Origin of the sequence: Geobacter sp. SVR (genome assembly GCF_016865365.1) — a bacterium.
Classification (GTDB): Bacteria; Desulfobacterota; Desulfuromonadia; order Geobacterales; family Pseudopelobacteraceae; genus Pelotalea.
Map to the genome: position 1 here is coordinate 3,905,758 of NZ_AP024469.1, position 55,498 is coordinate 3,961,255.

Sequence of the window (55,498 nt, forward strand, 5' to 3'; positions counted from 1 at the left end):
CCCAGATCAGGATCATGTGCCAGGGACGGGTAATGAAGGTCGTGGCGCAGACCCCGATCGTCAACAACAGCAATGCCATCGTCATGGTGCGGCGCACGCCGAATTTGTCGAAAAAAGCAGCCGCAAAGGGCCCCATCAGGCCGTACAGCAGCAGGTTAAGCGAAATTGCCACGGAGATGGTGGCCCTGGACCAGCCGAATTCATGCTCGATAGGGACAATCAGCACCCCCGGTGTCGATCTGATCCCGGCAGTCACCAACAGGGTCAGAAAGGTAACCCCGGCCACTACCCAGGCATAATGCAGCCTGCTTCCCGTTGATTTGTCCATGCTCCCTCCCGCAGTTCATTCAATCCGTGCCATGGCACACATTCGTCAAAAAGCTCACTCCGGAAATGTTTCGTGACCGCCGGCAAGATCTTCCAGCGCGCTGGCCAGCTGCGCCAGCAGCTGCATATTTTCCGCACCGATGTGACCGGCCATCTGCCGCTGCACCTCCTGCCAGCGCGGCAGGGCCGCTTTGACGACCACTCGCCCCTGTCCGGTAATGCCGACCTGCCGTTCTCGCGGGTCGGCCGAAGGGCTATTTTCGATGAACCCGGCGTTTTCCAGCGGTTTCAGGTTTCTCACCAGGGTGGTTCTGTCCAGCATCAGCACCTTTGCCAGGGTGCTGATATTGAGCGGTCCATGCGCCTCAATATTCTTCAGCAGCGAAAACTGGGTCACCTTCAGGCCGCTCGGTTCCAGGGCCTGATCGTAGATCCTGGTTACCGCCCGCGATGCCCGGCGGACATTCACGCACATGCATGCGCTGGGCTTCTGTCTGTGGCACTTCGTGCTCATATCGTCCCTCTCACCATCTAGCGTGTATATACACATATCACAGAGACCTCACTCCGCAAAGAAAAAGATCGGGGGGCGGATCGGCATACCGGCAGCAACCCGGAGAAGGCTGTTCTCAAAAATACTCTTCGGAGTACTCGGGCACTGCATCCAGGAATCCGGGATACAGAGCGGCCCGGGCCAGGGCGGCATCCACGTCGGCCACGAGCCGTTGGCGGTCTTTGGGATAGCTCCCTTCCAGGTTGAGGAAATTGGAGACATGGTTGGACCTGAGGATGGTACGCTGCGGATTGAGGCGCAGGAGCATCTCGCGGGCTTCGAGCATGAGCTCGCGCCGCGTACACTGATCGAGTGAGCCGATGAAAGGCTCGTTGTGGCGGTGGAACAGGGTCAGAAGGGAGAAGTATTCGGGATTGACACGGTTTACCCACTCCGCGGTGGCCCGGGCATGATCGAGGCTGCGCATCCGGCCAGCCAGCCCCAGTATGGCGGTGACCGACAGCTTCAGGCCTGCCTGGCGCGACATGAGGGTCAGCTCCGCCATCCTGTCGGCGGTATAGCCCTTGTTCACCGAGAGCAGCGTCTGATCGTCCCCCGATTCCAGGCCGAAATACAGGATCCGCAGCCGTTTTCCGCGCAGAACCGAGAGCTGCGCAGCGTCTTTGGTGGTGAGGCTGTTGGGGGAGGCGTAGGCACCGACGCGGGTGAGGCCGGGAAAGGTGGTGCACAAGGCATCGAGTATGGTTGCGAGCCCTTCAAAGGGATAGACCAGGGCATCGCCGTCAGCCAGGAAGACCCGGTCGATGCGCGGACGGAAGCGCTCGGGGATTTCAGCGATCTCTTCCAGGATCTCTTCCACCGGCCGCACCCGAAACTGCTTCCCCTTGTACATGCCGCAGAATGCGCAACGGTTCTGGGAACAGCCGATCGTGATCTGGAAGATCAGGCTGCGGGCCTCGCTGGGGGGACGGAAGAGCGGTTCGACGTATTGGGGCATGCTGTCTCGCTGTGCTGTGCGGTTTGCGGGACGCCGGTTGCGGCATGCCCCGCTTCGGGCTCACTGATGTTCGATTTCCGCGAGAAAGGCGTAGCCCAGGTTATGGCGGGAACGTACCGGCAGTTCCCAGTCGGGGGTCGCTGCCCGGACCCGTGCCCGCAGCCGGCAGATCAGCGTCTCCAGGCGTCTGTCCGCATAATGGTCGTTCGGCTGTCCGAGCGCCGCGAAGATATCGCTGCGCAGGACATTCTCACCGGGGGATTCGCTCAGCCTGCGCAGAAAGATCAATTCCTGGGCGCCCAGCGGTATTTCCACACCATCCGGCGTAAACAGTTTCGAACGTATCGCATTAAGGCGCCAGACAGACTGGAGCTGGCCGGAAAGCCGGTACGCCAGGCTTCTCAATCCGGCATCCAGTTCACGCAGGTCGACCGGCTTGACGAAATACAGATCAGCACCGCTCTCGAAACTGTGCACCCGGTCGTCCACCTGTCCACAGCAGGTTACCATCACGATGCCGCACCTGCAGGTAGAGCGCAGGCGCCTGGCGATCGCCACGCCATCCTCGCCCGGCAGGCCGATATCCAGGATCACCACATCGGCCGGCGCCTTTGCCAGCGCGTCATCCAGGGCCTGGCCATCCGCCACCCCCCGCACCTGGTGCCCGAAATCGCTCAAGCCCACCGTCAGAAACAGACGTAATTCGTCGCTGTCTTCGACGACAACGACGCGAAGTCCCTGCAAAGGGTTCTGAGTTTTACTCGTCATTGATTCAACTCCGCGAAAACCATCGGGTTCTTTCCGGCAGATGAAGTGGCTGCGGGACAGCCGGACCTCTTGCGTATACTATGACATCCTCCCGCTAAAAAGAAGAAATTTCTGACATTTTATCACAACTTGCATGGTGAGGCCCTGCCGCGATCAAACAGCTTGCCAAGCAGGCACTGGAGCCGATATTCTTCGTTAGATTCCGCGGAGTGCAAAACCATGAAAAACCTTTCTCCGAAAAAACGGCTGCCATCCCAATGGATCATGCTGGGCATGACCCTGCTGCTCCTGGGCGCTCCCATGGGGCTGAACCTGTACCTGGAGCGTGGCCGCATCACGTCACGGGTACAGGAACGCTTGGTGACCCAGGCACGGGTGATCCAGAAAAACCTGGCCTGGAACCTGGATGCGACCAACAAGGTGCTGAGCGATATCCAGCAGGAGCTGTCGCGGAACGGCAAGAACACCTACACCGCCAGGCAGCTCGGCGTCATCACCAACGCCATGCCAGGGGTACGGACCCTGAACATCCTCAACGCCGACGGAACCGTCGTCGCCTCCAACTGGCCCGAGCTGGTCGGTGATAATTTCAGGGAACGGGACTACTTCATGATGCCCCGGGAGCATCCCGTTGCCGACAGGCTGTACGTCTCCCCCCCTTTCAAGACCTCCCTGGGAATTTTTGCCTTGAACGTGGTGCGCGTAATCCCCGGCCCACGCGGCGAATTTGCCGGGGTCATTGCCGCCACGCTGGATCCGGAGTATTTCACCACGCTGCTCTCGTCGGTGCTCTACAGCAGGGACATGTGGACCGCCATCGCCCATGGCGATGGAATGCTGTTCATGCTGATTCCGGAAGGGCGAAAGACGGCCGGCAAGAACCTGGCCCAGCCCGGAACATTCTTCACCAGGCATCGTAACAGCGGGCAGGAAACCACCGTTCATGCCGGCATTGCCTACCTGACCGGAGAAAAGCGCCTTCTGGTCTGGCAAACGGTCCAGCCCCCGGAACTGAAAATGGACAAACCCCTGATGGTGGCGGTCAGCCGGGACCTGGACCTCATTTATGCCGGCTGGCGCCGCAACCTGCTGATGCAGGGCATGCTCTTCGCGATCACCGCGCTGCTTGCCTCGCTGGGGCTGTATGCCTATCAACGGCGCCAGCGCGAATACGAAAGCAGCCTGGCCCAATCATCCACCGCATTAAGGGAAAGCGCCGAGCGCCTTCAGATGGCGACGCAGGCGGCCGCCATGGGGGTATGGGATTACAACCTGCAAACCGGCCTTCTGATTTGGGACGACTCCATGTTCACCATCTACGGAACCGACCCGGCCTCCTTTTGTTCGAGCTATCATGATTGGAGCCGGACGGTGCTGCCTGAAGATCTCCCGGCGATGGAGGCGGCCCTGCAGGCCTCACTCGGCGGTGAGACCCCTTTCAACTGCGTCTTCCGCATCCGCCGGGGGGATGGAGAAATCCGCAATCTCAGCGGCATTGGCAAGCTCTATTACGATCCGGACGGCGCCCCCCTGCGCCTGGTCGGCCTCAACGAGGACATTACCGAGCGGATACAGGCCAAGGAGCGGCTGAGCCAGGCGATTGCGGCTGCCGAGACGGCCAATGAGGCAAAAAGCACCTTCCTGGCGAACATGAGCCATGAGATCCGCACGCCGATGAACGCCATCCTGGGACTGATATACCTGATGCACAAAACCGGGATGAATCTGCGCCAGCAGGACTACATCGGGAAGATAGAAAACGCGGCCACGTCGCTGCTGGACATTCTCAACGACATTCTCGACTTCTCCAAGGTAGAGGCGGGTCGAATGGAACTGGAGCGGGTCCCCTTCGACCTGAACGATCTGCTGCGCAAGCTGTCGGTGATCCTTTCAGCCAATGCCGGGCACAAGCAGCTTGAGATCGTTTTCGACATCGACTCGCGTGTCCCCGGCACGCTGGTGGGGGACCCGCTGCGCCTGCAGCAGGTGCTGATCAACCTGGCCGGAAATGCCGTTAAATTCACGGAACAGGGCGAAGTGGTCCTGTCCGTATCGATGGCACAGACCGATGCCGGCCAGGTGAGTCTCGATTTTTCCATCAGTGATACCGGCATCGGCATCAGCCGGGAAAACCTCGACCGGATCTTCGATGGTTTTACCCAGGCCGAAATATCCACCAATCGGAAGTTTGGCGGCACCGGCCTGGGACTGGCCATCAGCAGCCGCCTGGTGCGCCTGATGGGGGGCGGCATCCAGGTAGCCAGCAAACAGGGCCGAGGCAGTACGTTCAGCTTTCGGGTCGCTTTTGATCTACCGGCGCCGCGTTCTACGCCGGATGCGGTTACCGTCCCGTACCAGCCCCCCGCCGCTTGCAGACAGGACCGGTCGCCGCGCTGCCTGGAGGGGGTGCGGATACTGGTTGCGGAAGACAACTACTTCAATCAGCTGGTTTCGCGCGAGATCCTGGAGGATATGGGTGCCCGGGTGGTGATCGCCGGGAACGGGCGCGAGGCGGTGGAGCGAGTGGCTTCAGGCGAGTTTTCCTTCGATGTCGTACTGATGGACGTGCAGATGCCGATCATGGACGGTTACCAAGCCACGCGGGAGATTCGTGATTCCGTAGGGGAAAAAGGGCTCCCGATCATCGCCATGACCGCCAATGCCTTCGAGGTTGATCGGCAGCGCTGTCTTGAGGCGGGAATGAATGATCATCTGGCAAAGCCGCTCGATGTGGAGAAACTGGTGGCGACCCTGGAGCGGTACTGCACGCTGGATCGATCGACGGCAAAGCAGGTCTCCGGCCAGACTGCGGACCTCCCGCTGGATGCCGAAGAAGTGGCCGGGCTGCCCGGCCTTGACCTGCCCAGGACGATCAGGAGGATGAACGGCAACCGTCTGCTTTACGGTCAGATGGCCCGCATGGCATGCACCGGGCATATCGATATCGTACAGCGCCTGGAGCGGCTGATCCATTCCGGAGACACTGCGGCCGCCGGGCAGTTGCTGCACACCTTCAGAGGGGTCATGATCAATCTGGGCGCCGCCCAACTCGGGGAGTGTGCCGGAACATTCGAAGCGGCCCTGCACCAAGGCAGTACCGGGGAAGACCACAGGGCGCTCCTTGCCAGACTGGAACGTCTCTGCAATGAGGCGTTCGCTTCCCTGCGCATCATCGTGAAACGGTACGGCCAGGGGGAGCCTACGCCTACGACAGCAGCCTGGTCAGCGCCATCGGATGAAACGCCAGCCCAAGCACCCCGGCCAGCCCCATGACGATTCCGAACCCGGCGAGCGTCCAGGCCAGGAAAAGCAGCGAGCGTTTCCCGGTGAGGGCGGTGATCGCCAGCATGGCCAGGGAAATCGAAAGGGTGGCGTCGGAAAGGTCGAACTGGTCGTCGCGGTAATTCAGGTCGTCGTACTGTTTGTCGAATCCCTTCGCTTTTTTCATCAGCGCCTCTTCTTCCGCCTGGTACCGCACTATCGTCTCCTGAAACCCCTTCTGCTGGCGCTCCAGCACCACCTCCATCGGTCCTTTGGCCAGTGTCCGGAGCGCCTGGGCCTGACTCAGCCCCAGTTCCGCCATGTGATGCTTGAGCTTTTTGGACTGGTACTCGTTCCAGCTGTCCACGGCGTCGGACTTGGCCTGCAGCATGGCCTGCACGATGTTATCGTCCTTGACCTTGGTGACGGCCATGAAAACGGAAATGATGGCCACACTTATTGCCACCAGATTGTTGAGTCGGTTTTTTGCATCTGACCGATCGAGTTGTTCCCGGAGTTCCTGAATTTCGCTCATGGCATTCCTTTCCTGATACTTTTTGAGCCCGGCAGCCCCTCATGCACGGCCGCCTGCGTGGGGGAATGCTCTGTCCGCTCACCCGCTGGTATCGGGCACTATAGCACATCGCCAGACAAACACCGAGATCGATGTGGGCATTTCCCGTGCTCCCCCCCGCCACAGGAGTATCCCGTTCCGGGAACGCGGCAACCACCATCTTCGACGGCCCCCGCATCCTCTTCTTCGGGTACACTATAAGAAAAAGCCATGTCCCGAACAGCCGGGCGGAGCAGCGGATGACACGGAAGAGAGAAGGATGACATGCGCATTTTACTGGTCGGCGGCACCGGAACAATCGGCCGGGAGGTTGCCAGGGCGCTGCAGACGGAGCACGAGGTGTTGAGCGCAAGCCGCAGCAGCGTCATGCTGCAGGTGGACATTGCCGAGCCGGAGAGTGTGGAGGCGATGTTTCGCAAAATCGGGGCCTGCGATGCCGTGGTATGCGCCGCCGGTGACGCCCGCTTCGCTTCCCTGGACGAACTGCAGTACGACGACTTCCTGTTCAGTTTTCGCAACAAGCTGATGGGACAGATCAACCTGGTCCGGATCGGCCGGAACTTCATCAGTGACAACGGTTCGTTCACCCTTACCAGTGGTGTGCTGGCCCGCACGCCGATGCCGGGCAGCAGCGCGGTCAGCATGGTCAACGCCGGCCTGGAGGGGTTTGTGCGTGCTGCTCAGCTGGAGCTGGAACGGGGAATGCGGGTGAACGTGGTCAGCCCGGTCTGGGTGCAGGAGACCCTGCAGGCCCTGGGCCGCGATCCCTCCATCGGAATGCCGGCGGCCCGGGTCGCGCGGGCCTACGTGGCCGGAGTCACCGGCACCATGAAGGGGATGGTATTGGATGTAAGGGACTTTGCATGAGACACCTGCGGAAAAACCGAATATTCAGCGGAGCGGTTGCAGTCTTGCCGAAAGAGGACTGTCCCGGCTTCACCGATTGTGTTATTCTGCCTGATCTCAAATGAGACACCAACCAAACAAGGAGCACGCCATGGCACGAGCCACTGCCCGCCACATCCTGGTGGCAAGCAAGGAGGTCTGCGAGGACCTGAAACAGCAGATTGAAGCAGGAGCCGACTTTGCAGCTGTCGCAAAGCAGCATTCCCTCTGCCCCTCGGGCAAACAGGGGGGAGAACTGGGCTCGTTCGGCCCGGGCCAGATGGTCAAGGAATTCGACCAGGCCGTATTCACCGGTGAAGTCGGCACGGTGCTCGGCCCGATCCAGACCCAGTTCGGCTACCACCTGCTGGAGGTCACCAGCCGTACCCCGTAATTGCCCACCACCTGTTCCGCCGCAAATAAAAGAGGGGACGGCGCTGCATTCGGGCAGCCCGTCCCCTTTTTTTCCGGCCATAACCGCCGATTATTCGGCGTAGATCATTTTGCGGGTCATGCCGCCGTCAACCACGAAATTCTGGCCGGTGACGAAACCGGCCTCCGCTGAGATCAGGTAGGCTGCCAGGGCTGCCACATCCTCCGGCCGCCCCACCCGGCCGGCCGGATGCTGGGCATGGTCGCCGGCACTGAGGGCCGGGGGGCTGCGTCGGGTGCTCTTGCGCCAGTCGTCGACCGCTATCCAGCCGGGGCTGATGCAGTTCACCCGGATCTCCGGCCCCAGGCTGACCGCCAGGGCATGGGTCAGGGCCACGATGCCCCCCTTACTGGCGCTGTAGGCCAGAGTGTCCGGCTCGGATTGCAGGGCCCGCGTGGATGCGATGGTGACGATGCTCCCCTGGCATGTGCGCAGAAGTGTGACAGCGTGCTTGCAGCACAGAAAGGTGCCGGTCAGGTTGACCGCCAGCACCCTGTTCCAGTCATCCAGCTCCAGCCGCTCCACCGGCGCCCCCACCGGCGCGGCGATTCCGGCACAGGTGACCAGGGCATCCAGCCGTCCGAAGCGCCCGCCGATCATATCCATCAGCTCGGTCACGGCCGCCTCATCAGCCACGTCCAGTGTCAGCCCCATGACCTGTGGCCCCAGTTCAGCAGCGGTCTCTGCCGCCGCCTCGCCATCGATGTCGGCAATCACCACTCGCATCCCGTCCCGTGCCAACCGCAGGGCGATCCCCTTGCCGATCCCCTGGCCCCCGCCGGTCACCACAGCCACCCTGCCATCCTTGTACGTCATATCCGGCCCCCTGAAGAGATTGAGCAGCGTTTATTATAACCGGCTCGGCACATAAGGAAAGACCGCACCGGCAGTACCGGCAGGATCTGCGCGTTCAGTTTCTGCGCCCGGTAAGGCGCGGGCCGACCGCGGCCAGCCATCCTGCCAGCGCGCAGGCCGCCATGACTGCTGCCATCGGCACGGCCGTGCCGTTGTGGAAAATTCCGACCAGGGCACCTGCACTGGCCCCAAGGGTGTACTGGATCGCGCCGAGGAGCGCCGAGGCGCTTCCGGCCGCCTTTTCGAACGGCGCCATGGCCAGGGCGGTCAGGTTCGGATACAACAGTCCGGTCATGCAGAGACAGATGAAGATGAGCATGACCTGCAGCGGGAATCCGCCGATACCGGTGAGGATCGCTGCCGTGAGCAGCAGCGCCGCAACTGCATTTGCCGTAAAGGCCGCATGCACGATGCCTTCGGCGGTGAAACGCCGCAGCAGCCTGCGATTGAGCTGCGAGGCCCCGATCAGGCCGCAGGCATTGGCGCCGAAGAAGAGCCCGAAGTTCTGGGGTGATACGCCGTGCAGCTCGATGAACATGAAGGGCACGCCCGAGATGTAGGAAAAGTTTATGCCGGAGACGCACCCGAGGGCGATGGCGTACAGCAGGTAGCGGCGGTTTTTCAGCAGGTGGCCGTAGATGGTTGCCATCTCCGCCATGCGACGGCTGCTGCGCCGCTCGACCGGCAGGGATTCCGGCAGAAAGGCGATCGATGCGCAGAGGGAGATGATGCCGAAGGTGGCCATAAATATGAAGATGCTCCGCCAACCGGCAACTAGCAGGATCTGCCCGCCGAACATGGGGGCCAGGATCGGCGCCGCCCCCATGATCAGCATCAGGAGGGAAAACATCTTTGCCGCCTCGGCGGTATCATAGAGATCGCGCACCACCGCGCGGGAAATAACCATGCCGGCCCCGCCCCCCACCGCCATCACTACCCGCCAGAAGAGCAGACCGGTGCCGGTATGCACACTGGCACAACCCACAGCGGAGACGATATAGAGCGCAAGGCCGATCAGAAGCGGCAGGCGCCTGCCGTAACGGTCGGCCAGCGGCCCGTAGAAAAGCTGCCCCCCAGCCGAGCCGAAGAGGAAGGCGGAGATGGAGAGCTGCACCGTGCCGAGCGGCACCTGCAGGTCGCGGGCGATCTGCGGAAAGGCGGGCAGGTACATGTCGATCGACATGGCGCTGAAAGCGGTCAGGGCTCCGAGAACCAGAACAAGCCTCGTCAACTGTCCCCTGGTCATCTCGGACGGGTGAATGGCGGATGCTGCGGAATGTATTCCCATTACTGTACTCCGGACAATAGTTGTATCAAACAACTATTTGCTTAAAAAAATTATTTCAAGAGATTGCTGCAGGCGCGTCGCAGCACGTCGCGGCAGGTTTCCAGCTGCGCCTCGTCGATTCCCTGCTGCGCCTCCCCGATGATCTCCCGGACCAGCAGGGTAGCGCGATCCATGATCCGTTTACCCTCGTCGGAGAGGAACACCAGGCGCTCGCGGGCATCGGTCGTGCTCGGTACCCGGACGATCAGCCCGATGGACTCCAGGCCGGCGGCCAGGCGCGCCATGGTGGTCTTGTCCTTGACCGTTTTTTCGGCCAGTACCCCCTGCGGCAGCCCGTTGCGTTCCCAGAGCTGGATGAGAAAGGAATACTGATCCGCGGTTATGGGCAGCCCCTCCTGCGCCAGCGCGATGTTGATCCGCCGTAGCACCACCCTTGAAAAGCGTGCCGCCAGGTGTCCGAGCGACTTTTCCAGCCTGTATTTGGGTATGGAAATCGTCATATAGTTGCATCATACAACCATATAGACGATCGGGTCAAGACAAATGCACGGATGCTTGCATTCCAGTCCTGCTACTTTTTCCTGCCGCCATAGGTAATCCGGTAAATGGCCCCTTGCTTGTCGTCGGAAACCAGCAGGCTGCCATCCGCCAGCACCTCCAGATCGACCGGCCGCCCCCAGGCCGCTTTTCCCTTCAACCAGCCTTCGGCAAAGACGGTATAGGCTGCTGCCTTGCCCCCCTTTAGCGGCACGAAAGTGACCCGGTAACCAATGGGGGTCGAGCGGTTCCAGGAGCCGTGCTCCGCGATGAAAATCCCGCCCCGGTATGCCTCGGGAAACATGGTGCCGTTGTAAAAGCGCATTCCCAGAGATGCCACGTGGGGCCCCAGCTCCAGCTCGGGAGCGGTGAATGAAAGGCCTGAGGGGGCCTTGGTGCCGAAATCCGGATCAACGATGTCCTTGCCGTGGCGGTAGGGATAGCCGAAATGCAGTCCCTTGACCGGAGCCCGGTTCAGTTCGTCGGGGGGGCGGTCATCTCCGAGCAAGTCCCGGCCGTTGTCGGTAAACCACAGTTCCCTGGTGGCCGGGCTCCAGTCGAATCCGACCGTATTCCTGACGCCCCGGGCAAAGATCTCCAGCTGGCTGCCGTCAGGGTTCATCCTGGTGATGGAGGCAAAGCGCGGATCATCCCTGCGTTCACAGATGTTGCACGGCGCACCCACCGGAACGTAAAGCCTGCCGTCCGGGCCGAAGCGGATGAACTTCCAGCCGTGATCCCCCTCCTTGGGAAAACTGTCGTTCACCACCACCGGCTTGGGGGGATGCTTCAGTCTCCTGGCAATGTCATCGAAGCGGATCACCCTGCCAATCTCGGCCACATAGAGGGAACCGTCACGATAGGCCACGCCGTTGGGGGAGTCGAGCCCCTTGGCAATCACGATCACCTCATCGACCTTGCCATCGCCGTTGCGGTCCACCACGGCATAGACCTTCCCTTCCGACCGTGTCCCCACAAAGACGATCCCGTCCGGTCCCCGCGCCAGGGACCTGGCCCCCGGCACGTCGCGGGTGAAATATTCGATTCTGAAATCCTCCGGCAGCCGAATATCCCCCAGGGAGGCAGGCGCCGGTATGACACTGGCGGGGAACATACCCGAAAGAAGTACTGTGGCGACGGTCGGCAGCAATCTCTGTCGCAGCGCCCGGATGACCTCGTTCATACATCCTCCCCGTTTGCACCCTGCACTGCCCTCGCTCTCCTGACAGGCCGGCATCGGTGCATTTTTTCGATCACAGATAAAACTGTAAGCCGTCTCGCTCAGTAGTCAACCAGCGGGTGTGAGCGGAGAGAGCGGGCCACCAGGGGATTGGCGGCCGACGGCGGCAACTCCAGGTGCGTCACCACCCGGCGGCAGAGCGACATCGGGTCGGACTCGGCGTATAGCGACTGCTGCACCGCTGCATCCACCCTCTGCAGCCATGACACCCCCTCTGCGATACGCCCGCCGATCCCTTGTGTACGCGGCGCCTGCCATGCCTCCAGCAGCAATTCCGGCTCCTTCATGCGCTGCAGTTGCTCCAGTGTGGCGATCGAGGTGCAAAAGTCATCGTAGATCGGCATGTCTCCCGCCAGCGGCACCGCATCGCCGGTGAACAGGGCTCCTTCCCGGGTCAGCAGGTATGACATCGATCCGGCCGAATGCCCTGGCGTTGCTATAACCTCCAGCATCAGCCCGCCCCCCAGATCCAGCACCTCTCCATCAGCCACGACACTATCCAGCGCTACCGGCCCACCCACCAGTCTATCAAAGTCCGGCACCGGCCGTTCACGCGCCTGTTGCCCGGTATCCTCGATCCAGGCCTGCTCGGCAGCGCCGGCCAGCACACGGCAACCGGTGATGGCTTGCACGGCGCGGGCCGCACCGAGATGGTCCGGATGGCTGTGGGTCAGAATCAGGCGGCTGATGCCCCTTCCCCGTCCAAGGCTTTCCAGGTAGGAGAGAATCGTGGTCTCGGCCCCGGCCACCCCGCTGTCGATCAGAGTGACCTCGTCACCGCATATCAGGTAGACATAGACAAAGCGTTCGATGGAGCCGGCCGGGGTGGGAACGGCAAAGGGGATCTTCAGGGCGTGGATGTGGTCGGTGATCTGCATGATGAACCTCCAAAAGGAAAAATGGGTGCGCACCAAAAACAAAAGGCCGCGGGTTCGATACCCGCGGCCTGGTTATACTGCAAGAGCGCGGGCTTTTGGCCCGCACTCCGGTTAATGGAGGCGCAGAGCCGTCACGGGGTGACGACTGCGACGACGATGGAGATGTGTGACTTAGTGTTCATGGGTAAAGTTTTTATCTCACTTCCACCGGGCTGTCAATGCCGCTCATGCGGATGTGCAGGAGTTTGCGGTGCACAGGTAACAGGACTAAAATTAATGGTGCAGCAGCGAAATTTTCTCTGATCGGATCAGCCAATCCGGAGGTGCACCATGACATGGTTCATGTCGAAATACAGTCCCCAGTGCTACGCACTGATGCGGATCGTGGTCGGTTTCCTGTTTCTGTGGCACGGCTGCCAGAAACTGTTCGCCTTTCCCAGCCCCATGCCGGAAGGAACCCCTGCATTTATCATCTATACCGCCGGCCCGATCGAGCTGATCGGCGGCATCCTGGTGATGATCGGCCTGTTCACGCACTGGGCGGCCTTCATAGCCAGCGGCCAGATGGCCTGTGCCTACTGGATGGTGCACGGGCCCAGGGCACTGCTGCCGCTTCAGAACCAGGGCGAGCTGGCGGTTTTGTACTGCTTCATCTTCCTGTTCATCGCCGCACAGGGGAGCGGCATCTGGAGCATCGACGCCATGAGGGGCGCCCCCCATGGCCGCTAGCGGCGGTCAGCCCTGTCCGGAGAGAGGCTACGCGAACAACAGCGAGACGGCATGCAGCAGCAGACCGATCACGCCGCCGACCAGGGTGCCGTTCATCCTGATGAACTGCAGGTCAGACCCGATGGAGAGCTCGATCTCGTTGGAATAGTCGTCGCTTTCCCAAGTCTGCATGGTGCCGGAAATATGCCCGGCAATGGCATTGCGCAGCGCATCCCCGTAGCGCACCACCAGCGATTCCAGGTGCTCGTTCAGGGAATCCTTCAGGCCGCGGTTGTCCGACAGGGCCGCACCGAGCCCCGCAACAGCGGCCGCAAGCTTCTCCTGCACCTTTGAGCCGGGCTGCTGCAGATCGCCCCTGAGCCAGTTCTTCAGGTCATTGCCGAGCTTGCCGGCGTATTCGCCCATGGCCCGGTCGTGAACGATCTCCCGTTTGATCGCCTCGATCCTGTCGCGCAGGGCCGGGTCTGATTTCAGCCGGGAGATGAAGCCGGTCACGGCCGTGTCGAAGCGGTACCTGACCTCATGGACCGGATCGGCATTGACCTCCTGAATGAAGGCATTGATTCTGCCGGCGATCTTCTGACCGGCCCCCCGGGAAAACTGATCGCGGTTGGGGATAAAGGCAGCCAGCAGCGGATATTCCCTGGTGCACAGATCATCAATGGCGTTGGCCAGCCTGGTCTGGGCCTCGTCGGTGGCCAGCCAGGCGGCGAAGCGCTTCAGCAGGTCGTCGAGCACGACCTGGTGGCGGTTGTCCTTCCTGAGGGTTTCGAGAATCGTCCCCGCGGAAGAGGAAACATCCACCCGGTGAATCCGGTCGCTCAGGGCAGCCTGCAGCACCTGCCGCACACGCTCGTCGTCGATGAAATCCAGCGATTCGGCAAACACGCGGGTCAAGCCGCCGGCCAGGTCGGCAGCGTTCTCCCGCGACATCAGATAGGCGGCAAGATGTCCGGCCGGATCGTACTCCCGCATCTTCGCGATCAGGGTGTCGCCGGCCAGGAACTTGTCACGGATAAAGCCGGCCAGGTTGCCGGCAATGGCTTCCTTCTTGTTTTTGATGATGGCCGTGTGCGGAATCGGCACCCCCAGCGGATGGCGGAACAGCGCCACAACGGCAAACCAGTCCGCCAGTGCGCCGACCATGGCTGCCTCCGCAAAGGCGGCGACCCACTCCCAGCCCCCCTGCCCCTTCTGGCTGCGGGCAACGACGAACAGGATGGCCGCACCAATCAGCATGCCCGTGGCTATCATTTTGTTTCTGAGCAAGAGTCGTTTTCTGTTTTCCACACTTTTCTCCCGGCTGATTTTCGCGCAGTTGCTGATAAACACAAAAAAACCGCTTCATCGGGTGGAAGCGGTTTTCCGGCGCGCGCTCTGTTTTATGGCACGGCTGCAGTGTGTTTGTCAACGCCCGGCCACCCCCCGTATACTGCTCACCTCGTCGCAACTGCCGACGCCGAGCGGGCATGATCCCGTTTTCAACGGGCACTGCGATGACGGCCCGGCGGCTGCAGGTGGCAATGAACGTAGATCATCCCCTTGTCGTCGGGATTGAAGCCGATCCCCGGACCGGCGAAAACCGCGCCCGTTTCCCCGAGCCCCGCCATCTTGCCCACTTCGAAAAGCTTGCCAAAAAGGCTCGGGCCGGACGCGCTCCCGCCTCCTGTCTGCACACCGCGCAGGACTTCCTTTCCGGCGGTGCTGATGCCGTGGCTCTGCGGCTCCACGATGCGTAGATAACCGTTGTACGTGAATCGCAGAACCGCCCGTTTTCCGATGGCTTTGCAAATGGCGCTTTCCAGTTGCATTCCGCCCTCGACTATGTCGGCGGTCTCCTGTTCGTTCATGGTGTGTCACCCCAGAAATGATATGCTGCAATAATGCCGTGTTTCAGATTATCGTCTCGGCCTGGATCGCGGCATAAGGAGCACCCGTTTTTTTTCCAATTATACCCTGATTTGCCACGAATAGGACGGGCCGATGAGCGCTTCGCGGAAGGAGCCAGCCAGGAGACGGAACCGGAAAAAGGGGCCGGCTGGTCCCTGAATGCTCGATTTCGCTCGAAAATCCCCTTCAGGGTTGCCATTCATGGACGGAACACCGGCGGATTGTCCGGGCCTCTCTTTCCGATATTCCCAGTGAGAGCAGAAAGGCATGATGCGCCTCGGGCGCACGCCGCTCGAACTCCACATGCAGCTGTTGCATGGCATTGTCGTCCATCCCGGCCGCACGCAGCAGTTCCACGAACATCTCCTTGTCCACCGACCGCAGCGGTCCCCCCTGTCCCTGCAGCCTGAGCATCCCGGCCAGCAGGCGTTGCTTGATCTGCAGGGCCTGTATCTCCCGCCCCACCGCCAGCAGCCGCTGGCTGACGATTTCGGCGGTGGAGCCCCCGCTCGAGCGGAGAATGCCGCTGATATCCCCGATACCCAGCCCGGCCTGCCGGAAGGAGCAGATGGCTGCCAGGCGTTCCCGGTCGACCGGCGAATACAACCGGTAGCCGGCCTCGCTGCGCCCGCTGGGGCAGAGCAGGCCGATGCGGTCGTAATACAGCAGCGTGCTGCGGGAAAGACCATACTGTCGGGCCAACTGCCCGATACGAAACATGGCGCCTCCAAAAGACGAGCCCCCGGTGCGCTGCCGGGGGCTCGATGGGGATCAGGCGTATTTCGCCCTTATTTCACGGACCCGGTCAGCCGGAAGCTCCAGCCACTCCAGAAAGCTTTGGTGTCCGTCGGGATTTTCCCGCTCGAACAGACGATGCCACTGCTCCATCGCCCCCTGGTCCAGACCGATCGCACGGAAGCGGACCGTCCATTCCTCCACTGTTACGTGAGCCATCGTCATTCTCCTTTCAGGTTGTCGAGTGTGTCACGGCCATGACACAGACAACGCTAAACCGTGAAGCGATGGACGGGTCAATCGTTTTTTTGCGGTCCGACCGTAAACTGCCGGCGGTCTCTCTCCCGCTGGAAGGCCCGGGCGCTGTTGTATCCCCGTTCGCCAAAGGGTTGCAGCGTTTCCAGCCACTGCAGGTGCAGGTCAGCTAGGGCCTGTTCAGCCGGTTTCCCGACCGGCGGTGTGAGCACTTCCAGCACCGAAAATTCGAAGGTGGCAGCCCCCTGCCGCTCCAGGTCACGCTGCAGCTCGCTGCTGAAGATCGCCTTGCCCATCCGCAGTTGAAACATCCTGCTGGTGCGCGCCCCCTCCATGTTCTCGCTGCTGCCGACATAGACCCTGTTGTTCTGCGTATTGCGGATCTGGTAGATGCCCATCTGCAGAGGCCTCTGCCGGTAAGCCTGCTTCATGGTGGTCCGCCGTTCCCGCTCGGTCTGCTGCGCCGCGCGGGGCTGCACCTGCGCGGTTGCGGGCAGATCCGACCGGAGCGGCGCCCCTTCCCGCCAGTATGCTGCGCCGTCGCGCCTGATCAGCCCCTCATCCACCAGCAGCCGGCGGATGGTGCAGTAGTCGTCGAACAGCGGCCCAATCAGGGAGGTCACCTGTTGCTCGTCATAGCGCCGATCCGTCTCAAAGCGCGCCGCGAACTGTTCCAGCACGATCAGGCGCTTCTTGTGCTGCGCCGGCAGCTTCTCCAGACGCCCGTGGCGGAAAAAGGTCTCCAGCACCTTGCGCCGGTATTCTTCCATGCGCGTGTCCTGCAACTCCCGCCCCACCGGTATATCGGCGACGATCTCGCGCAGTGTGGTATCCAGCATGCCCTGGTTGGCTTCGAAGACCGCATAGTACTGCTCCTTGCGGCTTGTGACCAACCCGGCCTGCTCCAGTTTGCGCAGGTGAAAGGATACGGTCGAGGCTGCCAGCCCGTGCCGGCTGGCGATCTCCTCCACATACTGGGGGCGCTCCAGCAGCGACTTGATGATGTTCAGGCGGGATTGGTCCGCCAGGGCCTTCATGATGGCAATGCTCTGGTCCGGTTTCATGGCTACCTCGATTCGATAGATGTCGAATCAAATATAGGTCCTGAAAAAAGAACTGTCAATATTCATTTTGATACACATCGAATTAAACACAACCGTGACCCGGCTATGTTTCTGACGAACACCGAAGGTACAGGCCCACGTAAGCATAAACGACAAAGGCGGCCGAATGGCCGCCTAAACAGTGCTGCTGCATTGAATTCGACCCGTCAGCGACCGGCGTGCCGGCAGCGGATCAGTGAATGAAACTCAGATAGGTCTTGGATTCCCGTTCCGGCGGGGGCACCGCCCCCTTGCCGTGCTCCACCAGCTTCAGCAGCCATGCCATGTTCTTTCCCAGAACCCGCATGATCTGCACCCCTTCCGTATCCTGGGTCACCTCCTCCGGACTCCTGCCATGGATCACGTTCCAGTGGTTGGAGGCGGGAATAAGCATCTCGGAGTACATCAGGAAGTTGTTCAACTGGTCGAAAGTCGGCAGGCCACCCGAACGCCGCACCGCCACCACCGCGGCACCGACCTTGTGGCGGAACAGTCCTTTGTTCACACCCGCCACATAAAAGGCCCGATCGAGAAACGACTTCATGGCGCCCCCCATGGCGGCGTAATGTACCGGCGATCCCAGGATGATCCCGTCCGCTTCTTTCATTTTCTGCACCCAGTCGTTCACCTCGTCACCCGGGAGCACGCACTGTTCATTCATGTTCTTCGCGCACATACCGCAGGCGATGCAGCCTCTGACAACCTTGTTGCCGACCTGAACGATCTCGGTCGCGATCCCTTCCCGCTCCAGCTCCGCCGTGACCATCTTCAGGGCGTGCCACGTGTTTCCCTCCCTGTTGGGACTGCCGTTGAATGCCACCACTTTCATGACGCCTCCTCCTTATCGATGGGTTCCAACCAGATCAAGCTTTATTTTGAACAGCCTTCGGGCTATATTTCATTCATAAGATCAAAATCGTCAATAACGTACCTTTTTGGAACGTAGTACCTATTTAAATACACAGTATCAAAAAAGGAGCCTAGGCATGAAAGAAAACCAGGCAGCACGCTCCATGCTCTACCGGGAAAAAGAGTACACCTGCGGCATCGACGTCACCCTGGCAGTGGTGGGCGGAAAATGGAAGGCCTCGATCCTCTGGCACTTGGCACCGGAAACCATTCGTTTTTCCGACCTGCAGCGGCGCTTTTCCGACACCACCCGCAAAATGCTGACCCAGCAGTTGCGGGAGCTGGAAGCGGACGGCCTGGTACACCGCGAGGTCTATCCCCAGGTGCCGCCAAAGGTGGAGTATTCCCTGACGGACAAAGGGCGAAGCATCTACCCCATTCTGGAGCAGATGTGCTCGTGGGGACGGGAGTATGAGAAGGATGGCGGGTAAGGATACTGAGCTATCTTCACATTTGAGGACACACCTTATATCCTAACGGACCAGGAGGGTGTGTCATGAGAATGAACCGAAAATACGATGCCGAGTTTAAAGCTGAAGCGGTGAAGCTGGTTTTGGAAGACAACCGCACCATTCGCGAAGTTGAAAGCAGTCTCGGGATCACGCATGGAGTCTTAAAAGGATGGATCCGGAAACACCGTGACCAGCAGGATCCGGCTATAGCCAGTCAAATATCTGCCGAAGCAGAGCTTAAGCAACTCCGCAAAGAGAACGAGCAACTCCGTCGGGAGCGTGAAATCCTAAAAAAAGCTGTGGCCATCTTCTCAACGGATCCGCATCGTTATTCGGGTTCATAACCGAGCACCGCTCCGAATTCGGAGTGAAGGAGATGTGCCGAGTTCTGGGAGTGACTCGGAGTTGGTACTACGCCCATGCGGCCGGCCGAGTAACGAATCGGCAGCGCGAAGACCAGGCGTTGTTGCCAACGATCAAATCAGCCTTCGAAGAGAGCGACAAAACATATGGCGCGAAACGGATTACCCATAACCTACGGCAGTTAGGGCGGCGCGTCGGTAAAAACCGCATCTGGCGCCTGATGCGAGAAAACGGCCTTAAAGTCAAGACGACGCGGAAGTTCAAGGTTACAACGAATTCAGATCACAAGCGTCCTGTAGCGGACAATCTGGTGAAGCGTCAATTCTCCGCTGACGCTCCCAATCGGCTCTGGACCGGCGACATAACGTACATTGAAACGGTCCAGGGCTGGCTGTACTTGGCAGTGGTCCTCGATGTATTCTCCCGCCGGATCGTGGGCTGGAGCATGAACAAACGCATGACGGATGATCTTGTTATAGCTGCCCTTACCAATGCGATAGTCAGGCGTCGGCCGTCACCAGGATTCATCTTTCACACGGATCGTGGTTCGCAATATTGCAGCAAACGGTTTCGTGCCGTGGTCGGGAAAGCAGCTGGTATCCAAAGCATGAGCGGAACCGGATGCTGCTATGACAATGCAATTACGGAGACCTTTTTCTCCACATTGAAGAGAGAACTGATTTACCACTGCTCCTTCACGACCCGGCAAGAAGCACAGAGCCGGATATTTCGTTACATCGAAGGTTTCTACAACCGCAAGAGGATTCACTCTGCGATTGGCTATCTCACTCCTGAACAGTTTGAGCAGCAGGAGCTAAAGATGGCAGCATAGAATTTTGAGTGTGTCCTCTATTGCGAAGACAGGTCAATACGTCCCCGTACCTCCCCCTGCGTTTCTCCCTCCAACCGTCCCATAATCCTGTCCCCGTATGCCGGGAACGTCCATGTTCGCCCGCCGCGTGCGCATCATGGTGAGCGTGAGCGGCCTGAAGCCCGACCCCCTCCTGCAGCACTGCTCGTCCTGCTCCATCCTGCCCGGCATCGCCCTCGGAAAGACAATCTCCTTGCGTCATTGCTCGCAAGGGGACCGGCCATGCCCGGTACGCTTTCCCACCCTTTCCCAAATGAGCATGAAAAATCGCTTGACCAACTAGACCGACCGGTCTACTATTTCACCCATGACAAAACGGGATACACGCACGGAACTGATCGCGGCCGGCATGGCACTGATTGCCGCCCAGGGGTACAATGCCACCGGCATCGATGCGGTGTTGAAGCGGACCGGGGTGCCGAAGGGCTCCTTCTACCATTATTTCGGCAGCAAGGAGGAATTCGGCCTGGCGGTCATCGAGGAGTTCGCCGCCCGTTTCCTGGCGCGGGTCGATGTCCTCCTGGCCGATCCGGCCCTGCCGCCGCTGGAGCGGTTGCGGGCCTTCCTGGAAAGGGGGCTGGAACGGTTGGCCGAGCACCAGTGTACTGTGGGCTGCCTGATCGGAGACCTGGGGCAGGAGCTGGCGGCCCGCAACGAGCGCCTGCGGGAGCGCCTGGACGAGATCCTCTTCTCCTGGCGGGAGCGTTTTGCCGCCTGCATCCGGGAGGCCCAGCACACGGGGGAGTTGCCCCCATCATATGATCCCCTTGTCATTGCCGGCTTCGTCCTCTCCGGATGGGAAGGGGCGGTCCTGAGCGCCAAGGTGATGAAGTCTCCCCAGCCGGTGCGGGATTTCATCGATACCCTCTTTGCCACCGTTCTCACCCCACAGTGAGATTTTCTTCCGCGGCAAGGCCGCGTACAAACCGTCAAAGGAGCCAGCATATCTATGGCAAAGCACGAAATCAGCGACGAGACCCGTAAGAATTTTCACCTCTTCTGTGACAACTTCCCCTTTCCCGTCATGCTGGTCCATAAGGACCGCACCATCCTGGCGGTCAACAAGGCGGGGGAGATGGTCGGCTACCCCACCGGTATCCGCTGTGTCGACATGGGCAAAAAGGAGCACCACAAGGGCTGCCAGGCCAACCAGGCGCTGAACGAGCAGACCGCCAAACGGGTGGTCGGTTATTTCGACTTTGTCGGAGCGGTGCTGGATTCCTACTGGATCCCCCTGGCTGGCAGCGACGAGTTGTACCTGCATTTTGCCGCCGATATCACGGAATGGGCCAAGAAATCCATGATTCCCCAAAAATGCGAGGCAGGAACGGACTGCGCCGGCTGTGCCTGCGGGTAAACCGACCGACACGATTGCACACAACGAAGAGGAAGTACAAAAGGGATCGCTCGTCAGCCGGTCCCTTTCTCATCTGCGCGGTATCTTCAGGGGTCCCGGTCGAGGCCCAGGAGCGCCGGCAGCCCACGAATGCCCTCCAACAGCCAGCGGGCGGCACCGAAATCGCCCCCCTGATTCAGGTGGCCCGGGATGGCGGCGACGGCCAGTCCGGCCCGGACGGCGGAGGTGACTCCTCGCTCCGAATCCTCGATGGCCAAGCAGCGGCCCGGATCGAGGCCGGCACGGACGCAGGCGGTCAGGTAGGGCTCCGGATCGGGCTTGGAGGCGCCGTAGTCCTCGCGGGTGAGGATGAAATCGAAATAGTCCAGCAGGCCGCTCCCGCGGTGCATCTGCAGGAAATTCTCCCGTCGGCAGCTGGTGACGATCGCCATCGGCAGCCGGCCGTGGAGCCGCTCCAGGGTCTCCCGCACCCCGGGAATCACCCGCGACTCCTCTCCCAGTAGCCGGTAGTAGATGTCGTCCCGCACCCGGCGCAGTTCCGCCCCATCGCAGCCGCCGGCAAGAGCGAGCACGCTCTCCCCCTGACGCAGCGAGATCCGGCAGAAATCCTCCAGGGAAAGTTTCACCCCCGCCTGCGCCAACGCCTCGGCATTGGCCTGATAGTAGAGATGCTCGGTTTCCATCAGCACCCCATCGTTGTCTCAGAAAATCCCGTCGAACATGTCTCAGTTTTCCTTGAATGAAGGCTTGTGCTGAGAGAGGTGCATCCATGACACGCACCTCCCCCACGTACCGAATCAGTACGTGTGAATGCCGCAGACAGATAGAACAGCACGGAATGCCACTGTCTGAAACCGCACAAGCGGCAGCACCCTCCCCTGAATTCCCTTTTCGCTTTGTCCGCCAAGGATTACAATAAAAACAAGCGGAGCAATGTGCCCAGAAAAGGAGGGCAACAGCATGATAACGATATCGGTGATAGTGATACTCGGAATGTTTGCGCTCATCATGGCCCCCTGGATCGGTGACGTGAACACGCGCGCAAGACTGCACCCCACGGATCTAATGGCGGGGGACGAAGGCGAAGACGATTCGGCCCTGCTGGCCGGTAAAACGCGATAGATCTGCTGCTTCTACTGTTCACAGGGGAGAGGCTGCCTGTTATGAAAGGCGGCCTTTCCCCTTTTTTCATTTTTTCATCCCCCCCTGCTACCGGCGGCCGGCAATGCCTCGCAGGAACGTCTGCAGGAAAAGGTCGCTGCACTCCCTGTAGCGCCTGTGTCCCTTGGCATGGAACAGCGGAGCCAGGTCCGCCTTTGCCGTCGGCATGCCGGCCAGATTCATGATGGCCAGCAGATCCTCCTCTTTCAGATCCAGCGCGATCCGCAGCTTCTTCAGGACTGTGTTGTTGTCGAGAGCGGCACCCGGTTGGGAGGTATTCCCGCCGGTGGAGTCCCGTCTGCCGCGCCGTCGAATGATCAGCCCCTCTAGAAAAAATGTCAGCAACTGGTTGGCGCAGGGGATGAAGCCCTCTTCGTCCTCCTGTTTGAGCAGCAGCGGCAAGGTTGTCGGATTCATGGCAAAACCGGCTTCCTTGTAGATGGCGACCATCTCGGCATCATCCAGATCCAGCGCAGTACGCAGCTGCCGCAGAATGTCGTTGTTTGTCATCGATCTCTCCCCCGTAGGTTCAGTGAATTCCATCTCATATGCGCATCGTCTGGGGAGCGTGCCGAGGGCAAGTGGACGCCCGGAGCTTCCCGGATGAAACGCAGCGGGAGCATAGGATGGCTCCCGCTGCAAACATGTCCGTCTGATCAAGGTCTGTCAGAATTCTTCCCGGCGGACCTTTGCCAGCGCAGGCCTGCCGGCGTGACGACCGCCGTGTGCCGGCGATCACCGGGGGAAAGCCGGTGACGATGCACCCGCCTTTCAGTTTACAGCGTGGCGACTACTGTTTTCCAGCACCGTGATCTGCATGGGCACCATCGCGATGATCGGCATGGGGATGCTTCTTACCCTGGTGCTCCTCACCATGGGCGCCCCGACCAATGACATCGGCATGCAGGCGCTCCACATAATGGGTGAATGCCACATACGCCTCGACGAACTCACGCCCCTTTGCCACACTCTCGTCCTTATGGCGGTATGCGGCCGCGACGCGCTCGTAATGCCTTTGTATACCGGCGGCCACATCATCGGCAATCAATTTCACCAGCGTTCCCGGTGAGCCGCCGGCCAGAGCCTCGTCGGCCTCGGCAACGGCAGGCTCCACGGCGCCGGCCGGTTTCAGGCCGGTGAAAGGGGCACCCTCTCCTGCCCGATGGATCTTGACCAGGGTTGTGAAGAACTGCTTATCGGCCGCCTCGGGATGCTTGCCGCGAGATGCGAGGAGCTTTCCGAATGCGGCCCTGACCGCCTTCTCATCCTTCGCCTTCACCCATTTGAGGACAGGCGTAACGTCCCCCGCCTCGATGGCCTTTCTGGCATCCATAACCACCGGTCCGTCAAGCGTATCGCAGTGTGCGGAAGCGAATCGGGGGACCGCAGCCGAAAGCAGCATGACCATCGCAATACCCAGCGTTTTGATCGTAGTTGTGCTCATATTGGTTCTCCTGTTGTCGATTGTATGAAATGGCCCCTTCTCGAAGGCCGGCAGGACGACAAGCTGCCGCCTCACCGGAAGAGACGGCAGTGACCGAAGCTGGGTGCTTTATTTGTTCTGGGGAGGGATAAACGGTGGACGGCCGAAGCCGGGGAGGAGCCGGCCGGCATAGACGGCGTTGAGCCTTTCCGTCGCCGGCGTGGATAGGAGAAACTGCAGATGCATCATGCAGAATGGGGCATCAAGTGGACAGCCGCTGTCATGCTGATGGCTGTCGGACTCGTGGCTGTCGCCAGGATCGACATCCGGACAGACCAGTGCCGCCGCGTGATGTTCATCAGCCTCCACCAGCTCAAGTGACCGGGCATGGGCTGAGACTGGCAGCAACAGTTGCAGCGCCAGCATCAGCAGGGCAACGATTTTGGTCATAGGTGCAGGCAGATTCATGGCGATCCATACAGCGGTTCCATCTGACAGTAGTGTTGCCTGCTTAAAGAGTATCCCGCACCGAATTAAATTCCATTGACATAAATCAAATCCGCTGCTGTTCCGCACCTCGACGGCCGGAGCAGCGCACCCCCTCAGTAACCGCGCAAAACCCGTCAGGAACGCAAAACCTGACAGGGCGCCCCAAGGGGCGCCCTGTCAGGTCAGGCTCGACGATCTACGTTCGCGCGACGTCCTGCCACGCGCGGGTATCAGCGTTTTCTGGTGAGGGGGGAGAGCGGCGCGAGATCGACGCTCCCGGTGCGGCGCTTGACCACTGTTTTAGCCTGGTCACCGGCAGTCAGCCGGACCACCAGCTCGGGGAATTCCTGATTCAGGAGCTGGCGCACCGCAGCATAGTCGATGGAGAGATGGTCATCCTGCTGGATGCCCTTCCGTCCGGTCAGGAAGCGGTCAAGGTGGGGATCGCTTTTCCGCAGGAACTCCAGCATGTCGAGCACGAACAGCTTGCCCGCCGGGAACCTGCCGCTGATCAGCCGATGGAGGTCATCGGTCTTCAGGCCGTTGGCGGCAAGGTGCCTGATCCATTTCTGGCAATCGCAGATGTAGGCCGACTGCAGGTCGGCGCTGGTAATCGTGAATCTGATCTTCTCTCTGGCCACATTCAGCTCCGTTTTTTTATATAGGGCGGATAGTACCGGAAAATGCCCTGCGGGGCAACAGCCACCGGCTGGACGGGAATAGGGCAAAACTCAGGTTGTTCAAAAATAGTCAGATCGTCGCACCCGCAGAAAGCCCTGCGGAGGCGTAGCAGCGCTACGCCGCACAAGGGGGCTTTCGAGGACGGCGGCGAGATGGCTGAATTTTTGAACAACCTGATAGAGAAAGGCGGCTGTCCGGCCGCCTTTCGCATATCCATACCCGCCCGTCAGGCAGCGTGGCGATGCTGCGCCCCCCGGTATACCTCGGCGAACACCTCGGCGAATTGCTCGATGGAGGTCGGCGTGGTAGTGGCAGCATTCCGCGGCCGGTTGACGGCAAACAACCCACGGTTCAGGGCTTCGCTCATCTCCACGAACAGCCGGCAGACATCCCGGCTCATCCCCGTGCCGAGCAGCGCCTGTTCGAATTCGTCGTAGGGGATCTGGCGGTAGACCAGGTCGGAGATGCCGATCCTTCGGCCAATGATGGTGAATGCTTCCTGCAGGGAGAGATCGCGCTGGCCAAGCAGGTCCTCATGGGACGAGCCGCTGAAATCGCGTGCCAGCAGGTGAGCAGCCACCCGCTCGGCAATGTCGGCCGTGGCGATCATGGCGAACTTGATATCGCCCCGCACCGCCGAACCGGCATAGCCGTAGTCATGAATCACCGGCACGTTGGCCAGCAGGTTCTCCATGAAGTAGGTGGGTCGCAGGTGGAGTACGTTTACTCCGCGCAGCACATCCAGCCGTTCTTCCTGGTCGTGCAGCCCCACGATCGGACCGGTCCCCCGGGGAAGCTCCGCCCCCTGGCTGCTCAGGTTGACAACGTGAGTGACCCCCACGTCCAGAATGGCCGTGGCGATGCTGATACCGACCACGTCCTGGTACGCACGGAAAGTGCTTGCCGTGTAGCTGGGAGGGATCATGGCGAAAACCGCCGTGGCCCCCTGGAAGGCAGTGGTGAGAAAGGCCGTATCCTTCAGGTCGCCCACTGCCGGAACGGCGCCCCGGTTGACATACTGCTGGAGCCGTGCGGCATCCCTGCCGATGACCCGCACCTTTTCACCCTTATTGAGCAGGATATCCGTCACCCTGTTCCCGATATGTCCAGTAGCTCCGATGATTGCGTACATGCTGAACTCCTTTCGCCCTTCTCCGCGGCCAAAGAGCATGACGTCCCTCTGTGCACGACGGCAGGTGCCGCCATGTATTACATCATTATACGCCTCCTGCAGCAGAGGGGATGCGGTAAACTGCAGGGTGAGGCAGTAGGGGGATGGCGTAAAAATCCGGCCGGAGCGGTGAGAGTGTCAGCGTTATGCAAGGTAATTCCGGGAATTGCCGGTTACGTAGTATACTATCGGTAGCGGCACCTGCCGCCCAGGAGGAAACCATGAACAGCACACCCGTGGTGGAGGTCTTTTTCGACTACATCTGACCCTGGTGCTATCTCGGTACCGTGCGTACCGATCGTTTGCAGCGGGAATTCGGCGTTACGCTGCGCTGGAGCGTCTTCCCGCTCCATCCCGACACCCCGCCGGAGGGGATGGAACTGAGCAGGCTCTTTGCCGGGCGCGAGGCCATGATCCGCGACATGCAGGTCCGGTTGCACCGGATGGCGTCCGCAGAGGGGTTGCCACTGACCGAACGGACCCATACCTACAACAGCCGGCTGGCCCAGGAACTGGGGAAATGGGCCGAGTCCCGCGGCCGGGGCGACCAGTTCAGCCGCGCTGTCTATCAGGCCTATTTTGTCGAGGGGATCAACATCGCCCAAGAAGAGGAGCTGCTGCGGATCGCCTCGTCCGCCGGACTGCCGGCCGATGAGGTGCAGCAGGTGCTGGCGGAACGGAGCTTTGCCCCGGCGGTGGATGCCGACTGGCAGCGCGCCCGGGAACTACGCATAACCGCGGTGCCTACCCACCTCTGTGCCGGGAGGCGGCTGACCGGCTTTGCCCCCTATGAAGATTTCGTGCGCCTGATCGGTGCGGGCAATAACTGATTCCATTGGCGGTTGTCAGCTCCCGTTGATTCGGCTAGTATCAGGCAGCTGTTCACCCCCGCCAAGGAGTTCCCATGATCGCAACTGCACCCCAGGAAACAATCACACTCGACCAGGCGCTTGTGGCCCTGCGCGAGGATATGAACAACGCCACGAGACAATCCAAGTTTTACGATATCTTCCTCAACACGCCCTTCTGCGTGCCGACTCTCGATCCGCGGGAACTCGACAACCGGCCGGAACTCGCTGAAGGAGAGATCCTGCCGTTGATCGTGGAAAACGAGGGGAACGATTATCTGATGATTTTCGACAGCGAGGAGCGCCTGAAAAACTGGGCCGGAGAAGACGCACAATGGGTGCCGGTTCCGGGGCACGTGCTCGCTGCCACCACCATGCCGCCTCTGCACCTGGCAATGAACGTCGGCACCGAATACTCGAAACAGTTTCTTCCCGACGAAATCGCCTGGCTCAGGGAGGTGGTGGAGCGCTGCAACCAGGCGGAAACGGAGCAGGCACAGGCAAATTGACTTTCCCATACCTGTGTGCGGGTAAAACGCCAAAGGCGGCCGATTGGCCGCCTTTGGCGTTCATAAAGGTATTTTGTCGAGCATAGAGCAGTACACATACATATGAAGCAAGAAGGCGCCTTGACATGGAGAGGTCCCTTGTCAAGGCTGCCTCTTTTTTTCACAATCCTTCTTGCGCTGGTTCTTTATATGTCTACTTGACGGTAAGAGTTCCGAACAGGCCATTGCTTTCGTCATTGGGGCCCGCTGCGAAGAACAGCGTGTTCGTCGGCCCGGCAGTTCCGCCGTTGCCGAACCCGATACCCCACAGGCCGTCGATGACGATGGGGGTATTGGCGGCACTGTTGAGGAGCCCCTCGAACTGGCCGGATGTCGGATTGAAGGCGGCAATCTGGCCGCTGCCGAAGTTCCCCACAAGGATCGTATTGCTGAACTGGCCGAAATTACCCGGCGCCTGCGCTACGCCCCAGGGAGAGTTCAGCCACGAACCGGTACGCAGGCTCATGACGAAGGTGCCGTCGGGGTTGAAAACCTCTACAAAGCCGTGCCCCGGACCTGATACATCGTCGAGTAGAGTGGTGGTGTTCAACAGCGCATAGGTAACATACAGCTTGCCCCCTATGTTAGCGATGTTGAAGGGGGAATAACCAGCCGGATGCCCGGCGCTGGACGGGACGGTAAAAGGTGCTCCCGATAAGGTGACCGGTGCAAAGTTGGAGTCGAAGACATCCACCCTTTGGGCGCGGAAGTTGGCGGCGTACAGGAGATTGGAGGTTCCGTTAGCGGCAAGCGCAGCGCCCTTGTAAACGGCACCGGTTCCTGCCGCAACGCCATGATTGTCCACCATGAGTGTGGCTGACGTGCCCGAATGCCAGGCGGAGATGGTGCCGTCCTCGGTCACGAAGATGAAGCGTGCAGACGTCGCCGGCACACCCGTCGTCACGTTGAAGCTGCCCGAAAAGTTGTTGAATACTATGCCGGTCGGGGTGGATGTCGTCCCCGGAGCGCTTGCGGGCGGCGGAATGGTGACTACGATCGGTGCGCCGATGGGGAAGGGTTGCCCCAGGTTGTTGTAGACCTTCGACACCCCGCTGCCGTTGGCGTTAACCCACCAAGGACCTGTTGGCGAATGGGCGATTCCCCAGGCGTTGATGAGTTGGGGATCTCTGGTCCCAACGCCCGAGATGTTCGAGAAGCCAGCCGAAATGTTCGAGAATACAAGATTGGTCTGCTGGTAGTTTGAGGTGGAATTGTTGTGATTATTATCACCGCAACCGGGGGCGAGTGATAGGCCGAATATGGCCATGGCGGCAATGAACGGTAAGAGCTTTCCCGACATGTGGTACCTCCTTTTTCTTAAAAGGGGCTCATTTTATCCGTTTCTTTCACAATTCCGAATCTCTCACCCCCTTTCCTTGCAGACGTGTTTCCTCTGTACTTCCAGAACGCTTAGCGGTCGCCATACGAGCAAGTATTGCAAGAAAGACGGGGATGTCAAACTCGCGTTGCCAGTCACCCCACCCCTTCGTCCGGGTGCGCGGCTACCTGTTATTTTTGTATTCATCAGCAATCTACCGGGGCTTGCGGGGACCCGGCGCAGAATGCCGCCCCAGCGCGGCATCCAGTTCGTCGATCCACCCTGCCCTGGCGTCCGGAAAGGCATCTGCGTAGGGTACGTAGGGCTTGATATCCAGAACAGGGGTGCCGTCCAGGAGATCGACACCACGCAGGTGGAGCGTCCTGCCTTCGATCTTTACCAATTCCACTGCCGACAGTCCGATCGAATTGGGACGGTGGGGGGAACGGGTGGCCAAGACGCCCCGCTTGGGTCCGCCACGGGGGGGCTTGACGCTGCTCCTCCATCCTTCGCTCAGGTGAAAGGCGAAGATCAGCCAGACCCGTTCGAAGCCGTTCAGATCCTGGATAACCCGCTCGTCCAGCCACTCCTGCAGCTCCAGCGTGGCTGTGGCGAAAGCGCCGCTTTCCGTTCCTGCCACCACGGTGCTCTGGTGAGGCGCATCAATGCGGCGTGAATAGGGGGAAGCCAGGATGCCGATGGGGCGATAGTTGAAAAGGGTATTGTGGGTCATATCAGGAAACTACCTTCATACTGGCCTGCCGGTCATTGTCGTCGAAAGAAACCGGAGCGTGATTGTGTCGCAGAAAACCGGTGATCCCCTTCACGGTTCATCTGCCCAGCAGATCTTGCCGGAACCGGCCTGCTTGGCACGGTACATGGCCTGATCGGCCGCCACCAACAGTTTGTTCGGCTGGCTGTCTCCGGCACCCATGGCAATGCCGATGGAAACGCCCATTATGTACGCCTCCCCCTCCAGCTCGAAGGGAGCCTCAAACACTGCTATGCATTTCCGCGCCACCAATTCTGCTGTTTTCTTCACCTCACCCTGCTGGTCGGTCAGCAGAATGACAAACTCGTCTCCTCCCGAACGCGCCAGTGTGTCATTGCGGCGTACAACCTCCCGGAGACGGGCCGCCACCTGCCGCAGGGCTTCATCCCCGACATCGTGCCCGTGATTGTCGTTGATCAGCTTGAATCCGTCCAGGTCCAGAAAAAGAACCGTAAGCGCGGTTCCATTGCGGCGGGATCGCGCCAAGGCCTCGGTGAGACGGTCTGCCAGCAGGTTCCGGTTGGGCAGGCCGGTCAGGTTGTCGTGGTGGGCGAGGTGTTCCATCTCGGCCCGACTCTCCAGCAGCTTTGTCAGGACGCGGTTGAACGCTGCGGTCAGGTTGCCGACCTCGTCCCTGCGCTCCACCGGCAGAGGCTCCAGGGGAATTTCGCCGCTGATCATCCGGTCGGCGTGCTGGGCAGCTTTTCTCAGAGGACCGAGCAGGTAGCGCAAGCCCGCCACCAGCACGATGACAAAGACGACGGTCAGAATGGCCGTGTTGCCGGCCATGAAGCGCTGCAGCCGACTGATGGGTGCGAACACCTCTTCCGTAGGCAGCCGGGCGACCAGAAACCATCCGCTGCTCGGCACCGAAACGACTGCTGAGAGTTCTTCGATCCCTCCTGCATTGACATCGATGCCGACACCGCGAAATCCCTCCATTGCCTGATCGTGCTGTCGATGGATGCCTTTCTGCGGTGTCGGCGTGAGAGCGATGTTCCGGTGCGAGGCATCGACGAACAACTTATCCTGCGGCGAAACCAGGATCAGCCCCCCCTCCTTGCCGACGCGGGTCTTGTGCAGCGCTGCCAGGAAATCGGGGGCATTGAGCGCACTGGCCCCTGCCAGAACGCCACGCACCGTACCGCTGCTGTCGCGGATCGGCATGCCCATGGGGAGCAGTGGCACCTTCGAAAACCGCCCGACAACGGGGCGGCCGATGGCAAACTCGCCGGTTACGGCTTTGCGGAAATAATCACGATCGGCAAGGGAGCCGGCAGTGGCCACTGTAACCGGGTAGCCGGCAAGGGGAGTGCCGGCCGGATCCATGACGACCAGTCCCTGGGAAAAAAGGGGATGGAGCCGATACCGCTCGGCCAGCCACGACTGCATGCGGGCCGGATCGTTGAGATATTCCAGGGGAAGGGTTGCCGCCATGCGCTTCAGCAATTCGCGGCGTTCGGTGATGTTCCGGTCAACGTCCTGCGCCACATAGGTGGCCAGCGTCAGCAACTGCGACGAATTCATCCGGATGATGTCGTCGCGCAGGTACGTGCTCAGCAGCAGTGTCCAGCCGAGGGAGCCGGTGAACAGAATGAACAGGCCGAAAACGATTATTCGGGTGGTGACGCTGTGAAATTCAGGCCGAAGCCGCATCTGATCGGAGTCTCATTTCTCGAGGTAGTGCAGACAAGTATGTCGGAGAGGCTCACGCTGTTTCCATCAGTGCCTTGATGAAGAGCGTGAAGACGGGAAGCGGAGTGGCCGATCTATCCTTCTGACGGAATTACTGTTGCGGAAGGCGGAGATGCACGACCTGCCCTTTCCGGCCCAATTTTCCCAGCGGCGTACCCTGGAACGTGACGTTTATCCCGGCGGCATTCCCCACGTCGACCACAAAAAACTCCCGTGCGGTACGGTTCAGTTTCTGTCCAGCCTTCAGGGTGATCTGGTAAGGGGGCTTGCGGTCTTCGGTGATGCTCAGCCAGGTATCTTCCGTTGCCTCGACGAGCAGGGTAAGCGGGGCATTGCTGCCAGGGGCCGGCGGTGCCTCTTTTCGGATGTCTGTCGGCGGAGGGGCCTGGGTCGGCGGTGTCGGAGGGGTCGGTGATGCCTGGGTTGACTGCGCCGGGGGAACAGGTGTCGGGGGGACACTGTTCACCGTCTGCGGGGGCTGTTCTTTCACGGCAGGCGCCGGTACGGGAGTGGCCTCCTTCTGAGCATCGACAGCGGCCTTGCGTTGGGCTGTCCCGGTGGGGTTCTGCTCATGCAGGAAGGCGTAGGCGATAATAGCGGCGGCAATAACCGCCGCAACAGGTATGGCGTAGACCAGAGACCGTCTGGAGGGTTTGTGGTCGGGAACGACCGGCACGGTGACCGGCTTGACCTCTTCCGGAACGGCCTGTTGCCGGTCCAGATAGCGCTGATAGCCGGCCTGGATGGGACCTGCATCGATGCCGATGGTTTCCGCATAGAGTGCTATGAACCGTTTTGCATAAAAAGGCGCCGGCAGAAGATCGAATTCGCCGTTCTCGATCGCCTGGAGAATGGCGGTGTTGATCCTCGTCTTGAGGAAGATGTCCTCGATCGTCAACCCCCGTGCTTCGCGGAGGGCTTTCAGATCGGATTGCCGTTCCCGGGTGGACCTGCTCTCTTCTTCGGTGACAGGTGTTTTGTTTTCTTCGCTCATGGTAGTTGACCTGAACTGCAGGTTGAGGATGGCTGCTCGAATACACAGCGATTCATTCGAATACACAGCGATTCATTATATATGCCGAAGCTCAATTATTCAATAACATAGCCAGGGTGGCTGTGCCGGACACGGGGGCCCCGGGTTTTCACCCTTGGTTCATCCTTCGAATGCCGTGACAAACAGCTCGTCGGCCACTTCGTCGATAACCTTTTGGGACTGCCCGACGGGGCCACTCTTGTTGACCCGTCCCATGACCACAATGTTCGAATCAGCCACCTGGATCAGGTAGAAGACGGCCGACACAACAGTTTTACCCTCCCGTGTTCCCATGTAGAGCAGATCTCCGGCAATCACATACTCCAGCCCCAGCTTGCTCGCGTGCTGCAGTACCTGTTTCGGCTTGAATGTTTTGTCCGACCTGACCACCACGAGTTTTCGGCCGAAACGCTCTTCCAGCCGCTGATGCAGCCTTTTGGAAAAGGCCTGCGGGTAACCCAGTTCGGTGCACGTGCGGTAGAAGATCGCCTTGGCGTCCTGTTCGTGATATTCGGGATTGAGCTTGTCCAGATAACTGCCGCCACAGGAGGTGAACGGGGTCAGGCCGATCCGGGCATCCTTGGACAGAGGTCCGATGTCGTTCAGACGATGCAGATCGTTCTTGTTGCGTACCGTGGTGGCGCAGCCGCATGCCAGCATTACCCCCACCAGCAGCCCGATCCAGCCGGTATATTTTCTGAGAAGTGCCGGGACCATCTAGCCTTCCAATTTCTCGACGATCCTGTCGCGGTACTCGGGGAACTCATCCAGATCCAGCGGACGCTTGCGCATCATGTTGAGTTTCAACAGCTTGAAATCAAGCTGCCGCCGCAGGGTCCGGCGCTGTTCGTCGTCCTCCAGTTGCCCCAGCATCTCCCGCAGCGAGACGATCTCCTTGCGCAGCTCCACCTCAGGCGGCACGAATCCGGCGTTTTTGAGAATCTTGTAGGCCATGCGCAATTCGGCCGGCACCCCGGACAGGTCCTCGTCCATGGCCAGCGGCTTGCCCGCGCCGGCCAGGTTGTCCAGTTCGCCCCGCTCCATTGCCTCTCGAATTTTGCGTTCCGCAATGGTTGCTAAAATATCCATGAGCATCATTGTGACCCAGTTCGTCGGAAAATTTCAAGCGCGGAAACGGAAAGGGCGGCCGGCGACCGCCCGGTGAAGCAGGTCTTTCGCGACTCCCGCCCTGCCCCCCCTTTCAATCTCTTCCGCTACCCAGCGTTGCGGCATACATCGCCGCCAATTCCTCCAACGCCCGGGCGCCGTTGCCGCGAAACGAGGAACCGTGCATGACGGCCAGGGTCTGCGGCCCGAGCCCGGCCAGCATCTTCAGGGTGGCATTGGTCCACGAGGCATAGGGATAGGCATGGTTAAGGGGACCGGCCTCGTAGTTCAGAAGCGCCTGCTGGGCCGGCCCGACGATATCGTCGTCTGTCATGGAAGGCAGGTCGCCGTTCTGGAGGAACAGGTCCGAGCAGAACAGGACGGCACCGGTCTCCTCGAACAGGAGCGAGGCATCCCAGGCATGGGGGACCTGGGGAGTCTCCAGGAACCGGAAACGGCGCCGGCCCGTGGCGAGCATCTCGCCATCAGCCATGACATGGGCCCGGCCGCCGATGTAGTCGTTGATGTTCACTAAAGCCCCTATGGTACCGCAGAGCGGCTGCGCTCCGGGAGCCGCATCCAGCCATTCGTTCAGGCTGCCGCACTCGTCGGCCTCGAAATGACTGAACCCGATCCAGCGCAAGCGGGATGGGTCCATTACCTGTGCTACGGCAGCGTGAACCTGCGGGAACATGCCGCGCATGCCGGTGTGAAAAAGGAGCGGTTCGTCGTCCAAGGCCAGGAACTGGTTGAACTGGAGTTCGATCTTGGCAATGTAGGTGGACAGACGGTAGAGATCTGGGGCGATTTCGTCGATGCGGGTTTCCATGGCAGACCTCCGCGCGATTGGCAGTCTTGACTACAAGTCTAACCGGCATGTGCGGGAGGGCAAATGCGAGAGCCGTTCTTTCTCGGGGCCAGCGATGCGACTGATCTTTTGACCGGACGGATAATCTGGGGTATTTTCTTTTTCCCGTTGTGCATATTCCCGGGAACAGGGAGAAACCACGTGAAGTCCGATTTCATCAGAGGTGCCAGGGCCAATGTGCCGATAGCCGCCAGTGTGCTGGCCTACGGCAGCGTACTGGGGGTGCTGGCGGCCCAGAAAGGGCTGAACTGGCTGGAAATGCTCTTCATGAACACTGCCATTTTTGCCGGCTCGGCCCAGTTCGTCATGGTCGACATGTGGTCAGGCCGGCTGCCGGTCGTTGAGATGGCGTGTGCCGTACTGATCATCAACCTGCGCTATCTGCTGATAGGTGCCTCCCTGGCACCGCTGTTCGCCGGCCGCAGCCTGTTCTGCAAGGCCCTTTTGATGCACCTGGTGGCAGACGAGAACTGGGCCATGACCATGGCCGAGCGCCGTCGTGGCACCGCCTCGATCTGGTTTCTGTTGGGCGGAGGCATCGTGATTTTTCTGTTCTGGAGCAGCGGCACCCTGGCCGGCCTGCTGGGGGGCGGCTTGATCGCCCATCCGGAAAAATATGCGCTCGACTTCGCCTTCACTGCCGTGTTCACCTCCCTTGCGGTCGGTCTGTGGCACGGCAAAAAAGATGCGGTCCCCTGGCTGGTGGCGGGGGTGCTGGCTCTGTTGGCACATCGTTATCTGCCGGGCAAATGGTACATCGTCATCGGCGGGCTGGGGGGTGCACTGGCAGCGATGCTCGGGCCGCTGGAAACCGATGGGGGGGGCTGAACATGCTTCCGGCAATTGATTCGCAGGTTCTGGCTGCGGTGGGACTGGCTGCGCTGGCAACCTATGCGTTGCGGCTGGGGGGGCTGCTGCTGGCCTCGCGCTTCCCCCGCACCGGGCGGTTCCGTCAGGGGATGGATGCGCTTCCGGGGGCCATGCTGTTCGCGTTGGTGCTGCCCTCAATGGTGTCGGAAGGTATGTGGGGAATTGTGGCCGGGGTAGTAACGGCGGTGGTCATGCTGCGCACCCGCAATTCGCTGCTGGCCATGCTGGCGGGAATGCTGGTGATCTTCGTGTCGCGGAACATGGGCTGACCTGTTTTTCAAGCCGCTGCTCTCTGCTTCCCGGAAAATCGGAAAGAGCAGACGTGAAAATGGCCGGAACGCTCATGCTAACCGGCCTTTTTTCTTCGGTGGTGGCTCGACCGAAGCTATTTCACAATCCACTAAAAATCGCCGAGGTGCAGATACTTGTCACCGTACTGTTCCCAGTCCTCGGGATCTTCAGTGCTTGTCATGACAACTTCTATCCGGTCGCGTTCCACCGGTTTCATATCGCCGTAAAAAACGTTCAGATCCCCATACTCGTCAATTGCCGCCAGAATTCTCGCCGCCAATTCAGATGCTTTCATGTCCGCTGCCTTTTTCATATTTTTATGAGAAGATGACAATCCGGTTTTCAGGGACATCTCCTGGATGAATGATACTGGATAAAATGGCAGAATCCAGGAGAAATATCGGTGTTCGTAATCACTCAAAATATGATTCGAAATTAACTCCTCAAAGGCGGAATTCGTCCGGCCGCCTTTGGCTCGGGTGCCGCAGCATGTGACGCGACACATGAAGTGCCGGCCGCAGGCACGACGGCTGATCGGCACCCGTTTCAAAGCCACGCGGACCGCTCCATAACCCCTTACTTTCAAACAGATGTTGCGCTGCGCTGACCGAAAATGCTACAAGGGATATTCATCTTTTCACGCCGCCCGAAGGGATTGGGGCAAGCGATATCACATTCATGGGGTTGAAAGCATGACAATGAAACACTTTGGTCCGACCAAACTGGAGGCAACGCTCATCCCGCAGATAGCGCGGCAGTGGGGAACACCGGTCTATCTGCATGATCAGGAATACATCGAAAACAGCTGTGAGCAGCTGCTGGGCATGCCGAATGCGTACGGTCTGCATGTGCGCTACGCCATGAAGGCAAACTCGGACCGCACCGTGCTGCGTGTCGTTACCAACAAGGGGCTGGACCTGGATTGCTCCTCCATGGATGAAGCGGCCCGTGCCCATGCGGCCGGGGTTCCCTACAGCCGGATGATGCTGACCACCCAGGAGGTGCCTTCCGGTGAGGAGCGCGCAGAGCTGGAAGAGATGATCCGGGCCGGGCTGAAGTATAATGTCTGCTCCATGACGCAGTTTCAGCTGATCGCCGACTTCGCCACAAGCAACAAGATCGACCTGTCCATCAGGGTCCATCCGGGAGCAGCCGGCGGCGGCGAAAGCACCACCCGCGATACCGGCAGCGAATATTCCTGCTTCGGCGTGCACCTGAACGATGTCCCCACGGTGAAGGCCCGGGCTGACGAACTGGGGCTACGCTTTACCCAGGTACATGTCCATATCGGTTCCGGAGGGGACCCGGAAAAATGGCGCGAGAACATCGACCGCGAACTGGGCTTTGTGCGCGACTATTTCCCGGATGCCACTACCGTGAGCTTCGGCGGCGGTCTCAAGGTAGCAAGGATGCCGGGCGAGAAACAGGCCGACATCGCGTCGCTGGGCGCCTATGCCATGCAGCGCATCCAGGAATTCAAGGCGGCCACCGGACGCGAACTGCAGATGGAGATCGAGCCGGGCACCTTTGTGGTGGCCAACTCGGGCCATATTGTCACCAGGATCATCGACAAGAAACTGACCAACGAGATGAACTTCCTGATCGTCGATGGCGGCATGGAGCTCTTGACCCGCCCGCTGCTGTACGGTTCCGAGCATCCCATCGCCATCGTACGCCAGGACGGCACGCTGCTCTCCAGCGAGTATGACCAGACGCCGGCTGAAGGACTGAAGCCGTTCGGGATCGTGGGGCGCTGCTGCGAAAGCGGCGACTCGGTGCGTCTCGACAAAGAGGGCAACATCGTGCCGCTGCTGATCGCCGAGCCGGAAATCGGCGACTATGTCGTCATCGGCGGCACAGGTGCCTATTCCGAGAGCATGTCGCCGGAAAACTACAACTCGCACCGCAAGCCGGGAGCGGTCATGAAGACCCGCAGTGGCGAGCTGGTGCAGATCAGGAAGAAGCAGGTGCGCGAGCAGCTGACACAGAACGAGCTGGATGTGAAACTGTAATCAGCAGGTTGTTGAAAAACAGCCATCTCGTCGTCGTCCTCAAAAGCCCCATTGTGCGGCGTAGCGCTGTTTATGCCCCTGGGTACTACGCCTCCGCAGGGCTTTCTGCGGGTACGACGATCTGACTATTTTTGAACAACCTGAGTGCTATAAGATACTCAGAAGAATCGTCAGCCATAAAAAGAGGCCGAGGGGATGATGTGCCCCTTGGCCTCTTTTTATGGAAGCCATGATGCTTTATGTAAGCAATCCCTTTCTAATCTCTGAATCTGTTTCAGCCCCCGACCGGCTCAAAAACCACGATATAACTAGTAAAAAGGAATGAGGAATTTGCACGTGCAGATAGTATTCGGTATTGATTTTGGCACCACCAATTCGGCTCTTTCAGTATTCAGAAACGGTACGGTTGAGATGCTTACCGTTGACGGCAGTGACCGTGCCGGGGAACTGATGCGTTCCGTACTCTTTTTCAACGAGGATAACGAGATCTTTGCCGGGCAGGAGGCCATTCGCCAGTATGTAAGCGACGGGGCGGACGGACGGTTCATGCAGTCCATCAAAACATTCCTGCCGAACACCAGTTTCGACAGCACCGAGATTTTCGGCAAGCGCTATGGCATTGACGATCTGGTGGCAATCATCCTCAGGAAGATCAAGGCACGGGGAGAGGAACATGTGGGATGCCCAGTGGACAGTGTTGTCCTGGGGCGGCCGGTGGTCTTTTCGACAGATCCCGACAAGGACGCAGTTGCTGAACAGCGCTTGGAAAAGGCTGCCCGCAAGGCCGGTTTCAAGAATATCTGGTTCCAGTATGAACCGGTGGCGGCGGCGATGGCGTATGAAGATTCATTGGAGGCCGGACAGGAGCGGATCGTCTTCATCGGTGATTTCGGCGGCGGTACCTCCGACTTCTCGGTGATCCGCGTCAAAGGCGGTGATTTTTCCCGCTCCAACCGGCGCAGTGACGTGCTCTCACTGGGCGGCGTCTATGTGGCGGGGGACAAGTTCGATTCGCAGGTCATGTGGGACAAGGTAGCCTGCCATTTCGGGCGTCATGCCCGCTATAAAGCCATGGGCAAGGATGAGTGGGTCAATGTCCCCAGGAGCATCATTTACACCCTCTGCCAGTGGCATCGCATCCCGATGTTGCGGGCACGCAAGACCCGTGAACATATCCGGCTGATCAAGGAAACGACCGATAGCCGCCAGGCCATCGAGAATCTGGAGAACATCATCTCCGACAATTATGGTTTTTTCCTGTTTCAGGCTATTGAAAAAGCCAAGTGTGAACTGTCCGAACGGGATCATTCCCTGATCAGTTTTGTGGAGCGGGATCTGCGCGTCAGCGAGCGGATCGGCAAGGTAGAGTTTGAGACGCTCAACGCGGATAATTTCCAGCAGATAGCCGACTGCATCGATGACGTCATCACGCGGTCCGGCTTGCTTCCGACACAGATCGATACGGTTTTCCTGACCGGAGGAACCTCACGGATCCCGCATATCCGGATGCTGTTTGCCGAACGGTTCGGCCAGGACAAGCTGGAAAACCGGGACGCCTTTACCAGCGTCGCCCATGGCCTGGGATCGAGCGTGCCGCTGTTTGTCTGACGGGTGCTGGGTTTGAGATAGATTTGCTGGTACAAGATGAGGTGCTGCCGGTGGGCTTGTCATGACTGTCCTAATTTTTAGCTTTAAAACTGCAAAGGCGGCCGATTGGCCGCCTGATATATCAATATCCCTTTAAGGTCTCAAAATATCCTTTAAAGGCGAATCTTGCGCAGGAGTGGCTCATCCGGCGGCGTACTGGCGTCCCCATTCGCACATCATCTCCAGGATCGGGTAGATGCTCCGCCCTTTGTCCGTCAGCGAATATTCCACCTTCGGGGGTACCTGGGGATAGACCTCCCGGTGCACCAGGCCGTCGGCCTCAAGTTCCCGCAGCTGTTGGGTCAGCATCTTGCGGGTCGTGTCGGGAAAGATCCTCTGCAGATCGGAAAAGCGTAGCGTCTCCGGTGCCAGGTGCCAGAGGATGGCGGTCTTCCACTTGCCCCCCACCACCGCCAGCGTGACGTCGATGGCGCATTTGTACGCCTTCTCCCGGTAGATCAAACGATTGTCAGTTGTCTGCTTGCTGCCCATTCCTATTCTCTCCTACCCTAAGTATCTTTTTAGTAACTACGTATTTAAAAAGTACGTTATTGACGTATTACTACCTATGGGAAATGATAACGCAAATGCTCGCCGAAGAAAAGTATGCATTTTATCCCACAGTAAAGGAGATTTCTATGAAGGTCGTGGCATTTAACGGCAGCCCCAACAAGGAGGGCAACACGTGGCATGCGCTGAAGATAGTGACTGCGGCACTGGAGCAGGAGGGGATTGAAACCGAGATCGTCCACGTCGGCAACAAGGCCGTCAGAGGCTGCGTTGCCTGCTACCAGTGCGTCAAGAACAAAAACGAGCAGTGCGTACTCCCCGGCGATCCGGTCAACGAGTGGATTCAGAAGATGAAACAGGCGGACGGCATCATCCTCGGCACCCCGGTACACTACTCCGCCATCGGCGGGACCATGAAATCGTTCCTGGATCGCGCCTTCTTCGTCACCGGCGTCAATGACAGTATGCTCCGCCACAAGGTCGGCGCCGCGGTGGTTGCGGTGCGGCGCTCCGGTGGAGTGCCGACCTTCGACCAGTTGAACAACTTCCTGAATTATGCCGAGATGCTGCTGCCGACCTCCAACTATTGGAACGTGATCCATGGCAGAACGCCGGGAGAAGTGGTCCAGGACCTGGAGGGGGTACAAATCATGCGGGTGCTGGGCAAAAACATGGCCTGGCTGATGAAACTGGTGGAGCATGGCAAGGGGGCCGTCGCCCCGCCGGAACGCGAGGCCAAAACCTTCTTCAGCTTTATCCACTAGCAGACTGTTGAAAAACTCAGGTTGTTCAAAAATAGTCAGATCGTCGCCCCCGCACAAGGGGGCTTTCGAGGACGGCGGCGAGCTGGCTGTTTTTCAACAACCTGCTAGACGATACAGGGAGGAAGCGATGGTAAGATTCATAGTATTGATGGGATTTATCCTCCTGGGAGCGACGATGTTCCCAGGCCCCGTCCGGGCCGAATCAGAACGGATTCTGATGGTTGTCACAAGCGCTGACACGATCCGGCCGGGAAAGCCGACCGGCCTCTGGCTGGAGGAGTTTGCCGTCCCTTATCTGAAATTCAAGGGCGCAGGCTATGACGTGACGGTTGCCAGCATCAAAGGGGGAGCGGCTCCGGTCGATCCCCGCAGCCAGGACGATGCAGCCAAGGTGAAACAGTGGGAGGATGCTGTTCAGGTGCTGCAGGGAACGATCCCGCTTGACCGGGTGAAATCCGATCCATTCGCCGCCATCTTTCTGCCCGGCGGACACGGCACCATGTTCGACCTCCCCGGCAACCGGCACCTCAAGGAGCTCCTACAGCAGTTCAGTGCGGGGGACAAGGTGATTGCCGCCGTCTGCCACGGCCCGGCCGGGCTGGTAGGGGCAACAGGCAAGGACGGCAAACCTTTGGTGGCCGGCAAAAGCATGACCGCCTTTACCGACGATGAGGAAAGAGCCGTCGCTCTTGACAAAGAGATGCCGTTCCTGCTGGAAACGAAACTGCGGGAAGCGGGCGCGAAGTTTGTGGTGGGGGGAAAATGGGCGTCCCATGTGGAAGTCGATGGGAAGCTGGTCACCGGCCAGAACCCGGCCTCCAGCGCCTCGACGGCGGAAGCGGTGATACACCTGCTGTCACGATAGCGGAAACCGTTCCAGAAGTCGGAAATTTCGGATTTCCCGGCCATTTACCATATGAAGGAGTTATCGATGCGGTATTTGATCTATCTATTCCTGGCGGTTCTGTCACTCGCCGCTTCCGGCACTGCCCGCGCAGAAAACGCTGCCTCCGGCTATGGGGTTGAACTCGAGGGGTTTCCCTATCCTTACGCAGTACAGCGTTTCCGGTTTCCATCGCAGGGGCAGGATCTTCAGATGGGATACATGGATGTACAACCTGCGGGAAAGCCCAATGGGCACACCGTGGTGTTGATGCATGGAAAGAATTTTTGCGGCGCCACCTGGGAAGCTACGATTTCGGCGCTGTCCGGCGCAGGATATCGGGTAGTCGTTCCCGACCAGATCGGCTTCTGTACCTCGACCAAGCCCGAGCATTACCAATACAGCTTCCAGCAGCTTGCTGCCAACACCATGGCATTGTTGAAGCGGGTGGGCGTATCTCGCGCCATACTCATCGGGCACTCGACCGGCGGCATGATTGGGACCCGTTTTGCCCTGATGTATCCGGAAGCCGTGGAAAAGCTGGTCATGGTCAACCCCATCGGGCTGGAAGACTGGAAAGCACTGGGCGTGCCAGGCAGGACCGTGGACCAATGGTATGAGCGGGAGTTGAAGCTTTCGGCTGACGGGGTGCGCCAATACGAGAAGTCCGTTTATTATCAGGGACGCTGGAAAGCGGAATACGAGCGCTGGGTCGACATGCTGGCAGGTCTCAACCGGGGGCCGGGGCACAAACTGGTTGCCTGGAATTCGGCGCTCATCTACGACATGATTTATACCCAGCCGGTCGTGTATGAATTCCCGCTGTTGAAAGTGCCCACCGTCCTGATGCTCGGCGATGCCGATACCACCGCAATCGGCAGTGACATCGCTCCCCCGGAGGTGAAGGCAAGGATCGGCCGCTATAAGCTGCTGGGCAAGGAAGTCATCAAAACCATTCCGCACGGCCGCTTGGTTGAATTTCCCGGTTTTGGACATGCGCCGCAGATTGAAGATCCGTCAATGTTCCACAAGGCCTTGCTCGCCGAGCTGGGAAGAACGGATAAGTAGGGGCCGGAAACTGGGACAGAGAGGAGATATCAGTCTGACGGGTGCCTGGTTTGAGATCATCCAATCCTGACAGGGGTAAAGCATTGACAACGATCCGTGGAAATGCTAAGGATGCCGGGACATACTGATCGATAGACGATAATACTCAACCATCCGCGAGGATGGGGCGGAAAGCCTACAGGGTCTCACTGAGACAGCCGGGATGCCGAAATATCAGACGATATTCGGGCCCGGCTTTTTTGTGCCCGAAGACTCGCTCAGCAGCAAGGATGCCCATACGGGCGCTGCAGCATGCCGTTCACGTCGGTGACGGGAAACGGCACCACAACCTGATGATACACGATAATACTCAACCATCCGCGAGGATGGGGCGGAAAGCCTACAGGGTCTCACCGAGACAGCCGGGTTGCCGAAATATCACGCGATATTCGGGCCCGGCTTTTTCATTTTCTACGTCAGGAAAGGTACTACACCAGACATGCACCGCACACACACCCCGTCACCTGTCGTCGCAGGGGTTCGACTCATGGCCCTGTCCCTGTCCATTCTGATCCTCAATGGATGCGCCGCGATGAAAAATGTCTGGCAGGACCCGCTCCATCCTGAGGCGGAGATAGAGCGGAATCATTTTCCGGCTGACAAGGGAAATGATGTCATCGGCCGACCGGCATCTCTTCGGCTTGAAGCGGGGGACACCCTCCCGGATATCGCACGGCACTTCGGCCTGGGGATCAATGCGCTCAGTGCCGCCAATCCCGGCGTGGACATGTGGGTTCCCGAAGCCGGAGAGCAGATCATACTGCCGCTCAGCTTCATCCTTCCGAATGCTCCCAGAAAGGGGATCGTGGTCAACCTGGCCACCATGAGGCTCTTTCACTTCAAAGGGGATGGCGCGTCACCGACGGTGTCGACCTATCCGATCGGTATCGGGACGCGTGAGCGCCCCACCCCCATGGGCTCCATGCGTGTGGCGCGCAAGACGGCCCGTCCCACCTGGAACGTACCCGCATCGATTGCCGAGGATCATCGCAAGAAGGGAGATCCCCTCCCCGCGAAGGTTCCGCCAGGCCCCCTGAATCCACTGGGGGAATACGCGCTCTATCTGAGTAAGGCGGGGTATCTGATCCATGGCACCAACAAACCGGCCAGCATAGGCCTCAAGGCGTCCAACGGCTGCCTGAGGCTCTATCCGGAAAACGTGAAGGTGCTTTTCAACGACACCCCGGTAGACACCTCGGTGCTGATCGTCAACCAGCCCTATCTGATCGGCCAGCGAGACGGCGTACTCTATCTGGAAGCCCACACCCCCCTGGAGAACCCGGGTGCCGGCGCCATCGAGCAGGAAAAAGTCAATGAGAAGCTGCGAAAACTCGAGAAGAAATCCGGGCGCCCGCTCGACTGGAAAAAGGTGCAGCAGGTCCAGGCCGAGGCCCGCGGGATTCCCGTTCCCATCTTCGCCATGGAACCGGGAAGGACGGTAGAGCCGACACGCCCCGTGGAGGTCGGGCATCCGGATAAACTGTACGGTAGCCCTGAATCGCCGGAATTGAAGCCGGGGGCGTGGCATGTCCTGGCCGCCGAAATGCGCGAGGAGATCGATGCCCGCAGGCTGGCCGCAATCATCAACCACCAGGGTCCGCAGATCCCGGCCAGGGTGCTGCCGAAGAGCGGCGGCTACCGGGTCGTCGCCGGCCCCTTCAATGATGCCGGTGAAGCCCGGGAAGCGGCCAGGAGGCTGAAAATAGACCTGGAGCTGGACGGCATGGTGATCGAACCCGCCAGGGAGATTGCGATGCAGCACTGACTGCCGATGGAAAGGAGGTAACGGAAGACGCGAGAAGCTTTTCGTGCCCTTCGGGGTGAACCATACCAAAAAGGAGAAATGACAGATGAAGACACGTACCAACGTTATAGCGATAGTGGCTGTTCTCTCAGCGATGCTGACCGGTTGTGCCACATCCAGGCAGATGGAAAAGGTGGAAGCCGATCAAAAGCTGCTTGATACAAAAGTCGAGCAGGCACTGCAGAACGCGCAGGCTGCCAAGGCAGCAGCCGATGAGGCCAAGTTGAAGGCGGATGACGCCACCAACCGCGCCGAACAGGCCGAAAAGGCCGCTCAGGAACGGGAACGGATCGCCAATGAAAAGATGCAGCGGGCTGACTCCGCTTTCCTGAAATCGATGCGCAAGTAGCCGACGTCCGGGTAGTCGGGCCGGGAAGCGGAAAGGCCCATAACCGTTCCGCTTCCCGGCTCGCCGCCTGAGTCCGTTCGGGCATTCGCACAAGCAATCTTTCATGCCGGCAGACCATCACAGGGTGGAAGAGCCGAGGGCACCTATGACTAGCAGACTGTTGAAAAACTCAGGTTGTTCAAAAATAGTCAGATCGTCGCACCCGCAGAGAGCCCTGCGGAGGCGTAGTACCCCGCAGGGCATAAACAGCGCTACGCCGCACAATGGGGCTTTCGAGGACGGCGGCGAGATGGCTGTTTTTCAACAACCTGCTAGAACGGGCAGGCATCTTTCCCGCCTCTTCTGTGGCGCACTGACGCTGCTGCTCCTCAACGGCTGCAGCTATTTCCGCGACACCTCCCCCTTCACCGAAGCGAACGATCTCTTCAGCAAGGGGAATTACAGCGCCTCCCTGGAAAAGTATGAGCAGATAGGTGAAAAGCTCCCCGCGGCGCGCGACCGGGTATTGTTCGAAAAGGGGGTCATCCTTGCCTATCCCAAGAATGGTCAGAAGGATTATCAGCAGGCCCTGGACTGTTTCCAGCAGCTCGTCAGGGACTATCCTGAGAGCCCCTACCGGCAGAACAGCGAGGCGCTGATCTTCACCATAAGCAATGTCGTGCTCAAGGACGCGACGATTGCCACGCAGCAGGCACAGATCGACACGCTCCACCGTGAGCTTGCCGGCAGGGAGGGAGAGATTGCGGCACTGCAGGAAAATATCAAGGCCCTCAAGCAGAAGGTTTTCGCCGTCGCCACCCGGAGCGGAGCGGTGGACAGGATTTTGATAGAAAAGAACGAGCGGCGGCTGACGTTACTTGCCAAGGGCGAGGCGGTCAAAACCTACCGGATCGCCCTGGGGGGCAACCCGGTTGGCCCGAAGGAACGGCAGGGGGACAATAAGACTCCGGAGGGGATCTACACCATCGATGCCAGAAATAAGGACAGCGGCTATCACCTGTCGCTGCACATTTCCTATCCGAACGAGAAAGACAGAAAGCGGGCACGGGAACTGGGAGTCTCTCCCGGGGGGGATGTCATGATCCACGGCATCAAGAACGGTTTCTCATGGGTCGGTAATGCCCACGCCGAAGTGGACTGGACCAAAGGGTGCATTGCCGTGAGCAACGAGGAGATAGAGGAAATAGCACGAGTTGCGTCCAGCGGCACGATCGTTGAGATACGGCCGTAGCAGAGCCGTCATCTCCACGTCGGCACCATTTCTGACGGGACAATCGGATGAGAAGCTGGAACAACTGAGGGACTCGGAACTAACCAATATACAGCTGTTTGTGTGATGGGTGCCGGGGGCAAAGCGGCCGATTGGCCGCCTTTTGCGTCCCGCGAAATCGGCCTCTCACCCGCCGAGGCGGTCGATAATCTTGTCCTCTACCTACGACCTGCGGCCCCGGCCGCCGGTCTTTGCCGGTGGGCGCCCCGTGGCCGTCTTTTCCCGCCGCGCGGTCTACCGGCCGGTGGCTGCCCGGCCTGCTTGGGCTGCTTCCCCTTGGTTTTCTTCTTCCCCGGGGCGGCGGCCGCCTTCTGCTCCCGGATTTTCAGGCTCCGTCGCGGCGCCACCTCGGGGAATTCCGCCAGGGTCCGCCGGGGGATGGGATAGGTGAGGAGCTTTTCAATAGCGGCCAGCAGAACCTTTTCCTCGGGCGCCACCAGGGAAATGGCCTCGCCGCTTTCCCCGGCGCGGCCGGTGCGGCCGATCCGGTGCACGTAATCCTCCGGGACCTGGGGCAGATCGTAGTTCACCACGTGGGGGAGCCGCTCGATGTCCAAACCCCGGGCTGCCACATCAGTTGCCACCAGCACCCGCAGCTCACCCTCCCTGAACTGGGACAGGGTACGGTTCCGGATCGACTGGCTCTTATTGCTGTGGATGGCAGCGGTCTTGATCCCGTCGTAGAGGAGCTCCTCGGTCAGCTTGTCGGCGCCGTAACGGGTCCGGACAAAGACCAGCACGCGGTTCCAGCCCCCTTGGCGGATCAGGAAGGAGATCATTTCCCGTTTGCGGCTCTTTTCCACCATGTACGCTGCCTGCGTTACCGGATCGGCGGCGATGTTTTTGCGCTCTACCTCTATCCGCCGGGGCCGGTCGAGCAGGTCGTCGGCCAGCCGCTTGATGCTGGCGGAATAGGTGGCCGAAAAGAGGAGCGTCTGCCGCTTTTTCGGGAGGTATTCCGAAACCCGCATGATGTCGTCGATGAACCCCAGGTCCAGCATCCGGTCAGCCTCGTCGAGGACGAGGAACTGGACGGTGGAGAGGTTGACAGTGCCCCTTTCAGCGTGGTCCAGGAGCCGACCCGGCGTCGCCACCACGATGTCGACACCCCGGTGTAGCCGCTCGATCTGGGCCTGGATGGTGACGCCGCCGTAGATCATGGTGGAGCGCAGCGACAGGCGCCGGGCATAGGCATTCATCTCGTTGCTCACCTGTGCGGCCAACTCCCGGGTCGGGACCAGCACCAGCGCCCGGGGAATGCGGCGCTTCCGGGTGATCTCCTGTTCGCCCAGCATCTGGACGATGGGGAGCGCGAAGGCAGCGGTCTTGCCGGTACCGGTCTGGGCGCCGCCGAGAATGTCGGCGCCCTCCAGGATGGCGGGGATGGCTGACGCCTGGATCGGAGTCGGCTCGGTATAGCCCCGGGAGGCTACGGCGCTGAGAAGCTCGGAGTTTAGGCCGAGGGAATCGAAAAGCATGGATGGCTCCTTAATGCTGGAATAGATTGGTTCGGACGTCCCAGTGAGGGGTCAGACGTCCCAGTGAGGGGTCAGGTCTTGAAATATCATTTTTTGCCACAATTGATGACCTTGCTGATCGTCGTGTAGTGAACCCCGAGTGCCTGCGCTATCTCCGTCAGCGTATAGCCGTATGTGCCATAGGCGTGGCGGATCAACCGGTTACGCTCCTGCTTATCAGCTACAGCCTCCAGTAAGAAAATCTCGGCGGCAGCGGGACGACCCACATGGCGCTGCTGTCGTGGGATCTCCCTGATGGTTTCTCTTCCGCCTATCATTTCCTTCGCGTTTTGAATGAACTCTTCGGTCCCCAAGATTATCTGCCCTGCAAGCTTGGCCCATGGCGATACGCTCGCCGCCATTCCCTCTTTCACGAATCGACGATACAGGCGGCGAGACTCCGACAGCGAAGAGGAAAAATTGGCAAGGAGCCAATCTGTACAGAGAAACGCCGGTACATCAGCTTTGCCGATGGTAGGGAGATAACTGCTCCATCGGTATTGCTCAGGTTGCTCGACTATCCCTGCGCGCACAGTGTTTAGCACAACATAACGGCAGAGCTCAATAAGGTGACTCTCCTTCTCAACCAGAACCGACTTGAACCGTCCCTTGAAAACGTGCCCATCCTTGCCGTGCTTTCGATTGTATGCCTGGGTGTAGACGCCGTTCAAATGGCGCATCCCGGCAGAGAGATTACTATCCTGGGTTTCAATGAGAAGGTGGTAGTGATTATCCATGAGGCAGTAGGCGTGGCAAAGCCAATTGAAGCGCTTCACCACTTGGCCGAGGACATTCAGGAATATGTGACGGTCATCGTCATCTTCGAAGATGGCTGAACGCGCATTGCCGCGAGAAGTTACGTGATAGACGGCACCGGGGAATTCTATGCGTAAAGGGCGAGCCATGGGGGGATTATAGCGTGAAATGCTTATATTTCAAGACCTGACCCCGCGGACTCATTCAAGACCTGACCCCGCGGACTCATTGTAGGCGTGACAAAGCCAGTTAAAGCGTTTCACTGCCTGGCCGAGGACACTCAGGAATAGTTGACGGTCATCGTCATCGTCGAAGATGGCTGAACGTGCGTTACCACGAGAGGTTATGTGATAGACGGCACCGGGGAATTCTATGCGTAAAGGACGAGCCATGCAGGGACTATAGCATGAAATACTTATATTTCAAGACCTGACCCCGGAGATTTTTCCAAGAATGGGCAGAAGGATTATCAGCAGGCCCTGGGCTGTTTCCAGCAGCTCGTCAGGGACTACCCTGAGAGCCCCTACCGGCAGAACAGCGAGACGATGATCTTCACCTTAAGCAATGTCGTGCTCAAGGACGCGACGATTGCCACGCAGCAGGCACAGATCGACACGCTCCGCCGTGAGCTTGCCGGCAGGGAGGGAGAGATTGCGGCACTGCAGGAAAATATCAAGGCCCTCAAGCAGAAGGTTTTCGTCGTTGCCACCCGGAGCGGAGCGGTGGACAGGATTTTGATAGAAAAGAACGAGCGGCGGCTGACGTTGCTTGCCAAGGGCGAGGCACTCAAAACCTACAGGATCGCCCTGGGGGGCAACCCGGTTGGCCCGAAGGAGCGGCAGGGGGATAATAAGACTCCGGAGGGGATCTACGTCATCGATGCCAGAAATAAGGACAGCGGCTATCACCTGTCGCTGCACATTTCCTATCCGAACGAGAAAGACAGAAAGCGGGCACGGGCACTGGGGGTCTCTCCAGGCGGGGATGTCATGATCCACGGCATCAAGAACGGTTTCTCGTGGGTCGGTAATGCCCACGCCGAAGTAGACTGGACCAAAGGATGCATTGCCGTGAGCGACGAGGAGATAGAGGAAATAGCACGAGTTGCGCCCAGCGGCACGATCGTTGAGATACGGCCGTAGCAGAGCCATCATCTCCACGTCGGCAATATTTTTGACAGGATAATCGGATGAGACGTTGGAACAACTAAGGGACTCGGAGCTAACCAATATGCCGTTTTCCATCTCATCTTCAGGCCATCTTTACCACCCCTTCGATCACAAAATCCTCAGCGTGATTGCTGCCGCACGGGGTGATATGATACCGGGTAACCGGTTACTATTATTCGGGCGATTCTGGGCAGTGTGGGATGTATAGTGGGATAGACAAAATATGGGAAGTGTCCCTAATTATTCTTCCATTTAAAGTGTGTTCCACCTCCACGGGATGTCAGGGTATAGACTCTTCATCTCCGTGTCATCAAGGATCGAGGCCTAATTTGTGGGTGGTATGATGCGGGTAACCTGCGGCTATTACGCGAAGGCCTATTGGGACATCACCTTCGGCCACGAAAAATTGAGGCGACGGGATACATTATTGAGCCATGCCGGAACATGCCCTTTCCGTTGGAGGACATAATCCCCCCAAACAGACTGCCAATCCAAGCTTTCAATCATGTCAGGAAAGAATCTATCGCACCATGCGACGGTACAAAGCCAGTAGGATTCTGCTTCTTTTTTCGCTACCGTCGTTAAGTTGCTCCAGTTGGAAATGACTTTTGCAAAGGCTTCTGAGCGCGATTCCTGATCTTCTGACCAGCACCCATATACAAATGCAGCATAAAGCTCCAACAGTAGACGGCGATGAGAAGGGACCGATAATAATAACTGTGTCAGTTCGATGATTTTTCCAGGGTAATTTGATAGCCAGCTGAGGAAGCTTTCATAACAGACGGTGCAATACAAGTCGTCTGCAAAACGCTTCAGGCTCTTCTCAGCCAGACGCTGGCGAATTGCCAAGGCCTGCCGTACATACAAAAGGGCCTCCTCGTCCTTGCCGGCATCGCTCAAGTGAGTCGCATATCTGTTAAGCGACATCGCCAAATCAGGATCATAGCGATCAGGATTCTTCTGCGCCAGGCGCTGGTTAATTGCCAAGGCCTGTTGCGCATACACAATAGCCTCTTCGCTCTTACCGGCATCGCCCAAGTGAGCTGTATAGTTATTAAGCGACGTCGCCAAATCAGGATCGTAACGATCTGGATTCTTCTGCGCTAGACGCTGGTTAATTGCCAAAGCCTGTTGCACACACACAAGACCCTCCTCGCTCTTGCCGGCATTGCCCAAGTCAGCCGCATAGTTGTTAAGCGACATCGCCAAATCAGGATCATAGCGATCAGGATTCTTCTGCGCTAGACGCTGGCGGATTGTCAAAGACTGTTGCGCATATTCAAGGGCCTCTGCGTTCTTGCCGGCATCGCTCAAGTGTGTCGCATAGTTGTTAAGCGACGAGGCGAGATCGGGCTCATAACGATCAGGATTTTTCTGCGCCAGATGCTGGCGGATTGTCAAAGACTGTTGCGCATACTCAAGGGCCTCTTCGTTCTTGCCGGCATCGCTCAAGTGTGTCGCATAGTTGTTAAGCGACGAGGCGAGATCGGGCTCGTAACGATCAGGATTTTTCTGCGCCAGCCGTTGGTAGATTGTCAAGGCCTGTTGCGCATACTCGAGGGCCTCTTCGTTCTTGCCGGCATTGCTCAAGTGAGCCGCATAGTTGTTAAACGACGTGGCAAGATCGGGCTCATAACGATCAGGATTTTTCTGTGCCAGACGCTGGCGAATTGCCAAGGCCTGTTGCGCATACTCAAGAGCCTCTTCGTTCTTGCCAGCATCGCTCAAGTCAGATGCATGATTGCTGAGCGACTTCGCATAGCCAGCTTCGTATTTTTTTTTGTCGCTGGTGAACAACTGTTCAAACAACTTAAGTGCCCGCAAGGAGTGAGCTAACGCGCTTTCATTTCGTCCCGCAATTGACAAGGATAAAGAATAATTTCCTAAGGCACTGGAGTACTCAGCCAAGAAAGCAAGATGATTTGGTTTCTTCTCCAATTTTTGTCTGGCTTTTTCCGCCATAAATTCAGCCATGACGCAACTCAATCCGGCAAGTTGCACCGATTCCCGTGCAACAACTGACGTAAGCATTCCAGTAACCTGACTTCTTGCTGCGGGTGCCAACCGAAGATATGCCACCTCAGCAAGTATCGGCAAGTCACTTGGCGTTTCGACAGCTACTGCAACAAGGTCTTGACAACAATCGGCATAATGACTCGTCAAAACAGTAATGAGCGTTTCATATAGTTCGATACGACTGCCTGATAAACGAGCCAAAACGGTCAATGCATGACGACGAATGGTTTGGCTTGCAGTTCTGGCAAGCACCGCATTCAATAAGTTCCCGCATTCGGGCTGCAGCAGGGTTTGGGCAACCAGCGCTTCACCGAGTATATCTGGCCGAAAGGCCTGTAATCCCTGTTTACCGGGATAAAGCGGAGCCAATGTGCTAAATAAAGTATTGAAGTCAGAGCCGCTGAGTACGCTCAGCCCTGCCGCAGACCAATAGCTGCCGGCTTCTTTAGGGGTCGCGAAGCCGCCGGCCAGAGTTGCAAGAGCCAGCAACTGCTGGGCAAGACTCTCTGGCTCAGCCCAACCAAAAGTGTTGAACAACCCCCGCCAGTAACGTCGTTCATGATGCAACAGTGCCCTAGTCAGACCCTCAGCAGTGATCGGTCGCTCTCCATGGAGCGCCAGTAAAGCAGCCATTTGAACGTAGAGTGGCCGCTCAAAATAATCGAACGATAGATCTGGTGATATATCCGGAGCAGTGACATTGAGTGCTTCAGCAAAGCTCTGCAACGCCCGCTGATAGGCGTGTTTACGACCTTGCATATCAGAGTGTAGCGCAGGGAGGTTAAAAAGACTTGTTGCATAGCTGCTCAGCAGGTTTTCACAAACTGAATCCTTGCTCGGAAGATTATCCCACCATTCACCACCAGCCCTTGCAAGTAAAAGTAGTCGAACAGAATGATCATTAGGTGCCTTGAGCATGGCTCTAATGAGAGCGAGCAAGGCTGTTTGGCGAGTTTCAGCATAATCAATGACTATTAGGAGTGACTTGTGACAGTTTTTAAGAGTCTGCCATATCGAGGGGATGTCTAAAGTGGTATCAAGAAATCCCGCCACCCAGCCTACAGAGAGACGTTGCCGGCAAAGTTCTAGTGCCAGCCTCGTTTTACCTGCACCTCCAGGGGCTGCGATAAGCCTTATCGCTTGCGCCCATTCGGGGGTGTCGAGCCATGCATTCAGTAGGTCGACCTCCGGTTGACGGGCCGGATCAAAACACACGACCTCCTCTTCGGCGCGTAATAACATGCTATCCGTCAAACCAATGCCGAGCTTCCACTGTTTTGATGGGATGTGCAAGGGCGTAACAGAAGGAGAATATGCTTTCTCATGTGAATCAAGCTCCGGAGTAAGAGGGATGCAAGGGGGTACAGCTTTGTGGATGCTGCCTTGATGCAAAGGCCAATCAAAAGCCTTCGTTGCTTGCCCGACACAGGATGTCCAGGAATAGACTCCAAGCATATTACGCAACGCACCTGCCTTACGACGAGCATCACTTGGATTTTTTGCAATATCTTTCAGAGCTTCAACGACATCGCACACGTCATTCTGATGAAAAAATGGTTCTTCAACAGAACCACGTACGTCAATTGGATAAACGCAACCAGGTCCTGCAGGATGTTCTTCTTTCAATAATTGATATACGCCACTTTTCTTGCTGATTATCAATGGAACCCCTGCAGCAATCGCCTCCCATGCCACTAATCCAAACCCTTCATGCCAGGAAGGCATTAGAGCAACGCTTGCGGCACTCAAATCTTCATACAGTGTTTCCCTGTCTTGGGTGAACGGAAGCGCGTGCAAATTGATCACACATTTTGCATACTCTTCAGCAAACTTTCGCAACTCAGTTTCAACGTTTGATTCAGGTGCTGCTTTTCGCTCAGATTCGAAATCGACACCACGTAATACTAGTTTCGGCTCATTGCACAAGGCCTCCGGCATACTGTTGTTTCGAGCTTCATTATGGGCTTGTGCAAATGCTGCAATACTAAGATGTCCTTGTTTAATGCGTGCGGAATCATGACTTAGGCGACCACTCATAAATGCAGTAAAAAACTTTGGAGCCTGACGGACTTTAATTTCCGCCAAACCAGGGATTAGCATGTGAACAGATTTTCCCGTATCTAAGCGGTCACTGGCGGCATCTCGCAGTAAAGGACCCACTGCCAGCACCACATCAGCCTGGCGTAACAACGCCCTTTGTACTTGAACTTTTTCGTAGGCACTCTGGGAATTTTCGGCAAAAGCTTCATAGTGGTTATAGCTCATGTGATGGATAATGGCAGAACGGCTTCCTGTAGATTTAGCAGCTGTTATTGCAGCCGCACCGGTTATTCGATCATGCCCGAGCCATATGGTGTTTTCTTCCTTAAAGGTAATTCCATTTTTTTCCAAACTATTAATAGCGATAGTGGCCTCTTCAGCACCTAACTCGTTACTTGCAGCCTTGTAAGGTAAGGGAACTAGTTTCACTTTACATTTCCATGCTTCAGCCATCTCTTCATCTGTAGCACTCATAACTATGCAAACAACTTGAACCCTTCGAGAATAAGCAACTCCGAAGGCATTAAGAAAATCAGTATTGAAGCTATTTATCCCTCCATACTTGCTGCCCCACTGAGTGGCGAACGAAATCAGGCTGTACATGAGCCCCCCCTAAACATCAAATAACGAATAAGGGCGCCGTAGCGGGCGCCCTTATCCATTCCATCTACCTGCAAATTTATTCTTTATCCTCTCCACTGCCTCAATTACATTCTCGCGATTGCCGAAGACCGACAGCTGAAAGAAGCTTCCCCTGCTGGGATCAAAGCCGCTGCCGGGGGTGTCAACAACACCGCATGTAAAAATGTTGCGAAGGGAAAAGAAGACAGACTGGCGACCGTCGCCACCGTATGAGAAACCGGCTCAAAAGTCAATTGCCTTTAATCAGCTCATTCTCTTGGTCTCAATCTCCAACGCCACTTCACTAATGACTTTCGCTGCACAGCCAAGCACATTCAGCGCGGCTTCAAACTCCCACAGACTTTTGGCCCGTTTCAGAGCCTTAAGCGGTTTCGCCCGCTCCGGGTCATCCAGGTAGGCAATTTCCTTGAGCACCTGCGTGTCGCCACAGAACACCCGACCATAGCGCGTCGCCATCTCCCGCAGATAGCAACCAAGCTCCGCCCACCGCTCCGTCGGGCCCGGCTCAGGGTTCGCCTCACCACGCGAACGCCGGAACAGCAGCGGATCGGTAATCGCCCCCCGTCCCAGCATCAGACCGGCGGCACTGGTCTCCGCCAGCACCAGCCTGCCGGATATCGCCGTTGGCAATCACCGGTAGCCGCGTCTCCCGCACCACCCGTGCGGTCACCCGATGATCGGCATATGCGTCATGAACGTCTCCTGACTTCAAACTTCGTTGCTTTTCCACCCTTCACTCAGATGAAGGGCGAAAATCAACCACAGCCGATTGAAGCCGCAATAAAAATGTGAAAGTATCCCAGGAAGTCTGACCAGAAGATGGGGCCATTGCTTCTTCCCTGAGGGGAGGTAAACTTTCGATTATTACAAGTCTATCAGCCGGATTTTCCATGGGACTTCTGGGAAAAAATGCCTGCTCCACTCTTCAATCGATTCTGGCATGCATTGTCATTGTACTGCTTGCAGGTGCCCTGGCTGCCTGTGCTGCCTTCAGCGATCTGAAAAACAAGCTTTCCCTGCTCGCCGAGTCCCTCACCAGCATGAGATGCCTCGTGGCATCTGTTGCTCCCTGCCTCCCGTGCGGCATCAAGGCATCCGACGTCACCATCTGCTCGACCTCCGGAGTACCGCTGTTCCAGGCAAAGGAGTTGCGTACCCAGGTCAACCTGTTCCGATACCTGCGGAAGAATGGAAAACCAAGTGAACTTTTCGATACACTGGTCGGCGATCAGATCAAGCTGACCCTCATCCGGAATGAACGCGGAGAGTGGGAATTGCCCCGGCTGGCAAGTCCACGGAGAACCGGCAGTTCCGCACAGGGGGGTGAAGCTTCACCTCGTCATTTGATTTTCACGAACGTCACCATCCTGGTCAAAACCGGGAAAGGAGAAGCAAGCCGCTTCTACAGGAGCGTGGAAGCCGATCTCGATCCCATCGAAAATATCGTAAACCTGAAGCTGGCCGGTATCAACGAGTCGGCCAGAATAGCGCTCGCAAAAGGAGCCGCCAAACGGTA

General features: G+C 58.6%; 58 protein-coding genes, 2 pseudogenes and 2 riboswitches (2 of these 62 running past the window's edge). Of the genes and pseudogenes, 25 read left to right on the forward strand and 35 right to left on the reverse strand.

The genetic code is table 11. The features are described 5' to 3' along the window. From GSVR_RS18270 to GSVR_RS18285, 4 genes are all read right to left on the reverse strand, one after another. Positions 1–328: the beginning of an MFS transporter gene (locus GSVR_RS18270; RefSeq protein ID WP_173202029.1), read on the reverse strand. 977 nt of this gene lie to the left of the window's left edge; the window shows 328 of its 1,305 coding nt (coding positions 1–328); its start codon is at positions 326–328; the stop codon falls past the left edge of the window. Positions 329–382: 54 nt separating this feature from the next. Continuing rightward, on the reverse strand, positions 383–841 hold the full coding sequence (locus GSVR_RS18275) for a MarR family winged helix-turn-helix transcriptional regulator (RefSeq protein ID WP_173202030.1): 459 nt from the start codon (positions 839–841) through the stop codon (positions 383–385). Positions 842–956: 115 nt separating this feature from the next. After that, complete coding sequence (locus GSVR_RS18280; RefSeq protein WP_173202031.1) at positions 957–1,838, reverse strand: radical SAM protein; 882 nt, start codon at positions 1,836–1,838, stop codon at positions 957–959. 60 nt (positions 1,839–1,898) lie between these two features. After that, a complete protein-coding gene (locus GSVR_RS18285) occupies positions 1,899–2,606 on the reverse strand; it encodes a response regulator transcription factor (RefSeq protein ID WP_173202032.1) in 708 nt (235 codons plus the stop codon). A 219-nt stretch (positions 2,607–2,825) separates the two neighbouring features. Here GSVR_RS18285 and GSVR_RS18290 point away from each other — a divergent pair, with 219 nt between their 5' ends. After that, positions 2,826–5,879 carry a hybrid sensor histidine kinase/response regulator gene (locus GSVR_RS18290; protein WP_173202033.1) on the forward strand — a complete coding sequence of 1,018 codons (3,054 nt, stop codon included), beginning with the start codon at positions 2,826–2,828 and terminating at the stop codon, positions 5,877–5,879. Here GSVR_RS18290 and GSVR_RS18295 read toward each other — a convergent pair. After that, the gene (locus GSVR_RS18295; RefSeq protein ID WP_173202034.1) at positions 5,812–6,402 is read right to left on the reverse strand and encodes a DUF4337 domain-containing protein; all 591 of its coding nucleotides are present in this window, start codon (positions 6,400–6,402) and stop codon (positions 5,812–5,814) included. The genes GSVR_RS18290 and GSVR_RS18295 overlap by 68 nt on opposite strands. Before the next feature lie 303 nt (positions 6,403–6,705). Between GSVR_RS18295 and GSVR_RS18300 the strand changes: the two genes are divergently transcribed. Next, complete coding sequence (locus GSVR_RS18300) at positions 6,706–7,308, forward strand: short chain dehydrogenase (protein WP_173202035.1); 603 nt, start codon at positions 6,706–6,708, stop codon at positions 7,306–7,308. A 130-nt stretch (positions 7,309–7,438) separates the two neighbouring features. After that, positions 7,439–7,720, forward strand: a complete 282-nt coding sequence (locus tag GSVR_RS18305) for a peptidylprolyl isomerase (RefSeq protein WP_173202036.1) — start codon at positions 7,439–7,441, stop codon at positions 7,718–7,720. A 90-nt stretch (positions 7,721–7,810) separates the two neighbouring features. Here the strand turns inward: GSVR_RS18305 and GSVR_RS18310 are convergent, their stop codons facing one another. The 5 genes from GSVR_RS18310 to GSVR_RS18330 form a co-directional block, all read right to left on the reverse strand. After that, positions 7,811–8,575 (reverse strand): SDR family oxidoreductase, encoded by a 765-nt coding sequence (locus GSVR_RS18310; protein WP_173202037.1) that lies wholly within the window; start codon positions 8,573–8,575, stop codon positions 7,811–7,813. A 94-nt stretch (positions 8,576–8,669) separates the two neighbouring features. Next, a complete protein-coding gene (locus GSVR_RS18315; RefSeq protein WP_173202038.1) occupies positions 8,670–9,902 on the reverse strand; it encodes a multidrug effflux MFS transporter in 1,233 nt (410 codons plus the stop codon). A gap of 50 nt (positions 9,903–9,952) precedes the next feature. After that, on the reverse strand, positions 9,953–10,402 hold the full coding sequence (locus GSVR_RS18320) for a MarR family winged helix-turn-helix transcriptional regulator (protein WP_173202039.1): 450 nt from the start codon (positions 10,400–10,402) through the stop codon (positions 9,953–9,955). 71 nt (positions 10,403–10,473) lie between these two features. Beyond that, complete coding sequence (locus GSVR_RS18325; protein WP_173202053.1) at positions 10,474–11,553, reverse strand: PQQ-dependent sugar dehydrogenase; 1,080 nt, start codon at positions 11,551–11,553, stop codon at positions 10,474–10,476. Positions 11,554–11,720: 167 nt separating this feature from the next. Then, on the reverse strand, positions 11,721–12,557 hold the full coding sequence (locus GSVR_RS18330; protein WP_173202040.1) for an MBL fold metallo-hydrolase: 837 nt from the start codon (positions 12,555–12,557) through the stop codon (positions 11,721–11,723). A gap of 330 nt (positions 12,558–12,887) precedes the next feature. Here GSVR_RS18330 and GSVR_RS18335 point away from each other — a divergent pair, with 330 nt between their 5' ends. Further along, positions 12,888–13,286: a DoxX family protein gene (locus tag GSVR_RS18335; RefSeq protein ID WP_173202041.1), complete on the forward strand. Its 399-nt coding sequence runs from the start codon at positions 12,888–12,890 to the stop codon at positions 13,284–13,286. Between the two features lie 27 nt (positions 13,287–13,313). On the opposite strand, the gene GSVR_RS18340 is transcribed toward GSVR_RS18335, so the two are convergent. From GSVR_RS18340 to GSVR_RS18365, 6 genes are all read right to left on the reverse strand, one after another. Beyond that, positions 13,314–14,576, reverse strand: coding sequence for a DUF445 domain-containing protein (locus GSVR_RS18340; RefSeq protein ID WP_173202042.1), 1,263 nt, complete (start codon positions 14,574–14,576; stop codon positions 13,314–13,316). A 191-nt stretch (positions 14,577–14,767) separates the two neighbouring features. Continuing rightward, entirely contained in the window at positions 14,768–15,136 is a 369-nt protein-coding gene (locus GSVR_RS18345; RefSeq protein WP_173202043.1) for a hypothetical protein, read from the reverse strand. Positions 15,137–15,362: 226 nt separating this feature from the next. Further along, complete coding sequence (locus GSVR_RS18350) at positions 15,363–15,896, reverse strand: MerR family transcriptional regulator (RefSeq protein ID WP_173202044.1); 534 nt, start codon at positions 15,894–15,896, stop codon at positions 15,363–15,365. Between the two features lie 51 nt (positions 15,897–15,947). Further along, a complete protein-coding gene (locus tag GSVR_RS18355) occupies positions 15,948–16,130 on the reverse strand; it encodes a hypothetical protein (protein WP_173202045.1) in 183 nt (60 codons plus the stop codon). Positions 16,131–16,207: 77 nt separating this feature from the next. Continuing rightward, positions 16,208–17,230 (reverse strand): metalloregulator ArsR/SmtB family transcription factor, encoded by a 1,023-nt coding sequence (locus tag GSVR_RS18360; RefSeq protein ID WP_173202046.1) that lies wholly within the window; start codon positions 17,228–17,230, stop codon positions 16,208–16,210. Between the two features lie 232 nt (positions 17,231–17,462). After that, positions 17,463–18,098 (reverse strand): flavodoxin family protein, encoded by a 636-nt coding sequence (locus GSVR_RS18365; RefSeq protein WP_173202047.1) that lies wholly within the window; start codon positions 18,096–18,098, stop codon positions 17,463–17,465. Positions 18,099–18,255: 157 nt separating this feature from the next. Here GSVR_RS18365 and GSVR_RS18370 point away from each other — a divergent pair, with 157 nt between their 5' ends. The 6 genes from GSVR_RS18370 (at position 18,256) to GSVR_RS18395 (ending at position 21,221) form a co-directional block, all read left to right on the forward strand. Beyond that, on the forward strand, positions 18,256–18,609 hold the full coding sequence (locus GSVR_RS18370; RefSeq protein ID WP_173202048.1) for a helix-turn-helix domain-containing protein: 354 nt from the start codon (positions 18,256–18,258) through the stop codon (positions 18,607–18,609). Positions 18,610–18,674: 65 nt separating this feature from the next. Beyond that, positions 18,675–18,974, forward strand: coding sequence for a transposase (locus GSVR_RS18375; RefSeq protein WP_173202482.1), 300 nt, complete (start codon positions 18,675–18,677; stop codon positions 18,972–18,974). Then, positions 18,971–19,825 (forward strand): IS3 family transposase, encoded by an 855-nt coding sequence (locus GSVR_RS18380; RefSeq protein WP_203978876.1) that lies wholly within the window; start codon positions 18,971–18,973, stop codon positions 19,823–19,825. The genes GSVR_RS18375 and GSVR_RS18380 overlap by 4 nt, the downstream gene beginning before the upstream one ends. A gap of 112 nt (positions 19,826–19,937) precedes the next feature. After that, positions 19,938–20,147, forward strand: a complete 210-nt coding sequence (locus GSVR_RS18385) for a hypothetical protein (protein WP_173195267.1) — start codon at positions 19,938–19,940, stop codon at positions 20,145–20,147. Positions 20,148–20,171: 24 nt separating this feature from the next. Beyond that, positions 20,172–20,759: a TetR/AcrR family transcriptional regulator gene (locus GSVR_RS18390; RefSeq protein WP_173195268.1), complete on the forward strand. Its 588-nt coding sequence runs from the start codon at positions 20,172–20,174 to the stop codon at positions 20,757–20,759. 54 nt (positions 20,760–20,813) lie between these two features. Continuing rightward, a complete protein-coding gene (locus GSVR_RS18395) occupies positions 20,814–21,221 on the forward strand; it encodes a hypothetical protein (RefSeq protein ID WP_173195269.1) in 408 nt (135 codons plus the stop codon). 86 nt (positions 21,222–21,307) lie between these two features. Here the strand turns inward: GSVR_RS18395 and GSVR_RS18400 are convergent, their stop codons facing one another. After that, positions 21,308–21,910, reverse strand: a complete 603-nt coding sequence (locus tag GSVR_RS18400) for an HAD family phosphatase (protein WP_305040936.1) — start codon at positions 21,908–21,910, stop codon at positions 21,308–21,310. A 271-nt stretch (positions 21,911–22,181) separates the two neighbouring features. On the opposite strand from GSVR_RS18400, the gene GSVR_RS18405 reads away from it, so the two are divergent. After that, complete coding sequence (locus GSVR_RS18405; RefSeq protein WP_173195270.1) at positions 22,182–22,343, forward strand: hypothetical protein; 162 nt, start codon at positions 22,182–22,184, stop codon at positions 22,341–22,343. An 87-nt stretch (positions 22,344–22,430) separates the two neighbouring features. Here GSVR_RS18405 and GSVR_RS18410 read toward each other — a convergent pair whose 3' ends face one another. From GSVR_RS18410 to GSVR_RS18430, 5 genes are all read right to left on the reverse strand, one after another. Further along, complete coding sequence (locus GSVR_RS18410) at positions 22,431–22,892, reverse strand: DUF1456 family protein (RefSeq protein WP_173195271.1); 462 nt, start codon at positions 22,890–22,892, stop codon at positions 22,431–22,433. A gap of 280 nt (positions 22,893–23,172) precedes the next feature. Beyond that, a complete protein-coding gene (locus tag GSVR_RS18415; RefSeq protein ID WP_173195272.1) occupies positions 23,173–23,826 on the reverse strand; it encodes a DUF6448 family protein in 654 nt (217 codons plus the stop codon). 108 nt (positions 23,827–23,934) lie between these two features. After that, the gene (locus GSVR_RS18420; protein ID WP_173195273.1) at positions 23,935–24,255 is read right to left on the reverse strand and encodes a hypothetical protein; all 321 of its coding nucleotides are present in this window, start codon (positions 24,253–24,255) and stop codon (positions 23,935–23,937) included. Between the two features lie 269 nt (positions 24,256–24,524). Further along, positions 24,525–24,935, reverse strand: coding sequence for a hypothetical protein (locus tag GSVR_RS18425; RefSeq protein ID WP_173195274.1), 411 nt, complete (start codon positions 24,933–24,935; stop codon positions 24,525–24,527). Positions 24,936–25,201: 266 nt separating this feature from the next. Further along, positions 25,202–26,107 carry an NmrA family NAD(P)-binding protein gene (locus GSVR_RS18430; RefSeq protein WP_173195275.1) on the reverse strand — a complete coding sequence of 302 codons (906 nt, stop codon included), beginning with the start codon at positions 26,105–26,107 and terminating at the stop codon, positions 25,202–25,204. 317 nt (positions 26,108–26,424) lie between these two features. Between GSVR_RS18430 and GSVR_RS18435 the strand changes: the two are divergent. Together GSVR_RS18435 and GSVR_RS18440 are read left to right on the forward strand one after the other, a co-directional pair. Next, positions 26,425–26,976, forward strand: a pseudogene (locus GSVR_RS18435) (DsbA family protein); the annotation flags it as partial. A 74-nt stretch (positions 26,977–27,050) separates the two neighbouring features. Further along, on the forward strand, positions 27,051–27,503 hold the full coding sequence (locus GSVR_RS18440; RefSeq protein WP_173195277.1) for an SseB family protein: 453 nt from the start codon (positions 27,051–27,053) through the stop codon (positions 27,501–27,503). A 193-nt stretch (positions 27,504–27,696) separates the two neighbouring features. Here GSVR_RS18440 and GSVR_RS18445 read toward each other — a convergent pair whose 3' ends face one another. The 7 genes from GSVR_RS18445 to GSVR_RS18475 form a co-directional block, all read right to left on the reverse strand. After that, positions 27,697–28,842 carry a TIGR03118 family protein gene (locus tag GSVR_RS18445; protein WP_173195278.1) on the reverse strand — a complete coding sequence of 382 codons (1,146 nt, stop codon included), beginning with the start codon at positions 28,840–28,842 and terminating at the stop codon, positions 27,697–27,699. Between the two features lie 232 nt (positions 28,843–29,074). Continuing rightward, positions 29,075–29,593: a tRNA (N6-threonylcarbamoyladenosine(37)-N6)-methyltransferase TrmO gene (gene tsaA / locus GSVR_RS18450; RefSeq protein WP_173195279.1), complete on the reverse strand. Its 519-nt coding sequence runs from the start codon at positions 29,591–29,593 to the stop codon at positions 29,075–29,077. A 90-nt stretch (positions 29,594–29,683) separates the two neighbouring features. Continuing rightward, a complete protein-coding gene (locus tag GSVR_RS18455) occupies positions 29,684–31,288 on the reverse strand; it encodes a diguanylate cyclase domain-containing protein (RefSeq protein ID WP_173195280.1) in 1,605 nt (534 codons plus the stop codon). 130 nt (positions 31,289–31,418) lie between these two features. Beyond that, on the reverse strand, positions 31,419–32,321 hold the full coding sequence (locus GSVR_RS18460; RefSeq protein WP_173195281.1) for a RodZ domain-containing protein: 903 nt from the start codon (positions 32,319–32,321) through the stop codon (positions 31,419–31,421). A 159-nt stretch (positions 32,322–32,480) separates the two neighbouring features. Continuing rightward, the gene (locus tag GSVR_RS18465) at positions 32,481–33,077 is read right to left on the reverse strand and encodes a hypothetical protein (RefSeq protein WP_173195282.1); all 597 of its coding nucleotides are present in this window, start codon (positions 33,075–33,077) and stop codon (positions 32,481–32,483) included. Further along, positions 33,078–33,449 carry a DnaJ family domain-containing protein gene (locus GSVR_RS18470; RefSeq protein WP_173195283.1) on the reverse strand — a complete coding sequence of 124 codons (372 nt, stop codon included), beginning with the start codon at positions 33,447–33,449 and terminating at the stop codon, positions 33,078–33,080. Positions 33,450–33,561: 112 nt separating this feature from the next. Continuing rightward, complete coding sequence (locus GSVR_RS18475) at positions 33,562–34,296, reverse strand: MBL fold metallo-hydrolase (RefSeq protein ID WP_173195284.1); 735 nt, start codon at positions 34,294–34,296, stop codon at positions 33,562–33,564. A 180-nt stretch (positions 34,297–34,476) separates the two neighbouring features. Here GSVR_RS18475 and GSVR_RS18480 point away from each other — a divergent pair, with 180 nt between their 5' ends. Together GSVR_RS18480 and GSVR_RS18485 are read left to right on the forward strand one after the other, a co-directional pair. Further along, the gene (locus GSVR_RS18480) at positions 34,477–35,163 is read left to right on the forward strand and encodes an AzlC family ABC transporter permease (protein ID WP_173195285.1); all 687 of its coding nucleotides are present in this window, start codon (positions 34,477–34,479) and stop codon (positions 35,161–35,163) included. Between the two features lie 2 nt (positions 35,164–35,165). Further along, complete coding sequence (locus tag GSVR_RS18485; protein WP_173195286.1) at positions 35,166–35,474, forward strand: AzlD family protein; 309 nt, start codon at positions 35,166–35,168, stop codon at positions 35,472–35,474. A gap of 131 nt (positions 35,475–35,605) precedes the next feature. Here GSVR_RS18485 and GSVR_RS18490 read toward each other — a convergent pair whose 3' ends face one another. After that, the gene (locus GSVR_RS18490) at positions 35,606–36,052 is read right to left on the reverse strand and encodes a hypothetical protein (RefSeq protein WP_173195287.1); all 447 of its coding nucleotides are present in this window, start codon (positions 36,050–36,052) and stop codon (positions 35,606–35,608) included. A gap of 136 nt (positions 36,053–36,188) precedes the next feature. Here GSVR_RS18490 and GSVR_RS18495 point away from each other — a divergent pair, with 136 nt between their 5' ends. Both GSVR_RS18495 and GSVR_RS18500 read left to right on the forward strand, forming a co-directional pair. Continuing rightward, the gene (locus tag GSVR_RS18495) at positions 36,189–37,508 is read left to right on the forward strand and encodes a diaminopimelate decarboxylase (protein WP_173195288.1); all 1,320 of its coding nucleotides are present in this window, start codon (positions 36,189–36,191) and stop codon (positions 37,506–37,508) included. A 336-nt stretch (positions 37,509–37,844) separates the two neighbouring features. Further along, positions 37,845–39,116, forward strand: coding sequence for an Hsp70 family protein (locus GSVR_RS18500; protein WP_173195289.1), 1,272 nt, complete (start codon positions 37,845–37,847; stop codon positions 39,114–39,116). A 180-nt stretch (positions 39,117–39,296) separates the two neighbouring features. Here the strand turns inward: GSVR_RS18500 and GSVR_RS18505 are convergent, their stop codons facing one another. Beyond that, positions 39,297–39,647 (reverse strand): helix-turn-helix domain-containing protein, encoded by a 351-nt coding sequence (locus GSVR_RS18505; protein WP_173195290.1) that lies wholly within the window; start codon positions 39,645–39,647, stop codon positions 39,297–39,299. Positions 39,648–39,793: 146 nt separating this feature from the next. Here GSVR_RS18505 and GSVR_RS18510 point away from each other — a divergent pair, with 146 nt between their 5' ends. The 6 genes from GSVR_RS18510 to GSVR_RS18535 all read left to right on the forward strand — a co-directional run bounded on the left by GSVR_RS18510 (position 39,794) and on the right by GSVR_RS18535 (position 45,803). Continuing rightward, positions 39,794–40,429 (forward strand): flavodoxin family protein, encoded by a 636-nt coding sequence (locus tag GSVR_RS18510; protein WP_173195291.1) that lies wholly within the window; start codon positions 39,794–39,796, stop codon positions 40,427–40,429. Between the two features lie 175 nt (positions 40,430–40,604). Continuing rightward, positions 40,605–41,294, forward strand: coding sequence for a type 1 glutamine amidotransferase domain-containing protein (locus GSVR_RS18515; RefSeq protein ID WP_173195886.1), 690 nt, complete (start codon positions 40,605–40,607; stop codon positions 41,292–41,294). Positions 41,295–41,360: 66 nt separating this feature from the next. Then, complete coding sequence (locus tag GSVR_RS18520; protein WP_173195292.1) at positions 41,361–42,380, forward strand: alpha/beta fold hydrolase; 1,020 nt, start codon at positions 41,361–41,363, stop codon at positions 42,378–42,380. A gap of 133 nt (positions 42,381–42,513) precedes the next feature. Next, a riboswitch (cyclic di-GMP riboswitch) is annotated at positions 42,514–42,590 on the forward strand. 127 nt (positions 42,591–42,717) lie between these two features. Next, positions 42,718–42,794: riboswitch (cyclic di-GMP riboswitch) on the forward strand. Between the two features lie 64 nt (positions 42,795–42,858). Then, positions 42,859–44,184, forward strand: coding sequence for a L,D-transpeptidase family protein (locus tag GSVR_RS18525; protein ID WP_173195293.1), 1,326 nt, complete (start codon positions 42,859–42,861; stop codon positions 44,182–44,184). Positions 44,185–44,269: 85 nt separating this feature from the next. Then, entirely contained in the window at positions 44,270–44,572 is a 303-nt protein-coding gene (locus tag GSVR_RS18530; RefSeq protein ID WP_173195294.1) for an Lpp/OprI family alanine-zipper lipoprotein, read from the forward strand. A 289-nt stretch (positions 44,573–44,861) separates the two neighbouring features. Beyond that, positions 44,862–45,803 (forward strand): L,D-transpeptidase family protein, encoded by a 942-nt coding sequence (locus GSVR_RS18535; protein ID WP_173195295.1) that lies wholly within the window; start codon positions 44,862–44,864, stop codon positions 45,801–45,803. A gap of 197 nt (positions 45,804–46,000) precedes the next feature. On the opposite strand, the gene GSVR_RS18540 is transcribed toward GSVR_RS18535, so the two are convergent. Together GSVR_RS18540 and GSVR_RS18545 are read right to left on the reverse strand one after the other, a co-directional pair. Then, entirely contained in the window at positions 46,001–47,320 is a 1,320-nt protein-coding gene (locus tag GSVR_RS18540) for a DEAD/DEAH box helicase (protein WP_173195296.1), read from the reverse strand. Positions 47,321–47,406: 86 nt separating this feature from the next. Beyond that, positions 47,407–48,264, reverse strand: a complete 858-nt coding sequence (locus tag GSVR_RS18545) for a transposase (protein WP_173195297.1) — start codon at positions 48,262–48,264, stop codon at positions 47,407–47,409. 300 nt (positions 48,265–48,564) lie between these two features. Between GSVR_RS18545 and GSVR_RS18550 the strand changes: the two are divergent. Beyond that, positions 48,565–49,257, forward strand: a pseudogene (locus GSVR_RS18550) (L,D-transpeptidase family protein); the annotation flags it as partial. Positions 49,258–49,659: 402 nt separating this feature from the next. On the opposite strand, the gene GSVR_RS18555 reads toward GSVR_RS18550, so the two are convergent. Then, positions 49,660–53,943, reverse strand: coding sequence for a tetratricopeptide repeat protein (locus tag GSVR_RS18555; RefSeq protein WP_173195298.1), 4,284 nt, complete (start codon positions 53,941–53,943; stop codon positions 49,660–49,662). 282 nt (positions 53,944–54,225) lie between these two features. After that, positions 54,226–54,585 carry a hypothetical protein gene (locus GSVR_RS18560; RefSeq protein WP_173195299.1) on the reverse strand — a complete coding sequence of 120 codons (360 nt, stop codon included), beginning with the start codon at positions 54,583–54,585 and terminating at the stop codon, positions 54,226–54,228. 287 nt (positions 54,586–54,872) lie between these two features. Here GSVR_RS18560 and GSVR_RS18565 point away from each other — a divergent pair, with 287 nt between their 5' ends. Beyond that, positions 54,873–55,498, forward strand: the 5' end (the start) of a protein-coding gene (locus tag GSVR_RS18565; protein ID WP_173195300.1) for a biosynthetic peptidoglycan transglycosylase. It continues 1,279 nt past the right edge of the window; the window shows 626 of its 1,905 coding nt (coding positions 1–626); it begins with the start codon at positions 54,873–54,875; the stop codon falls past the right edge of the window.

Bases quoted from the DNA above. Each gene is read 5' to 3' on its own strand.
- GSVR_RS18555 (WP_173195298.1), bottom strand. From the start codon at position 53,943: ATGTACAGCCTGATTTCGTTCGCCACTCAGTGGGGCAGCAAGTATGGA.
- GSVR_RS18335 (WP_173202041.1), top strand. From the start codon at position 12,888: ATGACATGGTTCATGTCGAAATACAGTCCCCAGTGCTACGCACTGATG.
- GSVR_RS18545 (WP_173195297.1), bottom strand. From the start codon at position 48,264: ATGGCTCGCCCTTTACGCATAGAATTCCCCGGTGCCGTCTATCACGTA.
- GSVR_RS18330 (WP_173202040.1), bottom strand. From the start codon at position 12,557: ATGCAGATCACCGACCACATCCACGCCCTGAAGATCCCCTTTGCCGTT.
- GSVR_RS18475 (WP_173195284.1), bottom strand. From the start codon at position 34,296: ATGGAAACCCGCATCGACGAAATCGCCCCAGATCTCTACCGTCTGTCC.
- GSVR_RS18525 (WP_173195293.1), top strand. From the start codon at position 42,859: ATGCACCGCACACACACCCCGTCACCTGTCGTCGCAGGGGTTCGACTC.
- GSVR_RS18310 (WP_173202037.1), bottom strand. From the start codon at position 8,575: ATGACGTACAAGGATGGCAGGGTGGCTGTGGTGACCGGCGGGGGCCAG.
- GSVR_RS18320 (WP_173202039.1), bottom strand. From the start codon at position 10,402: ATGACGATTTCCATACCCAAATACAGGCTGGAAAAGTCGCTCGGACAC.
- GSVR_RS18385 (WP_173195267.1), top strand. From the start codon at position 19,938: ATGTTCGCCCGCCGCGTGCGCATCATGGTGAGCGTGAGCGGCCTGAAG.
- GSVR_RS18390 (WP_173195268.1), top strand. From the start codon at position 20,172: ATGACAAAACGGGATACACGCACGGAACTGATCGCGGCCGGCATGGCA.
- GSVR_RS18405 (WP_173195270.1), top strand. From the start codon at position 22,182: ATGATAACGATATCGGTGATAGTGATACTCGGAATGTTTGCGCTCATC.
- GSVR_RS18430 (WP_173195275.1), bottom strand. From the start codon at position 26,107: ATGTACGCAATCATCGGAGCTACTGGACATATCGGGAACAGGGTGACG.
- GSVR_RS18445 (WP_173195278.1), bottom strand. From the start codon at position 28,842: ATGTCGGGAAAGCTCTTACCGTTCATTGCCGCCATGGCCATATTCGGC.
- GSVR_RS18440 (WP_173195277.1), top strand. From the start codon at position 27,051: ATGATCGCAACTGCACCCCAGGAAACAATCACACTCGACCAGGCGCTT.
- GSVR_RS18520 (WP_173195292.1), top strand. From the start codon at position 41,361: ATGCGGTATTTGATCTATCTATTCCTGGCGGTTCTGTCACTCGCCGCT.
- GSVR_RS18495 (WP_173195288.1), top strand. From the start codon at position 36,189: ATGACAATGAAACACTTTGGTCCGACCAAACTGGAGGCAACGCTCATC.
- GSVR_RS18375 (WP_173202482.1), top strand. From the start codon at position 18,675: ATGAGAATGAACCGAAAATACGATGCCGAGTTTAAAGCTGAAGCGGTG.
- GSVR_RS18535 (WP_173195295.1), top strand. From the start codon at position 44,862: ATGGCTGTTTTTCAACAACCTGCTAGAACGGGCAGGCATCTTTCCCGC.
- GSVR_RS18515 (WP_173195886.1), top strand. From the start codon at position 40,605: ATGTTCCCAGGCCCCGTCCGGGCCGAATCAGAACGGATTCTGATGGTT.
- GSVR_RS18300 (WP_173202035.1), top strand. From the start codon at position 6,706: ATGCGCATTTTACTGGTCGGCGGCACCGGAACAATCGGCCGGGAGGTT.
- GSVR_RS18350 (WP_173202044.1), bottom strand. From the start codon at position 15,896: ATGTTTCGTATCGGGCAGTTGGCCCGACAGTATGGTCTTTCCCGCAGC.
- GSVR_RS18345 (WP_173202043.1), bottom strand. From the start codon at position 15,136: ATGAACGAACAGGAGACCGCCGACATAGTCGAGGGCGGAATGCAACTG.
- GSVR_RS18370 (WP_173202048.1), top strand. From the start codon at position 18,256: ATGAAAGAAAACCAGGCAGCACGCTCCATGCTCTACCGGGAAAAAGAG.
- GSVR_RS18325 (WP_173202053.1), bottom strand. From the start codon at position 11,553: ATGTTCCCCGCCAGTGTCATACCGGCGCCTGCCTCCCTGGGGGATATT.
- GSVR_RS18305 (WP_173202036.1), top strand. From the start codon at position 7,439: ATGGCACGAGCCACTGCCCGCCACATCCTGGTGGCAAGCAAGGAGGTC.
- GSVR_RS18540 (WP_173195296.1), bottom strand. From the start codon at position 47,320: ATGCTTTTCGATTCCCTCGGCCTAAACTCCGAGCTTCTCAGCGCCGTA.
- GSVR_RS18365 (WP_173202047.1), bottom strand. From the start codon at position 18,098: ATGAAAGTGGTGGCATTCAACGGCAGTCCCAACAGGGAGGGAAACACG.
- GSVR_RS18470 (WP_173195283.1), bottom strand. From the start codon at position 33,449: ATGGATATTTTAGCAACCATTGCGGAACGCAAAATTCGAGAGGCAATG.
- GSVR_RS18505 (WP_173195290.1), bottom strand. From the start codon at position 39,647: ATGGGCAGCAAGCAGACAACTGACAATCGTTTGATCTACCGGGAGAAG.
- GSVR_RS18360 (WP_173202046.1), bottom strand. From the start codon at position 17,230: ATGAAACCGGACCAGAGCATTGCCATCATGAAGGCCCTGGCGGACCAA.
- GSVR_RS18510 (WP_173195291.1), top strand. From the start codon at position 39,794: ATGAAGGTCGTGGCATTTAACGGCAGCCCCAACAAGGAGGGCAACACG.
- GSVR_RS18485 (WP_173195286.1), top strand. From the start codon at position 35,166: ATGCTTCCGGCAATTGATTCGCAGGTTCTGGCTGCGGTGGGACTGGCT.
- GSVR_RS18395 (WP_173195269.1), top strand. From the start codon at position 20,814: ATGGCAAAGCACGAAATCAGCGACGAGACCCGTAAGAATTTTCACCTC.
- GSVR_RS18355 (WP_173202045.1), bottom strand. From the start codon at position 16,130: ATGGCTCACGTAACAGTGGAGGAATGGACGGTCCGCTTCCGTGCGATC.
- GSVR_RS18280 (WP_173202031.1), bottom strand. From the start codon at position 1,838: ATGCCCCAATACGTCGAACCGCTCTTCCGTCCCCCCAGCGAGGCCCGC.
- GSVR_RS18410 (WP_173195271.1), bottom strand. From the start codon at position 22,892: ATGACAAACAACGACATTCTGCGGCAGCTGCGTACTGCGCTGGATCTG.
- GSVR_RS18315 (WP_173202038.1), bottom strand. From the start codon at position 9,902: ATGGGAATACATTCCGCAGCATCCGCCATTCACCCGTCCGAGATGACC.
- GSVR_RS18285 (WP_173202032.1), bottom strand. From the start codon at position 2,606: ATGACGAGTAAAACTCAGAACCCTTTGCAGGGACTTCGCGTCGTTGTC.
- GSVR_RS18415 (WP_173195272.1), bottom strand. From the start codon at position 23,826: ATGAGCACAACTACGATCAAAACGCTGGGTATTGCGATGGTCATGCTG.
- GSVR_RS18530 (WP_173195294.1), top strand. From the start codon at position 44,270: ATGAAGACACGTACCAACGTTATAGCGATAGTGGCTGTTCTCTCAGCG.
- GSVR_RS18290 (WP_173202033.1), top strand. From the start codon at position 2,826: ATGAAAAACCTTTCTCCGAAAAAACGGCTGCCATCCCAATGGATCATG.
- GSVR_RS18275 (WP_173202030.1), bottom strand. From the start codon at position 841: ATGAGCACGAAGTGCCACAGACAGAAGCCCAGCGCATGCATGTGCGTG.
- GSVR_RS18460 (WP_173195281.1), bottom strand. From the start codon at position 32,321: ATGAGCGAAGAAAACAAAACACCTGTCACCGAAGAAGAGAGCAGGTCC.
- GSVR_RS18455 (WP_173195280.1), bottom strand. From the start codon at position 31,288: ATGCGGCTTCGGCCTGAATTTCACAGCGTCACCACCCGAATAATCGTT.
- GSVR_RS18465 (WP_173195282.1), bottom strand. From the start codon at position 33,077: ATGGTCCCGGCACTTCTCAGAAAATATACCGGCTGGATCGGGCTGCTG.
- tsaA (WP_173195279.1), bottom strand. From the start codon at position 29,593: ATGACCCACAATACCCTTTTCAACTATCGCCCCATCGGCATCCTGGCT.
- GSVR_RS18295 (WP_173202034.1), bottom strand. From the start codon at position 6,402: ATGAGCGAAATTCAGGAACTCCGGGAACAACTCGATCGGTCAGATGCA.
- GSVR_RS18420 (WP_173195273.1), bottom strand. From the start codon at position 24,255: ATGACCAAAATCGTTGCCCTGCTGATGCTGGCGCTGCAACTGTTGCTG.